The organism is Phocaeicola oris (assembly GCF_021295095.1).
In the GTDB taxonomy this organism is placed as follows: Bacteria; Bacteroidota; Bacteroidia; order Bacteroidales; family Bacteroidaceae; genus Phocaeicola; species Phocaeicola oris.
This window is the reverse complement of the sequence record NZ_JAJLQX010000017.1, coordinates 1-57,671: the sequence shown is the minus strand read 5'-3', so window position 1 is coordinate 57,671 and position 57,671 is coordinate 1. Positions and strand designations below refer to the sequence as shown.

General features: G+C 42.9%; 42 protein-coding genes and 1 pseudogene (1 of these 43 running past the window's edge). 26 read left to right on the top strand and 17 right to left on the bottom strand.

Annotated features, from left to right (window positions below; genetic code table 11):
- A protein-coding gene (locus LO761_RS09385) for a DUF5916 domain-containing protein (protein ID WP_272818026.1) crosses the window boundary here: on the bottom strand, positions 1-333 show its 5' portion. Its footprint begins 2,259 nt before the window's first position; 333 of the gene's 2,592 nt are visible here — the first part of the coding sequence; its start codon is at positions 331-333; its stop codon lies off the left edge, out of view.
- 455 nt (positions 334-788) lie between these two features.
- On the opposite strand from LO761_RS09385, the gene LO761_RS09380 reads away from it, so the two are divergent.
- From LO761_RS09380 to LO761_RS09350, 7 genes are all read left to right on the top strand, one after another.
- Positions 789-2,141 carry a TolC family protein gene (locus LO761_RS09380; protein ID WP_272818025.1) on the top strand — a complete coding sequence of 451 codons (1,353 nt, stop codon included), beginning with the start codon at positions 789-791 and terminating at the stop codon, positions 2,139-2,141.
- Positions 2,142-2,152: 11 nt separating this feature from the next.
- Complete coding sequence (locus LO761_RS09375; RefSeq protein ID WP_272818024.1) at positions 2,153-3,403, top strand: efflux RND transporter periplasmic adaptor subunit; 1,251 nt, start codon at positions 2,153-2,155, stop codon at positions 3,401-3,403.
- A gap of 7 nt (positions 3,404-3,410) precedes the next feature.
- On the top strand, positions 3,411-5,771 hold the full coding sequence (locus LO761_RS09370; RefSeq protein WP_272818023.1) for an ABC transporter permease: 2,361 nt from the start codon (positions 3,411-3,413) through the stop codon (positions 5,769-5,771).
- A gap of 14 nt (positions 5,772-5,785) precedes the next feature.
- Complete coding sequence (locus LO761_RS09365; protein ID WP_272818022.1) at positions 5,786-8,152, top strand: ABC transporter permease; 2,367 nt, start codon at positions 5,786-5,788, stop codon at positions 8,150-8,152.
- Between the two features lie 44 nt (positions 8,153-8,196).
- The gene (locus LO761_RS09360) at positions 8,197-8,874 is read left to right on the top strand and encodes an ABC transporter ATP-binding protein (RefSeq protein WP_272818021.1); all 678 of its coding nucleotides are present in this window, start codon (positions 8,197-8,199) and stop codon (positions 8,872-8,874) included.
- 87 nt (positions 8,875-8,961) lie between these two features.
- Positions 8,962-11,349 carry an ABC transporter permease gene (locus tag LO761_RS09355; protein WP_272818020.1) on the top strand — a complete coding sequence of 796 codons (2,388 nt, stop codon included), beginning with the start codon at positions 8,962-8,964 and terminating at the stop codon, positions 11,347-11,349.
- A gap of 119 nt (positions 11,350-11,468) precedes the next feature.
- Positions 11,469-13,634, top strand: a complete 2,166-nt coding sequence (locus LO761_RS09350) for an alpha-galactosidase (RefSeq protein ID WP_407951558.1) — start codon at positions 11,469-11,471, stop codon at positions 13,632-13,634.
- A 315-nt stretch (positions 13,635-13,949) separates the two neighbouring features.
- Here the strand turns inward: LO761_RS09350 and LO761_RS09345 are convergent, their stop codons facing one another.
- The gene (locus LO761_RS09345) at positions 13,950-15,101 is read right to left on the bottom strand and encodes a hypothetical protein (protein WP_272818018.1); all 1,152 of its coding nucleotides are present in this window, start codon (positions 15,099-15,101) and stop codon (positions 13,950-13,952) included.
- Positions 15,102-15,276: 175 nt separating this feature from the next.
- On the opposite strand from LO761_RS09345, the gene LO761_RS09340 reads away from it, so the two are divergent.
- On the top strand, positions 15,277-16,452 hold the full coding sequence (locus tag LO761_RS09340; RefSeq protein ID WP_272818017.1) for an AAA family ATPase: 1,176 nt from the start codon (positions 15,277-15,279) through the stop codon (positions 16,450-16,452).
- A gap of 35 nt (positions 16,453-16,487) precedes the next feature.
- Entirely contained in the window at positions 16,488-20,072 is a 3,585-nt protein-coding gene (gene nifJ, locus LO761_RS09335; protein WP_272818016.1) for a pyruvate:ferredoxin (flavodoxin) oxidoreductase, read from the top strand.
- Between the two features lie 216 nt (positions 20,073-20,288).
- Here nifJ and LO761_RS09330 read toward each other — a convergent pair whose 3' ends face one another.
- Positions 20,289-21,464, bottom strand: a complete 1,176-nt coding sequence (locus LO761_RS09330; protein ID WP_272818015.1) for a MalY/PatB family protein — start codon at positions 21,462-21,464, stop codon at positions 20,289-20,291.
- A gap of 338 nt (positions 21,465-21,802) precedes the next feature.
- On the opposite strand from LO761_RS09330, the gene LO761_RS09325 reads away from it, so the two are divergent.
- The 7 genes from LO761_RS09325 to LO761_RS09295 all read left to right on the top strand — a co-directional run bounded on the left by LO761_RS09325 (position 21,803) and on the right by LO761_RS09295 (position 27,581).
- The gene (locus LO761_RS09325; RefSeq protein WP_272818014.1) at positions 21,803-22,645 is read left to right on the top strand and encodes a prephenate dehydratase; all 843 of its coding nucleotides are present in this window, start codon (positions 21,803-21,805) and stop codon (positions 22,643-22,645) included.
- A complete protein-coding gene (locus LO761_RS09320; protein ID WP_272818013.1) occupies positions 22,626-23,813 on the top strand; it encodes a pyridoxal phosphate-dependent aminotransferase in 1,188 nt (395 codons plus the stop codon). Before LO761_RS09325 ends, LO761_RS09320 begins: the two co-directional genes overlap by 20 nt.
- A gap of 51 nt (positions 23,814-23,864) precedes the next feature.
- Positions 23,865-24,932, top strand: a complete 1,068-nt coding sequence (locus LO761_RS09315; protein ID WP_272818012.1) for a bifunctional 3-deoxy-7-phosphoheptulonate synthase/chorismate mutase type II — start codon at positions 23,865-23,867, stop codon at positions 24,930-24,932.
- A gap of 12 nt (positions 24,933-24,944) precedes the next feature.
- A complete protein-coding gene (locus LO761_RS09310) occupies positions 24,945-25,718 on the top strand; it encodes a prephenate dehydrogenase (protein ID WP_272818011.1) in 774 nt (257 codons plus the stop codon).
- Positions 25,715-26,365 carry an HAD family hydrolase gene (locus tag LO761_RS09305; RefSeq protein ID WP_272818010.1) on the top strand — a complete coding sequence of 217 codons (651 nt, stop codon included), beginning with the start codon at positions 25,715-25,717 and terminating at the stop codon, positions 26,363-26,365. Before LO761_RS09310 ends, LO761_RS09305 begins: the two co-directional genes overlap by 4 nt.
- Positions 26,366-26,507: 142 nt before the next feature.
- Entirely contained in the window at positions 26,508-27,203 is a 696-nt protein-coding gene (locus LO761_RS09300) for an esterase (RefSeq protein ID WP_272818009.1), read from the top strand.
- 9 nt (positions 27,204-27,212) lie between these two features.
- Positions 27,213-27,581, top strand: a complete 369-nt coding sequence (locus LO761_RS09295) for an MmcQ/YjbR family DNA-binding protein (RefSeq protein WP_272818008.1) — start codon at positions 27,213-27,215, stop codon at positions 27,579-27,581.
- A 139-nt stretch (positions 27,582-27,720) separates the two neighbouring features.
- Here LO761_RS09295 and pfkA read toward each other — a convergent pair whose 3' ends face one another.
- The 3 genes from pfkA to LO761_RS09280 all read right to left on the bottom strand — a co-directional run bounded on the left by pfkA (position 27,721) and on the right by LO761_RS09280 (position 30,681).
- The gene (pfkA, locus tag LO761_RS09290; protein WP_272818007.1) at positions 27,721-28,701 is read right to left on the bottom strand and encodes a 6-phosphofructokinase; all 981 of its coding nucleotides are present in this window, start codon (positions 28,699-28,701) and stop codon (positions 27,721-27,723) included.
- 78 nt (positions 28,702-28,779) lie between these two features.
- The gene (locus LO761_RS09285) at positions 28,780-29,814 is read right to left on the bottom strand and encodes a DUF4435 domain-containing protein (protein ID WP_272818006.1); all 1,035 of its coding nucleotides are present in this window, start codon (positions 29,812-29,814) and stop codon (positions 28,780-28,782) included.
- Positions 29,815-29,823: 9 nt separating this feature from the next.
- A complete protein-coding gene (locus tag LO761_RS09280) occupies positions 29,824-30,681 on the bottom strand; it encodes an AAA family ATPase (protein WP_272818005.1) in 858 nt (285 codons plus the stop codon).
- Between the two features lie 84 nt (positions 30,682-30,765).
- Here LO761_RS09280 and LO761_RS09275 point away from each other — a divergent pair, with 84 nt between their 5' ends.
- Both LO761_RS09275 and LO761_RS09270 read left to right on the top strand, forming a co-directional pair.
- Complete coding sequence (locus tag LO761_RS09275; RefSeq protein WP_407951557.1) at positions 30,766-32,646, top strand: AAA domain-containing protein; 1,881 nt, start codon at positions 30,766-30,768, stop codon at positions 32,644-32,646.
- Positions 32,647-32,708: 62 nt separating this feature from the next.
- Complete coding sequence (locus LO761_RS09270; protein WP_272818004.1) at positions 32,709-34,124, top strand: sensor histidine kinase; 1,416 nt, start codon at positions 32,709-32,711, stop codon at positions 34,122-34,124.
- A gap of 67 nt (positions 34,125-34,191) precedes the next feature.
- Here LO761_RS09270 and LO761_RS09265 read toward each other — a convergent pair.
- The 6 genes and pseudogenes from LO761_RS09265 to LO761_RS09240 all read right to left on the bottom strand — a co-directional run.
- A pseudogene (locus LO761_RS09265) lies at positions 34,192-34,388 on the bottom strand (ATP-binding protein); the annotation flags it as partial.
- A 374-nt stretch (positions 34,389-34,762) separates the two neighbouring features.
- Positions 34,763-35,428 carry a TetR/AcrR family transcriptional regulator gene (locus tag LO761_RS09260; RefSeq protein WP_272818003.1) on the bottom strand — a complete coding sequence of 222 codons (666 nt, stop codon included), beginning with the start codon at positions 35,426-35,428 and terminating at the stop codon, positions 34,763-34,765.
- Position 35,429: 1 nt separating this feature from the next.
- Positions 35,430-36,203, bottom strand: coding sequence for an LbetaH domain-containing protein (locus LO761_RS09255; protein ID WP_272818002.1), 774 nt, complete (start codon positions 36,201-36,203; stop codon positions 35,430-35,432).
- Between the two features lie 13 nt (positions 36,204-36,216).
- Positions 36,217-37,602: an efflux transporter outer membrane subunit gene (locus LO761_RS09250; protein WP_272818001.1), complete on the bottom strand. Its 1,386-nt coding sequence runs from the start codon at positions 37,600-37,602 to the stop codon at positions 36,217-36,219.
- Positions 37,603-37,606: 4 nt separating this feature from the next.
- The gene (locus tag LO761_RS09245; RefSeq protein WP_272818000.1) at positions 37,607-40,822 is read right to left on the bottom strand and encodes an efflux RND transporter permease subunit; all 3,216 of its coding nucleotides are present in this window, start codon (positions 40,820-40,822) and stop codon (positions 37,607-37,609) included.
- A gap of 42 nt (positions 40,823-40,864) precedes the next feature.
- Positions 40,865-42,049, bottom strand: a complete 1,185-nt coding sequence (locus LO761_RS09240; RefSeq protein ID WP_272817999.1) for an efflux RND transporter periplasmic adaptor subunit — start codon at positions 42,047-42,049, stop codon at positions 40,865-40,867.
- A 449-nt stretch (positions 42,050-42,498) separates the two neighbouring features.
- Between LO761_RS09240 and LO761_RS09235 the strand changes: the two genes are divergently transcribed.
- The 3 genes from LO761_RS09235 to LO761_RS09225 all read left to right on the top strand — a co-directional run bounded on the left by LO761_RS09235 (position 42,499) and on the right by LO761_RS09225 (position 46,609).
- Positions 42,499-44,796, top strand: coding sequence for an NADP-dependent malic enzyme (locus LO761_RS09235; RefSeq protein WP_272817998.1), 2,298 nt, complete (start codon positions 42,499-42,501; stop codon positions 44,794-44,796).
- 141 nt (positions 44,797-44,937) lie between these two features.
- A complete protein-coding gene (locus tag LO761_RS09230) occupies positions 44,938-45,120 on the top strand; it encodes a hypothetical protein (RefSeq protein ID WP_407951556.1) in 183 nt (60 codons plus the stop codon).
- Between the two features lie 154 nt (positions 45,121-45,274).
- Positions 45,275-46,609 carry an NADP-specific glutamate dehydrogenase gene (locus LO761_RS09225; protein WP_272817997.1) on the top strand — a complete coding sequence of 445 codons (1,335 nt, stop codon included), beginning with the start codon at positions 45,275-45,277 and terminating at the stop codon, positions 46,607-46,609.
- Between the two features lie 111 nt (positions 46,610-46,720).
- Here the strand turns inward: LO761_RS09225 and LO761_RS09220 are convergent, their stop codons facing one another.
- From LO761_RS09220 to LO761_RS09205, 4 genes are read right to left on the bottom strand one after another with little or no spacing between them, the layout of a single operon-like run.
- Positions 46,721-47,968 (bottom strand): nucleotide sugar dehydrogenase, encoded by a 1,248-nt coding sequence (locus LO761_RS09220; protein WP_272817996.1) that lies wholly within the window; start codon positions 47,966-47,968, stop codon positions 46,721-46,723.
- Between the two features lie 15 nt (positions 47,969-47,983).
- Complete coding sequence (locus tag LO761_RS09215; protein ID WP_272817995.1) at positions 47,984-49,081, bottom strand: NAD-dependent epimerase/dehydratase family protein; 1,098 nt, start codon at positions 49,079-49,081, stop codon at positions 47,984-47,986.
- Between the two features lie 31 nt (positions 49,082-49,112).
- The gene (locus LO761_RS09210; protein ID WP_272817994.1) at positions 49,113-49,850 is read right to left on the bottom strand and encodes a nucleotidyltransferase family protein; all 738 of its coding nucleotides are present in this window, start codon (positions 49,848-49,850) and stop codon (positions 49,113-49,115) included.
- Between the two features lie 20 nt (positions 49,851-49,870).
- Complete coding sequence (locus LO761_RS09205) at positions 49,871-51,043, bottom strand: GHMP family kinase ATP-binding protein (RefSeq protein WP_272817993.1); 1,173 nt, start codon at positions 51,041-51,043, stop codon at positions 49,871-49,873.
- 241 nt (positions 51,044-51,284) lie between these two features.
- On the opposite strand from LO761_RS09205, the gene rfbA reads away from it, so the two are divergent.
- From rfbA to LO761_RS09185, 4 genes are read left to right on the top strand one after another with little or no spacing between them, the layout of a single operon-like run.
- Positions 51,285-52,166: a glucose-1-phosphate thymidylyltransferase RfbA gene (gene rfbA, locus LO761_RS09200; protein WP_272817992.1), complete on the top strand. Its 882-nt coding sequence runs from the start codon at positions 51,285-51,287 to the stop codon at positions 52,164-52,166.
- Between the two features lie 32 nt (positions 52,167-52,198).
- Complete coding sequence (rfbC, locus tag LO761_RS09195) at positions 52,199-52,780, top strand: dTDP-4-dehydrorhamnose 3,5-epimerase (RefSeq protein WP_272817991.1); 582 nt, start codon at positions 52,199-52,201, stop codon at positions 52,778-52,780.
- A gap of 1 nt (position 52,781) precedes the next feature.
- Positions 52,782-53,663 carry a dTDP-4-dehydrorhamnose reductase gene (gene rfbD, locus LO761_RS09190; RefSeq protein WP_272817990.1) on the top strand — a complete coding sequence of 294 codons (882 nt, stop codon included), beginning with the start codon at positions 52,782-52,784 and terminating at the stop codon, positions 53,661-53,663.
- 6 nt (positions 53,664-53,669) lie between these two features.
- The gene (locus LO761_RS09185; RefSeq protein WP_272817989.1) at positions 53,670-54,809 is read left to right on the top strand and encodes a dTDP-glucose 4,6-dehydratase; all 1,140 of its coding nucleotides are present in this window, start codon (positions 53,670-53,672) and stop codon (positions 54,807-54,809) included.
- 104 nt (positions 54,810-54,913) lie between these two features.
- On the opposite strand, the gene LO761_RS09180 is transcribed toward LO761_RS09185, so the two are convergent.
- The gene (locus LO761_RS09180; RefSeq protein WP_272817988.1) at positions 54,914-56,305 is read right to left on the bottom strand and encodes an ATP-binding protein; all 1,392 of its coding nucleotides are present in this window, start codon (positions 56,303-56,305) and stop codon (positions 54,914-54,916) included.
- Positions 56,306-56,574: 269 nt separating this feature from the next.
- On the opposite strand from LO761_RS09180, the gene LO761_RS09175 reads away from it, so the two are divergent.
- On the top strand, positions 56,575-57,531 hold the full coding sequence (locus LO761_RS09175) for a J domain-containing protein (protein WP_272817987.1): 957 nt from the start codon (positions 56,575-56,577) through the stop codon (positions 57,529-57,531).
- Positions 57,532-57,671 lie beyond the last annotated feature (140 nt).

Below are 57,671 nucleotides of genomic sequence, written 5' to 3'. Positions count from 1 at the left end.
ACCAATGAACCGGTTCAAATGATCGGGCTCATTTTCCTTACAATATATTCCTACATAAATGTATTTATTGTCATAGAAAAGCTTCGCGAAAGTAGGTGATTTTGATTTAACCCGCTCGTAAGGAGATACTTGAGTAAAACGTTCTGTCCATTCTCCTTGGGTTTTCCATAATGGTTCATCCAACTTACCATCAATATTCAACTTTACATTTTCCACTTTCGTTATATGATAAATTCTCTTGTATGCTTTCTCAAACGGAACAATAGAATCTTCTTGTCCAAAAACATACAAATAGATAATCAAATTCAAAATGAACAGAAATAAGCGTTTCATACTATTAAATTTTGGCATAAATGTAATAAATATTTTAGTACGACAAATCATCAATTTCATTATTTATCAAAAGATTTCTTCTAACGTAAAGCATACACTATCTCGTCATCAGAATAACAACCATGGTCATCCATATAAACCACGCAAATGATCCGCATGAATCGCTTAACTCATCCGCATGAATCGTCCAACTCATCCGCATGAATCGTCCAACTCATCCGCATGAATCACTCAACTCATACGCATGAGTTGGCAAAGTCATACGCATGAAGCAACCAAGTGATACGTATGACTTAAATAAGGAATCAAAACAGTCTGTCCAAACTTTATACACCAAGTGTCTATTTTTTAGACACTATGCATCATTCAAAAAGTCTCTTTATTCTGATAATCAGACAACTAACTCTTCTGGCACGGTAGTTGCTTTATATTCCATAGAAATTCAATATCCGATTATGAAAAGAAAAAAGATAGAAAAAGGATTATTCCTCCTCATGTTGGCCGCGACGGTCAGTCTCCATGCTCAAGATGTGTGGGATGTTGACCGCTGCATGGATTACGCTGTGAAGAACAATCACACAGTTCGTCAACGAGCGTTTGAAGTGAAAAACAACAAACTTGATAAATTGCAAGCTATCGGAAATTTTCTTCCCGGTCTGCAAGGAGGCATTCAAGCTCAATACAACTATGGTCGTAACATTGACCCTGAAACCAATACGTATAAAAACGTAAAAACATTCAATAACTATTACTCGCTGCAAAGCACGCTTCCCATATTTTATGGCGGTAGTCTGGTTAATCAAGTCAGACAAGCCCGTGTAAACGTACTGAGAGGCAAAGCTGCGCTTCAGGAAGAACGCGATAATGTAGCTCTTGAAACATTCCAAGCATATATTCAGGCACTCTATTGCCAAGGTACAGTTCGTATGGCAAAAAAGAAACTTTCCGAGAGCGACTCCATATTATATAAAACACAAGTCCAGGAGCAAGTCGGCCTGAAAGGTCAGGCTGATGTTGCCCAAATGGAAGCTCAGCAGGCAACAGACGCATATAACCTGACTAAACAACAAAACCTGTTGGCCACGGCATTGCTCAACCTCCGCCAGAAAATGAATTATCCAACCGATGAGCCACTCCTCCTTGACTCTACCCTGCTCGATTCATCTGTATTTAATCATATAGAACTTCAAACAGCCGATAAAGAAGAAGTTGTAAGGTTGGCAATGCAGAATAATCCCACACTCCGCAAGTCGGAAATGAATGCCAAGTCCACTAAAATAGGTCGCTACATTGCTTATGGCGAGGCACTCCCTTCCGTATATATGTTCTCCGGTCTTTCTACTTCATATTTTAAGGAATTGCACAGTTCAAATTATCCAAGTTTCCATGAGCAGTTTAATAATAATTATGGATATTATTTCGGATTCACATTGAGTATTCCTATTTTAAACCATTTCAAAAGCTACGGTAATGTGAAGAAAGCCCGAAATAATTACCTCATTGCAAAAGAGCAATACGAAGAACAGAAACTGGAACTCCGCAAGCTGGTAGAACAAGCTGTACTCGACCGTGAGGGATACCTAAAGGAAAGTATCCGGATGGAAAAGAAAGAAGAGTCAGACGCTATCGCCTATCAGGTAACCAAACGGAAATATGAGGAAGGACTCATGACTTCCCTCGATGTTCAGAATAATGCCGCGACATGGTTAGAAAGTCAGGCAAATCTTTTACAAAGCAAGTTGACATACTTCTTAAAATGTCGCTTGGTTGACTATTATAAAGGAGAAGACATTATTAAACGAAAATAAAAAAACACACTATGGATATACAATTAGAAAAGAAAAAAGGAATTCAAAAGAAACATATCCCATACATCATCGGTGGGGGTGCAATTCTTCTTTTGCTGTTATGGGTTCTCTTCGGAAACCACGCTTCAACCATGCGTATAGAAGCGAAATCTATCAATATTGCCGATGTCACTTATGGCGAGTTCAATGACTATATTCGTGTTAACGGAAAAGTTCAACCTATTCAAATTGTCCAAATCAGTCCGGAAGAAGGCGGAATTGTACGCGAAAAAATAGTTGAAGAAGGCGCGCACATCAATCAAGGTGATGTCATTATCCGTCTCAGTAACTCCGACTTAGACTTACAAATACTGAATGCCGAGTCGGAAGTTGCCGAAAAACAGAATATGCTTCGTAACACACAAGTTACCATGCAACAAGACAAACTGAATAATGAAACAGAGAAAGCGACGCTCGATATTGATACAAAGCAAAAAGAACGCACATTCCAACAGTATTCTCGTCTTTATAAAGAGAAATTAATAAGCAAAGAAGAGTTTCTAAAGGCTCAAGAAGACTGGCAGCTTTCACAAAAGAAGCATAACTTGATTAATGAACGATTGAAACAAGATTCCATTTATCGATATATCCAAATGGACCAGATGGAAGATAACTTACAGAATATGCGACAGAACGTAGCCTTGATACGGGAACGTAAAGAGAAATTAGAAGTCCGCGCTACCATATCCGGCGAACTCGGCTTACTGGATGTTGAGTTAGGGCAGAACATATCCGCCGGTCAAATGGTAGGACAGATAAACGACCTTTCCGATTATAAAATAGAAGCCCAAGTTGACGAACATTATATCGACAGGGTGACCAACGGATTACCTGCCACCTTTGAGCGTCAAGACAAAAAGTTTAAACTGAAAGTAAGAAAAGTTTATCCCGAAGTCAGAGAAGGCCGCTTCCGCACCGACTTTATATTCGAAGGCGCTCGTCCGGAAAATATCCGTACCGGACAGACTTATTACATCGATTTGCAATTAGGAGAATCATCTCAAAGCGTGCTCATTCCAAAAGGAACATTCTTCCAAGTTACCGGAGGAAACTGGATTTTCGTAGTCGACAAAGACGGTCATAAAGCATATAGAAGAAAGATTCGTATCGGTCGTCAAAATCCACAATACTATGAGGTGATGGAGGGCTTAGAGAAAGGCGAACGGGTTATCATCTCCGGTTATGAAAGCTTTAAAGACAATGAAGTGTTGATACTTAATTAGTGTTACAATGAAAACAATTATCCGAAATTTTACTTCTATATTCCGCCGTTTCGTAATGGCCAACCTATTAAACATTTTAGGGTTAAGTCTGGCTTTTGCCGCGTTCTTCGTTATCATGACACAAGTCAGCTACGACAACGGATACAATAAATCTATCAAAGATTATCGAAACCTGTATCAGATAAGCATGAATTTGGAGAGAAGTATGGGTGATTATACCACCCACTTTTCACGTCCTATAGCAGAAGCCTTATCACAATCCTCTCCACATGTAAAAAGCTATGGATTAATCAGTCAAGTATTTAATCGAAAATTCAGGATCAACGAGAAAGAATACAACCTGCAAGTGATGCTTGGAATCAATGACTTTCCGAAAATATTTGAACCGGAAATCATTTCAGGAAATCTTGACCGAATGAAAGAAGAACGACAAATCGTTGTCACGGAATCAGCAGCCAAGCGCATGTTCGGTTCGATAGACGTCGTTAACAAAACCATCACCCTTCCGGCTTTGACAGAAGAAAATCCGGATACAGAAATCACCATCTGTGCCATTGTCAAAGACTATCCGGATAATACATTCTTCTACGACTGTTGTTTCATCGGAAGCAATGAAAACGAAGGAAACGGAAACAATTGGAACTATTATTTCTACGTCCGGTTAGATGACGCGAAGAACGTAAAGGAAGTGAACGATTTGTTCGAAAAGAAATTTATACAATTCTTTAAAGAAAAAGGTACCACAGATAAAGATTTGGAAGGACTCAAAATCAACTTCATGCCCATCGCCGATACACATTTCAGCAAGGGAGGAACCAGTTCCAAATCATCTGTCTATCTGCTGTTCTGCTTCTCTATCCTGATTATTCTCATTGCCGGTGTCAACTTCATGAACTTCACGTTAGCAGAAACTCCTATGCGGATTCGCAGTATCAATACACAGAAGATATTAGGCGCGACAGCAGCGAAACTGAAAGGGAGTTTATTAGCGGAAGCTGTATTCATAAGTTTGATAGCATACGCTCTGTCGCTTATATGGGTAGTCATTGCCAACGACATGGGATTACAGCATCTGGTCGATGCCTCCATCCGGTTAGACGACCAGAAAACTTTGCTTCTCCTTACTTTTCTGATAAGCGTTACTGTGGGATTGTTAGCCGGTGCTTACCCGTCCTATTATGTCACATCCTTTCCTCCGGCTTTAGTACTGAAAGGTTCGTTCGGGCTTTCTCCAAAAGGCAGAATCCTCCGCGCTATATTGATAAGCATACAGTTCATTATCTCGTTCATACTGATTATTGCCGTAGGTATTATGTATCTGCAGAGTCATTATATTTTCACGTCCGATTACGGATACGACAAAGACATGGTAATGGTGGCCTCCACCACACGGGAAACGCGCAGCCAGCCCGAAGCAGTCATCAATCGAATGAAAAACATCAGTGGCGTGGAAGATGCCAGCTTCTCTCAGTTCATCATGAGTTCTTCAAACGGATACATGACTTGGGGACGCGGAACAAATGAAAACGATCAGGTGGGATTTGCCGTCTTCTTTGTCGACTCACATTTTCCAAACACGTTAGGATTGAAAATTGTGGAAGGCAGAGGGTTTAAAGAAGGCGACGGAGACGTTTATATGTTTTCGGAGTCGATGAAAAAGAAGTATCCTTTTGTCAAGGTTGATGAGAAACTCAATGCAAACGATTTCCTCGTAGTCGGTTTTTTCGATGACTTACAGTACGCTTCGTTCAGACAAATAAAAGATGATCTGCCATTAGGTTTATTCATTTCTTCTCCTACCGGCAAATATAAAGATTGGGGTAACTGGCGAAACGTATTAAACATTCGTGTAGGAAAGAATGTAGACAAGGTTGCCGCACGAAAAGAGATACAGAAAGCCTTAGAGGAATTCACTCCGCATAACGATTTCAATGTCCGCAGCATGGATCAGGTCATTGAGAATAATTATCAACATGAATTCTTATATACGAAACAGATTGTCCTGTTCTCTTTACTTGCCATCCTGATTAGCATCATTGGCGTATTCGGACTGACGATGTTCGAAAGCGAATACCGAAGAAAAGAAATAGGAATCCGAAAGATTATGGGTAGTTCGACTAAAGAAATCCTTTACATGTTCAACAAACGGTACATATATATGTTGATAGGATGTTTTGTCTTTGCCGCTCCTGTCGGATATTTGTTCGGACACCACTGGTTAGAAGGATTCGCGCAGCAAACAAATATATCGCTCCTTGTTTTCCTTGTCGCTTTCCTCTTGGTTACCTTTTTCACCATGTTGACCGTCACATTCCAGAGCTGGAAGAACGCGAACGAGAATCCAATAAACAGTATAAAGACGGAATAAAAAAATAATCATTTATGAAAAAATTAAAGACATATTTCCATTTCCTTAATCACAATAAATTATTCACTTTTGTCAACGTGTTGGGTTTAAGCATATCGTTGATGTTCGTATTGTTGATAGCGAATATGATAACCCGACAGCTCAGAGTAGACGCTGAAGTAAAAGACGCTGACCACATCAGCTTGTTTGCTAATGAATATTTTGTTGGAGCTCATTATAATTTGGGCGATAAATTGCAAAGTCGTTATCCCGAAATTGAAGACTGGTGCGTAACCAGTCCTGGCAAAACGGTGATAGCTAAAGTAGGCGATACGAATTACGAACTAAACTCACTGATTGTACGTAAAAACTTCTATTCTTTCTTTGGCTATCGGTTAGTCGAAGGTAAAGCTGAAGATGTACTTCAGGGAACCACCAATGTTGTGCTTACACGTAAAGGAGCCATTAAGTTGTTTGGTACCGAACACGCGGTAGGAAAAACATTCCTATTTACGCATGATTCCCAAAGTACCAATTATGTGGTAAGCGGTATTGCAGAAAACATTGACAATTCTATCTTCCCGGATGAAACAGAAGCCATATTCCCTTTCGAGATAATGGAATATGTAAACTGGAGCTCTTCGGAAAAAGCGGAAATGATGAATAACGCGGCCGGCGCCGAACTTTTCATAAAGACACCCAAGGGAGTGGATTTCAATCGGAAAAAAGAAGAAGTGAAAAATTATCTCAAAACCATCTTCTGGATATACTCTCAAGAGGCTGTCAATGATGTGCAGTTTATTCCGATGAAAGACTTTTATTTCTCAGAGATTAAAGACTTCAATGGACTGAATCAGTACGATTTTACGCAAGTAATCATATATATAATAGTAGGCATCATTATCTTGTTAATGGCAGTATTCAACTATATCTGCATGAGTATTGTTCAAACAAGCTATCGTGCCAAAGAAATGGCAACCCGACGTTTGTTAGGCTCAAATAAAAAAGATATCTTCTGGCGGATGATTGAAGAATCTCTGTTGCTGACTTTCATTGCTTTTCTATTAGGATTCCTGTTGGCCAAAGCAGCAGAGCCTTTCGCCATAGATCTCTTCCGGACCAAGATAGATATTACAGGTGACCTGAATGCGATAACCTTACTAATATATGTTTCTACTATAGCTTTATTAGCGTTTGTATCCGGATTTTTCCCTGCTACCATTTTATCAAACTATCACCCAATGGATATAGTAAAAGGAACATTCCGCCGTAAAACGAAAGCTATCTATCTACGTCTGCTTAGTATCTTTCAGAACGGATTAACCATCGCTCTGTTGACATGTGCTTTATTTATGGCTTCCATGTTTTACTTCTTATTGCACCTGCCACTTGGATATAGCTATGAAAATATACTTACGTTAGATCCGGTACTCAATAGTAAAGACTATCACACATTCAGAAGTGAACTGCAAAAATTACCATTCGTAAATAACATTTCTTTTTCCGATGAACTTCTGATTGAAGGCGGACGTAACAATACACAGAATATAAAGAACGCAAAAGGAGGTCCGAACAAATCAATGAGCTTTGAACAAATAAATGTCGATTCCGCCTTTATTAAGATGTTTGACATTCATATTATAGAAGACCGAAAGTTACAACCGGACAAACATAATTGGTTCTTTAGCGAAAACGCCATAAAAACCGCTAACGAGTTAGGATATACCGATTATATTACCACCGATTATAACGATAAATATATCATTGCAGGAATAATAAACGATATAAAAATACGGTCGGTATTAAATCCCGGTTCTGATTATATTCTAATGAATATTATTCCGAATGACAGTATTAAACATCCCGGAGGCGTATGTGTACAAGTACATAACGGAGATTTCAAAAATTACAAAGAACAGATTGATTCCATATATTCCGGTTTAGCCAATGGAATACCTTTCTCTTCCAGATGGTATAGTGATATGGTAAAACAACAATACGAGCCGGTGTCTCAACTAAGTAAGACCATTGGAATCTTCACCTTTGCCGCATTAGTTATTTCCTTGTTAGGATTGACAGCCATGAGTATCTATTTTATCACACAGCGCAGAAGAGATATGGCTATTCGGAAAGTGTTTGGTTCAACAAATAGAATAGAACTGTTCAGCTTGATGAAATTCACACTTCGTTCATTATTCTTCAGCCTAATCATTGCTCTTCCATTGATGTGGGGTGGAATAAAGAAACTGAACGACTTAATTCCGGTGGAAAGATACGATTGTCCGTGGTGGATACCACTGGTTGCTATTGCTTTTGTAACAGTCGTATCATTGACATCTGTTTACATTATCAGTAATAAAGCAACCAAAGAAAATCCAATTGACAGTATAAAGACAGAATAATAAAATAAATAATAGATAATTAATAATTTTAAAAGAATAAAGACATGATTAAGATTGAAAATTTAACTAAGAAATTCGTTACAACAGAAGTTGAGACCATTGCGTTGAATAATGTAAATTTGGAAGTTGCCGATAAAGAATTTGTCGCTATCATGGGACCTTCGGGCTGCGGTAAGTCAACCTTACTGAATATTATGGGACTGCTTGACAACCCAACTTCGGGTAATTATTATTTGAATCAGGAAGAAGTCGGTCACCTGAAAGAAAAAGATCGCACCAAAGTCCGTAAAGGAAATATCGGATTCGTGTTCCAAAGTTTTAATCTGATTGACGAATTGAATGTTTTCGAGAATGTGGAATTACCGTTGACATACTTAGGCATTCCCGCCAATGAAAGAAAGAAACGTGTGACTGAAATCCTTAAGCGAATGAATATCAGTCATCGGGCAAAACATTATCCACAACAGTTGTCGGGAGGTCAGCAACAAAGAGTTGCCATCGCACGTGCCGTAATAATTAATCCGAAATTGATTCTTGCCGATGAGCCTACCGGTAATCTGGACTCAAAGAATGGACAAGAAGTAATGGAACTTCTGACAGAATTAAATAAAGAAGGTACCACCATCGTCATGGTTACTCATAGTCAGCATGACGCAGGCTTTGCCGGACGTATTATCAATTTGTTCGATGGCCAGATTGTCTCAACAACAGAAGGGCTTTAATAGTTTAGCAACGAATATAGGTGGAAAAGTTTACCTTTCCTCTATAACGAACTAAACTTTTAATCCTCAAACAAAAAATATTTAATCATGCGTCGTGCAATAAAATCATTATTTCGAAAAGGAGAAGCAAACATAACAAAGATTCTCTGTCTTGCCATCGGTTTAGCCTTAGGACTGACCATGATAGCGGAAGTCATCTATGAATACTCCTACGATAACTTTGTACCAGGACTTGAAGATACGTATCTGGTGGGAGAAAACTACAAAATGAAAGGCGAAGACTGGAAAAACTTCACTCAATGTTCCGGAGCACATGCTCCGGGCATCAAGTCGGTTTGTCCGGAAGTGGAAGCCGCAACCAGATACACTTGGTTTTCAGAATCCGCGACTTTTCTCACAGAAGACAAAAAAGAACTGAAAGGTAACGCATTCCTTTGCGACTCTTCTTTCTTCAACGTATTCCCAAGAAAGATATTGTTGGGAGAAGATCCAAAGACCGGCTTAAATGAATCCGGTAAGGCTTATATTTCTGAAAGTTTATATAAAACTATCGGACAGGACATCATAGGCAAAACAGTTTCTATGAAAATAGATAACCGATTGCAACTGAATATTGTTGGCGTGTTCCAAGATATTCCTGAGAACACTTCGCTTCCCGATATGGATATTATAATGGCCATGCCTACTGCTTTAAAAATATGGGGGTGGGACAGCCCAAATAATATGGTAGGCAACGACCGCTATATAGGTTATGTCCGTCTACGCCACGGCACCAATCCCAACAACTTACAAGGTCGTATGGACCAATGGATTAAAGACAAGATAGGGAAACAACTTACTAAAGGTGGAGTTGATATGAAGCTCCGTCTGGATCCTTTGAAAGGAATTGTCCTTTCGAGTTCGAAAAACAAGATAATGAATTTCGCGTTCCTCGGATTCGGTATTATCATGTTGTTGGTTTCGGTGTTCAATTATATCCTTTTGATTATATCCTCTATGGTGAACCGAGCCAAAAGTATAGCTACATACCGTTGCTATGGAGCTGATAGTAAAGACATTTATAAAATGATTCTCGGCGAATCATTCCTACATATCTTTTGCATTGCTTTACCTTTGGCCATACTTATCATCTTTAGTCTGCAAAACTTTGTTCAAGAACAAATCGCGCATAGTCTGAAGAGCCTTTTCCCTATCTCTACTATTATAATATGTATACTCATTACCTTCATTGTAGTTATTGTTTGCGGATTACTTCCGGGCTATATCTACACTAAAATTCCGGTCACGTATGCTTACCGTAAATATACAGAAAGCAAACGTCGTTGGAAATTGGCCTTACTGTTCGTCCAATTCATGCTGACAGGCTTCTTCGTTTGTTTGTTAACTGTAATCGGGTTACAATATCAAAAGTTGACCAATTATGATTTAGGTTTCAACTACAAAAATATGTTAGAAGTCGGATTTAAAGGTGTTAATAGAAATGAACGGGAACGCTGCTATCAGGAGTTGAAAAGAAATCCGAATGTCGCTTCCGTAACATGGGCTTATCAGGACTTTTCTTCCGGAGTAAATGGAGATAACGTTATTAATCCGGAAACAGGTGAGGAATATATGAATGTACGCAACTTATTTGCTGGAGGTGATGATTTCTTTAAGACTCTTGAAATACCTGTTCTTGAAGGCAAGACATTTACTCCGGTAGCTGTTGATTCATTAAGCAAAGAGATAATGGTAAGCGAAACTTTTGTTAAAAAGATGGAAAAATTAGCCGGATGGAAAGGCGATGCCATCGGTAAAGATGTATATATCACCAGCCATGATGGATTATATAGAATTATTGGCATATACAAAGATTTCAGAACCGGTATATTAGAAAAAGAAGCTGAAGAGTATCATACACGTCCCAGTGTAATCTATTATGGAACCATTGATTCTCCTTGGACTATGTATCTCTATATCCGTTTAAATAATATGGGGTCGGAGCAGGTTCAACAAATTCAGGATATTGTCGATAAGACTATTACCAGCAATAAAAAAACGGTGTACCTGCTGCGCATGGAAATAGGGAACAACTACGCCCATTTAAAACATGTCCGCAATTCTATTATGTTAGCAGGAATAAGTATTCTGATTATTGCGCTTATAGGTTTAATAGCTTATATCCGCGATGAAGTGAACCGTCGCCGTTCCGAGATTGCTATCCGGTCTATTCTTGGAGCGACTGCCGGTAATATTCAAAAGTTATTCCAACAATACCTGTTATACATAGCGGTGCCTGCCATTTTTGTCGGAGGTTTATGCGCATGGATTGTCGGACAATATATATTAGAGGTTTTCTCTGTAAAGATTCCATTAACATGGTATTTGTTCGGCGGATGTATGCTAATCGTACTTCTAATAGTAGTAGTCATGGCATATCTGTTAGTTTGGAAAGCTGCACAAGCCAACCCTACAGAAAATCTCCGCACCGAATAAATTTATCAAAAAAAATGATTACTTTTGTCCGGAGTATATATTAGCTCTAAACAGAAGTAACCATTTTATTCATTTACAAAAGTAATGCTATGAGGAAAACTCTTTTATTTTTTTGCTTTATGATGCTGTCAAGTTATTTATTAGCGCAAAGCATTCATATTTCCACTAAAAACATGTCGTTGGTGCTGAACGCGCAGACAGGAAAGGAATTGAAGTTCGTGTACTTCGGTCAGAAACTCTCTGATCAAGATTTAAATTCAATCGAAAAAACAGAAGCTGCTCGATTTGCTGCTTATCCTGCTTACGGATTGAATTGCACTCAGGAAAATGCTTTATCCGTACAACATGCCGACGGAAACATGTCTCTTGAAATGGCTGTACAAAGTGTGGATAAGAAAGATGATAACCATGCTGTCACTACCACCATTACCATGAAGGATAAAGTTTATCCGTTCTATGTAAAGGTAAATTACAAGGCTTATAAAGATGTCGATATGATTGAAACTTGGACAGAGGTCAATCATGGAGAGAAAGGCATCGTTATGATGACGGAGTTCGCTTCCGCTTATCTGCCTATCCGTAAAGGAAATGTTTATATCTCTCACCTCTACGGAGCATGGGGTAATGAAGGTAAGTTGGTTTGTGAGCCGCTTACTCCGGGTGTAAAGGAAATCATCAATAAAGACGGTGTACGCAACTCACATACCGCTCATGCCGAGGTGATGTTCTCGTTAGACGGTGAAGCTAAAGAGAACGAAGGTCGTATGATTGGCGCGGCACTCTGCTACTCAGGCAACTATCGACTGAAAGTCAATACCGATGAGAGTGAATACCATCACTTCTTCGCCGGAATAAATGAGGATAACTCATGGTATAATCTTAAGAAAGATGAAATATTTACTACTCCTGCCCTCGCCCTGACTTATACGAAAGAAGGTTTGAGTGGCGCAAGCCGTAACTTCCACAAATGGGGGCGTGAATACAAATTAGCCAACGGCAATACTCTTCGAAAGGTATTGTTGAACAGTTGGGAAGGCGTGTACTTCAACATCAACGAAGAAGGCATGGACCAAATGATGGCTGACATCGCTTCTATGGGGGGCGAACTCTTTGTGATGGACGACGGATGGTTTGGCGTTAAATACCCACGCAAAAACGACCATTCCTCATTAGGTGACTGGGAAGTGGACAAAACAAAACTTCCTCACGGCATTCAAGGCTTGATTGACGCGGCAAAGAAACATGGCATAAAGTTCGGCATCTGGATAGAACCGGAAATGACAAACACCGTCAGCGAACTTTATGAACAGCATCCCGACTGGGTTATCAAAGCTCCGCAAAGAGATTTGGTATTAGGACGTGGAGGCACACAGGTGGTACTCGACTTGAGCAATCCCGCTGTTCAAGACTTTGTGTTTGGTGTCGTAGATAATTTAATGACTAAATATCCTGATTTGGATTATATCAAATGGGATGCCAACGCGTCTATTATGAATCATGGTTCCAACTATCTGACAAAGGATAACCAAAGCCATTTGTATATTGACTATCATCGTGGCTTTGAGAAAGCTTGCCAGCGCATCCGTGCCAAATACCCAAAGCTGACCATTCAGGCATGTGCCAGTGGTGGCGGTCGTGCCAACTGGGGTGTACTTCCATATTTTGATGAATTCTGGGTAAGCGATGATACCGATGCTTTGCAACGTGTCTATATGCAGTGGGGCACCTCTTATTTCTTCCCCGCCATCGCCATGGCTTCTCACATCAGTGCCGCTCCTAATCATCAGACAGGGCGTGTTATTCCTTTGAAGTTCAGAATCGACGTAGCTATGAGCGGTCGCCTTGGTATGGAAATCCAGCCAAAGAACATGACCGAGAATGAGAAGAATCTATGCAAGAATGCTATCGCAGAATATAAAAATATCCGCCCGATAGTACAAATGGGCGACATCTACCGCTTACAATCTCCATACAATCATATAGGAATTTCTTCACTGATGTATGTTACTCCCGAGAAAGATAAAGCCGTATTCTACTGGTATAAGACAGAGCATTTTGTAAATCAGCATCTTCCGCGCATTCCTATGGCAGGCTTAAAGGCTGATAAGAATTACAAAGTACACGAACTGAACCGTATTGATGCTCATCCTTTAGTCTTCGAAGGTCAGGTATTCAGTGGAGAATATCTAATGTCGAACGGATTGGAAATTCCTTATAACCATCGTGTCAGAGGTGTACAACCGGATTATTCAAGTCGTGTTCTTTACTTGGAAGAAGTCAATTAATATTTTAAGAAATAACAATAAAAGAGGGAGCTGTATGTAGTTCCCTCTTTTTTCTTTTATACCGACTTTGAAGGAAAAAACATTTCTGTTATTATTCCGATGCCTATAAACGCGAAAAGTGATACGTATCAAACGTACAACTCATACGCATGAATCGATCAACTCATGAGGATGAATCGTACAACTCATGCGGATGAATCGGTCAACTCATGCGCATCACTTTTCCTAATGCTCTTGATGAGATATGAAATTGACATTATCACTGCAACTTAATGTACCGACGAAAGAGAATACAGATCTTGTGTGCCGTATAAATTAATGAGTAACTATGATATAAACCGCAAAAGAAGTATCTTTGTTTACCGGCGTTAAAGGGAGATAACCTTTCCTTATCCTACCCGATTCCATTGCCAAAGGATAATCCGACATCATTTGCCTTTGTGCTTTTAAAGCCTCATCGGGATGGGGATAATATTCAATATAAAAATATCCGTGAGAAGTGGGACAAATATATTTGTCAAACAGTACGCGCGATAGGATTCCCATATTCATCCGAAGGTTTATCTCCACACAAGGACGCAACTTCCCTTCGGAAATGAGCATATCGACCCCTAAACAGCCTTGGTAAAAGCCACGAATCTCTTCAAACAACAACTGCTCCAGCCGGTTCCTTATATATAACAAAACATGCAGTGGAACAAATTCGGCCAACCGTTTCTCAATTTCATCATCCGAAGCTAATACATTCCGCTTATAAACGCCGTTATCATCTGTCTCAAAGAGCGAATAACCGGCAAACATCACTCCTTCCATATCGGAATAAAATTCCATGGCAAAGTCAATCGATCGGGGATTATACGGTTCCGCCACAATGATTCCCTGTGTCAAAAGAACTCTCGATACCCAGCTCTTTATCGGGGCATTCCATGTATCAGGAGAAACAAAATGGATTCCCCGACCACTACCCGACCACGGAGCCTTTAATACAACTTTATCGTGCGAAAGGATAAACTTTTCAATATCCGTTTCACAAGTTAAAACAACCGCATCACCAAGTAAATAATCCGCTCCTTGAAGCTGTTTCAGTATTTTAACCGCCGTCAACCTGCTCGACAAATCACGAATTTTCCCCATCTGCTCTTCATTTGGGAAAGAGCCCGTCGGCAAACCATTCATTTGTAAGTCATAACAAAGCGACGGATTCCATCCCCACGGCCTGACAATATCAAAATCCGAAATCAGTTGATCAGTAAAATTAATATCTAAATGAAATGGGCAGTACTTTCGAAACAAATCTATTCTGTCGACAGCATCAACAAGTACCCAACTTCCTTTATCGGCATACCAAGCCGGAAGGAAAGACAAATCTTCCGTCATTTTCTTAATGCTATGACGAACGACGAAACTCGGCTTCCCATAAGCTAAGGCCATGTCGTTATCGGGATTAAACAAATAAATTGGTTTCATAACGCAAAGATAGAAAGAATAAAATACATCTATTAATTAATTCATTTTATAAAGACCAATAAAAAGAATGAATTTATCTTGAAGAAAGATATAAATATTAGCATAATTTTGTAATCTCCACTTTGCAATTCTAATTTGATTTTGTACCTTTGCGTCAAATTCTTTAATAGAAGAAATGGAAACCTTTTACAGGACACATCGTTATCTCGTTGAGCACACTAATGCCCCCGTTCGTCGACTTTTAATGGATGAAATCAATTGGAACGACCGGTTAATAGGTATTAAAGGTACTCGAGGCATTGGAAAAACAACTTTCCTTTTGCAGTATGCTAAAGAGAAATTCGGCACTGACAGGTCTTGTTTATACATTAACATGAACAATTTCTATTTCTCCGACCATACCATTGTAGATTTCGCGGAACAATTTGTGAACGACGGCGGAAAAGTGCTGTTAATCGATCAGGTATTCAAGTATCCGGAATGGAGTCACGACCTGCGCGTTTGTTACGAACGCTTTCCACAGCTAAAAATTGTTTTCACCAACTCCTCAGTCATGCAGTTGGAAGATTTTCCTGAGATAAATGATATTTGCAAGTTATATCATATCCGTGGATTTTCATTCCGTGAATTCCTAAACTTAAAAACCGGACACTCGTTCCATCCGTATACGCTGCAGGAAATTTTAGAGAATCATCAACCCATTGCGGATACGGTTCTTCGGAATACCAAGCCGTTAGACTATTTCAAAGATTATCTGCATCATGGATTCTATCCGTTCTTCTTGGAGAACAGAAACTATTCCGAGAATTTAGTGAAGACCATGAACATGATGATTGAAGTAGATATTCTGCTCATTAAACAAATAGAGTTGAAGTATCTGACAAAGATAAAAAAGTTACTATACTTAGTGGCTGTTGACGGACCGGTCGCTCCGAATATCAGTCAATTAGCCAAAGAAATAGAGACATCCCGTGCAACAGTGATGAACTACATCAAATACTTATCGGAAGCAAGACTAATTAATATGATTTATCCGAATGGCGAAAGTTTTCCAAAGAAACCATCCAAGTTGCTGATGCATAATACCAATCTGATGTATGCCATTTACCCCATCAAGTTTGAAAAGAAGGATGTGCTCAACACCTTTTTATTAAACGCGCTTTCCAAAGGACATAATATATATAAAGGAGATCGTGGAAGTTCTTTCTCCGTCGACGAAGGCATCCGCCTGCGAATTGCGATGGAAGAAGGCGAGACTAAAAATAATCCACGTTATTATTATGCTATTCGTAATATGTCTGTAGGACACGGAAACCAAATTCCATTGTGGTTATTTGGATTCCTTTATTAGTTGAGTTTATTTATTATTTAACTACTTAGTATTATATGACTAAACAAAAAAAATTTATCACTTGTGATGGTAATGAAGCTGCCGCTCACATAAGCTACATGTTTAGTGAGGTTGCCGCTATCTACCCTATTACTCCGTCATCTCCTATGGCAGAGCATGTTGATGAATGGGCTGCCAAAGGTCGTAAGAACCTTTTCGGTCAGACCGTTAGTGTACAAGAAATGCAATCTGAAGGAGGAGCTGCCGGTGCCTTGCATGGTTCTTTACAAGCCGGTGCTTTAACAACAACATTCACTGCTTCACAGGGTTTATTGTTGATGATTCCTAATATGTATAAGATTGCAGGAGAACTGCTTCCTTGTGTATTCGATGTTTCAGCTCGTACTTTAGCTTCTCATTCTCTTTGTATCTTCGGTGATCATCAGGATGTAATGGCTTGTCGTCAGACAGGTTTCGCCATGTTCTGCTCCGGATCTGTTCAAGAGGTTATGGATTTAACGGCTGTTCCTCACTTGGCAACATTGAAGACCAGCGTTCCTTTCATCAATTTCTTTGATGGTTTCCGCACCTCTCATGAGATTGACAAGATTGAAAGACTGGACAACGAGGATATCTGTCCATTGGTTGACATGGATGATATCAAACGCTTCCGCGACCGTGCCTTAAGTCCTGAGCGTCCTGTAACTCGTGGTACCGCGGAAAATCCGGAGACTTTCTTCACTCATCGTGAAGCCAGCAACGGCGCTTACGAGAATGTTCCGGAAGTTGTTGAGGAATTGCTCGGCAAAATCAGTACTATCACAGGCCGTGAATATCACTTGTTCTCATACTATGGCGCAAAAGACGCTGACCGTATGATTATTTTAATGGGTTCCGCTACCGAAGCTGCTCGTGAGGCTATCGATTATTTAAATAAGAATGGCGAGAAGGTGGGAATGATTAGTGTTCACTTGTATCGTCCGTTCTCTGTTAAGCATCTGCTTGCCTCTGTTCCTAAGACTGTTAAGCGCATTGCTGTTCTCGATCGCACAAAGGAGCCGGGAGCCGAAGGTGAACCTCTTTACTTGGATATTAAGAGCGCATACTATGATGTTCAAGATAAGCCACTGATTGTTGGCGGTCGCTATGGTTTAGGATCACGCGATACAACTCCTGCCCAAATCGTTTCCGTATTCAATAACTTGAAGATGAACGAACCGAAGAATCACTTTACCATCGGTATCGTCGATGATGTTACATTCACATCTCTTCCACAGGTTGAGGAAATTCCTATGGGCGCTGAAGGTACATTCGAAGCTAAATTCTACGGCTTGGGCGCTGATGGTACTGTGGGTGCTAACAAGAACTCGGTTAAGATTATCGGTGACAACACAGACAAGCATTGTCAGGCTTATTTCAGCTACGACTCAAAGAAGTCCGGAGGTTTCACCTGCTCTCATCTTCGTTTCGGTGACAATCCTATCCATTCCACTTATTTGGTCAATACTCCAAACTTCGTGGCTTGCCATGTTCAGGCTTACCTTAACATGTACGATGTTACCCGTGGCTTGCAAAAGAACGGTACATTCCTTTTAAATACGATCTTCGATGGTGACGAATTGGTTCACTTCATTCCTAATAAAGTTAAACGCTACTTCGCTCAAAACAATATCACCGTTTATTATATCAACGCTACTAAAATCGCTCAAGAAATTGGGTTGGGTAATCGTACCAACACTATTCTTCAGAGCGCGTTCTTCCGTATCACCGAGGTTATCCCTGTTGACTTGGCTGTAGAACAAATGAAGAAATTTATTGTTAAGTCGTACGGCAACAAGGGACAGGATGTGGTTGATAAAAACTATGCTGCTGTCGATCGCGGTGACGAATATAAGACATTGGCTATCAATCCGGCATGGGCTGACTTAGCTGATGAGGATGCAGTGGAAGACGATGCTCCGGCATTCGTTAAAGAACTGGTTCGTCCTATCAATGCTCAGAGCGGTGACTTGTTAAAAGTTTCTGACTTCGTTAAGCATAATACTGTCGACGGTTCTTGGTCAGTAGGTACTGCCGCTTACGAAAAACGAGGCGTAGAGGCTTTTGTTCCTGTTTGGAATCCGGAAAACTGTATCCAGTGTAACAAATGTTCATTCGTTTGTCCTCACGCAGCTATCCGTCCATTTGTCCTGAATGATGAGGAGTTGAAAGGCTTCGATACTCAAACAATCGATGTCAAAGTTCCAAAACCTTTAGCAGGCATGCACTTCCGTATTGAGGTAAGCGTTATGGATTGCTTAGGTTGCGGTAATTGCGAGGATGTTTGCCCGGGTAATCCTAAAACAGGCAAGGCTTTGAAGATGACTCCGTTTAATCCTGATTCCGAAGAGATGAAGAAAGAAGCTGCCAATTGGATATATCTGACTAAGAATGTGAAGTCTAAACAAAATCTTATCGATATCAAACAGAGCCCGAAGAACTCTCAGTTCGCGCAACCTTTGTTTGAGTTCTCAGGTGCTTGCGCCGGTTGTGGCGAGACTCCTTACGTTAAGCTGATTTCTCAATTGTTTGGCGACCGTGAGATGTTGGCTAACGCAACAGGTTGCTCATCTATCTATTCTGCTTCTATTCCTTCTACTCCGTATTGCAAGAATGAAAAAGGGCAAGGACCGGTATTCAACAACTCATTGTTTGAGGATTTCTGCGAATTCGGCTTAGGTATGGCATTGGGTAACAAAAAGATGAAAGAACGTATCACTATGTTGCTCAACGATGCTATTGCTAAAGAAGATACTCCGGAAGCGTTTAAAGCTGCTGCTCAGAAATGGATAGAAGGCAAAAACGACGCTGACGCGTCTAAGATTGCCGCCGCTGAACTGAAGCCATTGATTGAAGAAGGTGTTAAGGGCGGTTGTCCTATCTGTACGGAATTAAAGACTTTAGATCACTACTTAGTTAAGAGAAGTCAGTGGATTATTGGTGGCGACGGCGCTTCATACGATATCGGTTACGGCGGTCTCGACCACGTCATCGCATCCGGTGAAGATGTTAACATCCTTGTCCTCGATACCGAGGTTTACTCTAATACAGGTGGTCAGTCGTCTAAGGCTACTCCTTTGGGCGCTATCGCTCAGTTCGCTGCTCAAGGTAAACGAATCCGCAAGAAAGATTTGGGATTGATGGCTACTACTTACGGTTATGTTTATGTCGCTCAAGTTGCTATGGGCGCCGATAACTCTCAGTGCTTGAAGGCTATCCGTGAGGCGGAAGCATATCCGGGCCCGTCATTGGTCATTGCATACGCTCCATGTATCAATCATGGTTTAAAGGTTAAAGGTGGCATGGGACGCAGTCAGGCAGAAGAAGGACGTGCCGTTGAATGTGGTTACTGGCATTTGTGGAGATATAACCCACAGTTAGCAGATCAGGGCAAGAACCCATTCTCTTTAGATTCCAAAGAGCCCGATTGGAATAAGTTCCACGACTTCCTGTTGGGTGAGGTTCGTTACCTGTCTGTAAAGAAAGCTTATCCTAACGAAGCGGAAGAACTCTTCACCGAAGCTCAGCACATGGCTAAGCTCCGTTATAAGAGCTACATACGCAAGAGTCAAGAGGACTGGAGTTTGGAAGAGAACAACTAATTTGTTCCTAATATAAATTTAGCGGGTGAGGCAAATGCCTCACCCGCTTTTCTTTGCATTTTACTGCATTTGTCGAATCATTGACGCGTTAGGTTTGCGAATTGATATTGTAAAACCTATCTGAACATACTTACAAGCATAGTCTTATATTAAGCTATGCTTGCAAGTATGTTATTCATTCACTGCTATTGTCACTACTTAACAAACAGACAACTGCTAATACCCTTGTCGTTTATAAGCCTCCGCCAACTGTTTCATCGCCTTCTCAATGATACTTCGCGGACTGCCTATGTTCAATCGCATAAATCCTTTCCCTTCTTCACCAAAAATGTAACCATCATTAAGAGCTAAATGAGCTTTATCAACAAAGAAATCGGTCAGTTGTTCCGGAGTGAGACCTAACTCCCTGCAGTCGAGCCAAATCAGATAAGACGCATGTGGTTCAATTGCCTTGATCCTCGGACAATGTTCCTTCAGGAATGTATTTACATAATCTATATTACCTTGAATGTACCGAATACACTGATCGAGCCACTCCTTACCCTCTGTGTAGCAAGCCTCAACACACAATGTAGCAAAAACGTGTCCCATGTTCAGTTCCCCCCGCTCTAAAAACGCTTCGAACTGTTGATGCCATTCCTTATTATATATAATAACATGCGAAGCAGAGATACCGGCTATATTAAAAGCCTTACTCGGAGCCATAAAAGTGACAGTATTTTGCCGGGCCTCTTCACTAATCATACAGAACGGAGTATGCTTGCAAGGCGGCAACGTAAGGTCGGCATGAATCTCATCGGAAAATACCATGACATGTTCTTTCGCGCAAATCTCGGCTACAGCCTGAAGTTCCTCTTTGGTCCAGACTATTCCTCCCGGATTATGAGGATTACACAAAATCATCAGTTTACATCCCTTCGCCTTGTTACGCAAATCATCCAAATCCATACGATATTGTCCGTTTTCCAACATCAACGGATTCGTCACTACCTCACGGCCGTATGCTGTCGATACATTACGGAACGGATGATACACGGGAGGTTGGATAAGCACCTTATCGCCCGACTTTGAGAAACAGTCTATAGCCAAAGCGATGCCCGGAACAATACCTCCCACAAAAGTAATATTCTCCTTAACCGCGGACATGCCGTAACGATCGTTTATCCAATGGATAATGGCATTATAATAATGATCTCCCTTGCAGGTATACCCTAATATTCCCCTGTCACAACGCCGACGAATAGCATCCAACACGAATGGTCCGGCAGCGAAGTCCATATCGGCTACCCACATCGGAATCAAATCTGTCCGTCCCCAATTCTCCATCATAGCAGTTAATTTTATGGCATCTGTTCCCTCACGGTTTATTATGCTGTCAAAATCGTATTTCATGATCTCTTTAATTTTAATTTTCTGGTTGGCACAAATTTACTTATTCATTATTAAAAAATACATTCTTTTAAATATAAAAGAAAGATTTTACGAAAAAAAACGAATAACATGCTTGTTTCTTCTAAAAATATAGTACATTTGCAGCGAAATGTAAAACAATATTTGTGATGAATACATTGCAACGTGCATACTTCTTTTTTAATTATTACTTTTACTTTAGCGATGAAGTGAAGCGGGAGTTTGCATACGTAATCTAAGCAACCAAAAAGAATTTGAAATAACCATAAAATCCCGCTTCCCATAGAAGACGGGATTTTTTATTTTAACGAATATACGAGATGAAGAAAGTAGCTATACAAGGAATCAAAGGTTCATTCCACGATATTGCCGCCCACAAATATTTCCCCGACGATGAACTGCGACTGATTTGCTGTGACACGTTTGAACAAGTCTTCGAGAGCATGAAACAGGACAGCAAAATAATCGGGCTGGTGGCCATTGAGAACACCATTGCAGGCAGCTTGCTACATAATTACGAACTGTTACGCGAAAGCGGATATACCATTGTAGGAGAGCATAAGCTACGCATAAAACATAGTATAATGTGTCTGCCTGAGGATGATTGGGACTCCATTACCGAGGTTGACTCTCACCCTGTGGCTTTGGCACAGTGCCGAACGTTTCTACATGAGCACCCTGAACTAAAGATTGTCGAAACAGAAGATACTGCCAAGAGTGCTCAGGAAATAAAAGAGTGCCATCTCACCGGTCATGCTGCCATCTGTTCCAAATACGCTGCCGAACTTTACGGGATGAAAGTTTTGCAAGAAGGAATAGAGACCAACAAACATAACTTCACCCGCTTTATGGTTGTTTCCGACCCTTGGGTGGCAGATGATATGCGTAGTTTGGGAAAAGCCAACAAAGCCACCCTTGTCTTTGCCTTGCCTCATAAAGAAGGCAGTCTGTCGCAAATACTTTCAATCTTTTCATTTTATAGCATTAATCTGACCAAAATCCAGTCGCTCCCAATCATCGGTCGTGAATGGGAATATCTGTTTTACGTTGACGTTATGTTCAGCGATTACCTTCGCTGGCGTCAATCGGTTGATGCCGTTACACCGTTAACAAAAAAACTTAAAATATTAGGAGAATACGAAGATGGAAAATCAACCATATAACATAGAGCCGGCTCATCGCTTGTCCGGCATAAGCGAATACTACTTCAGTCGAAAACTGAAAGAAGTTGCCCAAATGAATGCTGATGGCATGGACATCATCAGCCTTGCCATTGGAAGTCCTGATATGCCTCCTTCGGAAGAAACGGTTAAGGTACTCTGCGAAGAAGCCAAGAAGCCGGACGCTCACGGCTATCAGCCAACCGTCGGTATTCCGCAGTTGCGTAAAGCTATGGCCGACTGGTATAAGCGCTGGTATAACGTCGACTTAGACCCGAATACGGAAATCCAACCGCTCATAGGTTCAAAAGAAGGTATTCTACATGTCACTTTAGCATTTGTCAATCCGGGAGATCAGGTGCTCATTCCGAATCCGGGGTATCCTACGTATACCGCTGTGAATAAAATATTGGGCAGCGACATCGTATACTATGACCTGATGGAAAACAATCATTGGCAACCGGATTTCGACGCATTGGAGAAAATGGATTTAAGCAAAGTGAAGCTAATGTGGACCAACTACCCGAACATGCCGACCGGAGGGAACGCAAATATAGAACTTTATCAAAAGATAGTAGACTTCGCCCGCCGACATAATATCGTCGTTGTGAATGATAATCCGTATAGTTTCATCCTTAATAAAAAACCTGTCAGCATTCTTAATGTTCCGGACGCAAAAGAGTGTTGCGTTGAGTTCAACTCTATGAGTAAAAGCCATAACATGCCGGGCTGGCGTGTAGCCATGTTGTCAAGCAATGCACAATTCATCCAATGGATTCTGAAGATTAAGAGCAACATCGACAATGGAACCTTCAAGCCTGTGCAACTTGCTGCCGCTCAAGCCTATCATAACTCTATGGAATGGCATGAAGAAGCCAATTACAACGTATATCATCGTCGCCGTAAATTGGCAGAACAAATCATGACAACGCTCGGGTGCACGTTTGATTCGGAACAGGTAGGCATGTTCCTCTGGGGACGCGTCCCTGATAAGTACGCCGATGTAGAGAATCTTACCGAGAAAGTGCTTCATGAAGCTAAAGTATTTATCACTCCGGGATTCATCTTCGGGAGCAACGGAAAGCGATATATTCGTATCTCTCTCTGTGCCAAAGAAGATAAGATGCAAGAAGCATTGAAGCGAGTAAAAGCATTAATGAATAAAGAATAATAGATTTTGAATGTTTCTATTTATATGATAATAAAATAAAAACAACATACAATGGAATTAGATTTGCAACCATTAGCACTTCCGGGCATTGAGCCCAAACGTCCCATCGTTATTGCAGGACCATGTAGCGCTGAGACAGAAGAACAAGTAATTACAACAGCCAAACAGTTGGTTAAATATGGCATTAAAATATTTCGCGCGGGGATATGGAAACCACGTACCAAACCCGGAAGTTTTGAAGGTGTCGGAGTTGAAGGATTACCTTGGCTGAAGGAAGTTCAGAAGGAAACAGGGTTGTTGGTGGCTACCGAAGTAGCTACTGCCAAACATGTGTACGAGAGCTTGAAAGCCGGTATCGACATTCTTTGGATAGGAGCTCGCACGTCGGCAAACCCATTCGCTGTTCAGGAGATTGCGGATGCTCTGAAGGGGGTGGATATTCCTATCCTGATAAAGAACCCTGTAAACCCCGACTTAGAGCTTTGGATTGGTGGCTTGGAGCGTATCAACAATGCCGGTTTAAAACGATTGGCTGTTATCCATCGAGGTTTCTCTACTTCCGATAAAAAGATTTATCGAAACTCACCACAGTGGCACATACCGATGGAACTCCGTCGTCGTATTCCTAATCTGCCCATTTTCTGTGACCCGAGCCATATCGGAGGGAAACGTGAACTTATTGCTCCGCTCTGTCAACAGGCAATGGACCTTGGCTTCGACGGCCTGATTATAGAGTCGCATTGCAACCCCGATACGGCATGGAGCGATGCTGCTCAACAACTCACTCCTGAGGTGCTCGACTATATGCTGAATTTACTCGTCATACGTGATACCAAACAAACTACCGAGAGTATCCGTGCTCTCCGTGCGCAGATTGATGAGTGTGACGACCAAATTATTGATATTCTGTCGAAACGTATGCGTATCTGCCGCGAGATAGGTACCTATAAGAAAGAGCATGATATGACTGTATTGCAGCCTACCCGTTACAACGAGATTTTAGAGAAACGGGGCGCTCAAGGCTCTCTCTGCGAAATGGATGCCGACTTCATCAAAAAGGTATTTATCGCCATCCACGAAGAGAGTGTCCGCCAACAGTTGGATATTATCAATAAATAAACGTTTACTACGATGAGAATAGTTATTTTAGGAGCCGGAAAGATGGGCTCTTTCTTTACCGACATACTCAGTTTTCAACACGAAGTTGCCGTATTCGAAATTGATCCGAAACGGTTGCGCTTTATGTATAACTGTTATCGCTTCACCAAGCCGGAGGAGATTCAGGAATTCAAACCTGAATTGTTAATTAATGCCGTAACCGTGAAATATACCATCGAAGCGTTCAATCAGATACTTCCTTTTTTGCCGAAAGATTGTATTATCAGCGACATTTCATCGGTAAAGACGGGACTGAAAGATTACTACGAGAAAAACGGATTCCGCTACTGTTCCACACACCCCATGTTCGGCCCGACTTTTGCCAACTTAGACCAGTTGAGTAATGAGAACGCTATTATCATCAGCGAAGGCGACCATTTAGGAAAAATCTTCTTCAAAGACTTGTACCAAAGTCTCGGACTGCATATCTTTGAATATACATTCGACGAGCACGACGACACGGTAGCCTACTCGCTGTCCATTCCATTCGTATCTACTTTTGTGTTTGCCGCGGTGATGAAGCATCAGGACGCGCCGGGTACCACCTTCAAACGTCACATGAAAATAGCGAAAGGAGTGCTTAATGAGGATGATTACCTGTTGCAAGAGATTCTGTTCAACCCCCGTACACCGCATCAGGTAGAAAATATCCGCACCGAGTTAAACGAATTGTTAGACATTATCTCTAAGAAAGACGCTACACGTATGCATGCTTATTTAGAGAAAATAAGATTACATATTAAATGAAGAAATTAATCATATTCGACCTCGACGGTACGCTGTTGAATACTATCGCCGACTTAGCCACAGCTACCAATCAGGCTTTAGCTTCGTACGGCTACCCTACTCACGATATTCCCCAATACAAGTATTTCGTGGGCAACGGCATTAACAAATTGTTCGAGCGTGCCCTTCCGGAGGGAAAGAAAAATCAAGAGCAGGTACTGAAGATTCGTGAGCGGTTCATTCCGTATTACAATGAGCACCTCACCGACTTCACCCAACCCTATCCGGGTATTCCCGATTTGCTTGAAAGCATTCAACAAAGCAACATCCGGATAGCCGTGGCATCGAATAAATATCAGCAAGCCACAAGCAAGCTCATCCCGCACTTCTTCCCGAACATCAATTTTACCGCCATCTTCGGTCAGCGCGAAGGAGTACCCCGCAAACCCGACCCAACTATTGTTTATGACATCATGAAGATAGCCGACGTCAGCAAAGAGGAAGTACTATACTGCGGTGACAGTAATGTAGACATGCAGACTGCCATCCATGCCGGAGTCGACGGTGTAGGCGTGACTTGGGGATTCCGTCCTCGGACAGAATTAGAAAAAGAACATCCCTTCGCCATCGTTGACACAACGGATGAGATATTAAAGTACTTAGCATGAGCATGAATTCCCAAAGTCATACGCGTCATCGGTCAAAGTCATACGTATCATTTTGCCTACTCATACGCATGAATCAGTCAACTCATACGCATCACTTTACCCACTCATGCGGATGAAATCTGATATACATAAGATATTAGCAATGGAACAAGCATACATTAAATTAGGAAACAAAGATTGCCGGGTTTACATGGCAGGACAACCCGAAGCGCTACTCATCCAACCGATGGATGAACACGAACTGAAGAGTGTAGATCAAGAGATAGCAATGATTGCCGAAGAAAGTGGAAGCAGGTTCGCTATGGCAGCTTTTAATATTGAAGATTGGGAAAAGGAGCTTATGCCGTGGCCTGATCGGGCAGTATCAAGCAATGCCGAAGTAGGGCATCATGCCACAGACACCTTGTCGTATATAGAGCAGTGCTTATTGCCATGGTCGCGCCATAGGTGGGGAGAACTCCCCTGCCTCCTCGGAGGTTATTCCCTCAGCGCGCTCTTTGCGCTCTGGGCTTCCACGCAGGTTGATTCATTCGTTGGAATCGCGGCCTCATCGCCTTCTGTGTGGATAAAAGACTGGATTAACTTTGCCCGAGAAAATCCGACTAAGGCACAGCATATATACCTGAGCTTAGGTGACCAAGAAGAACACGTCAAGAACAAAGTCTTCGCGCAAGTTGGCAACAATATCCGCCAATATCATGATATGCTGACCACCCAAATAGGAGATACCCATACCACCCTTGTTTGGAATGTTGGTAACCACTTCCGAAACAGCACAGAGCGCACTGCCAACGGCTTTGTTTGGTGCCTGAAAAGAATGGAAAAAGAAATAAAATAAATAGCTCTTATGAACATAGAAGAATTCCGCGACTACTGCCTTTCGCTGAAAGGTGTTACAGAAAAGATGCCCTTTCAGAAGGCAAATACCGATTATGAACGTAACATATTGGTCTTCAGTATCGGTGACAAATGGTTCTGTTTTGTCAATGTCGACGTATTCGACTTCTGTAATCTGAAGTCGGCTCCCGACATATCAACCGCCTTGCAAGCTAAATATGAAGCCGTGCGTCCGGGGTATCACATGAATCATCGGCATTGGATATCGGTCTGTTTCAACCGCGATATGCCCGACAGCCAAATCTTTGAGCTTGTCCGCGACGCTTACCTCCGTGTACTCTCTTCGCTCCCTAAACGAGAACAAGCAAAGTATTTATAAACAAAAAAGTCACCCAACAGCCTTTTACATTGATTTGTAAATGCACATTGGGTGACAAGCTAACACAAATAAACTTTTACACGCGACATAACCTGATTGAACTTTCCGTACCGGCAGTTCTTTCAGTGATTTACATACTTTAAATAGATAATTCGTCGAGAACACGAATCAATGAGCGATCGATTGGTTTATCCTTTTTTACAGCATTGACAAACGGAACATAAACCACCTTATCGTTTTGAATTCCCACCATTACATTGCGCTGTCCTTCTAACAACGCGTCGATGGCACCAACGCCTAATCTGCTTGCCAAAATACGATCGTAAGCCGTGGGTGAGCCACCCCTCTGCAAGTGTCCCAAGATAGATACCCGCACATCATATTGCGGATATTCGGCTTTCACACGTTCGGCATAATGCATGGCTCCTCCATCTTTAGGGCTCTCCGACACAATTACAATACTGCTATTCTTTGATTTACGAAATCCTCGTCCTATAAACTGTTCCAACTGATCCACATCCGTCCGGTCTTCCGGTATGATAGCCGCTTCCGCTCCCGAAGCAATAGCGCTGTTCTGCGCAAGGAAACCGGCATCACGTCCCATTACTTCAACAAAGAAAATCCTATCATGCGAAGTTGCCGTATCCCGAATTTTATCGACGCAATCGACAATAGTATTCAACGCGGTATCATACCCGATGGTAGAATCAGTGCCATATAAATCATTATCAATCGTTCCGGGCAAACCAATGCATGAGATGTCATATTCATTAGCAAAATCACGAGCTCCGGCTAACGAGCCGTTTCCGCCTATAACGATTAAGGCATCAATCTCCTCACGTTTCATTGTTTCGTATGCTTTCTGACGCCCTTCGGGTGTTCTAAACGCCTCCGAACGAGCAGTCTTCAATATCGTACCACCCCGTTGAATAATACTGCTTACATCTTGAGTTGTAAACTCTTTCACTTCTCCATTGATCAAGCCTTCATATCCTCGATAAATAGCCTTGACACGAAAGTTATTGCATATAGCGCTACGAGTCACGGCACGTATGGCCGCGTTCATTCCGGAAGCGTCACCTCCGGAAGTCAAAACACCTATACATCTAATCGGTTTCATATCTTTATCTTATTGTTTTAATTTGTTTCTTCTCACAAAGTTATATTAAATACCAACCAAAGACAACTATTAAGCAGATTAATTCGTATTTTTCGATGAATCCTTATTTTCTTGTTTTTTAATCAATCCAAGCAGATTCAGAATATCTTCATTCACCTTCTTAAACATGGGACAATTCTTGAAATCCGTATTTTTCTTCAATGCCATATACGCGCTCACTTGCCTGTCTTCATAGCACGAGAGTTCATTTTGATATTGCATGCCATGAGCTGCCAAAGAGGAAATTTCATTTTCCCGTTCCTTACGCAGAATCGTACAAATAGGATCAAGCATGCGCATTGCCACATTCTCAAAAATATGGTGTCCCTGAATAAATAAATAGGTGTTGTCGGGCTCTACCCCAAGTTTCTTCAAGTTATCCTTTAACGTATCCACTTTTTCCACTGCTTCGGGATACTTTTCCCTAAGATTCCTAAGTTTCCTTTCTACTCTCCATTGTATTTCTCCCAAGCAACGCTCCGGATGATATACATTAAAATGCTCTACTTTCAGATTCATACATAATTCCGTGACAGGCAATTTTCCCAACTCATTTATACAGTAAAAATAAATATGCCAAATGAACAACGGATATGCTATCCGCGAGTAAATCTCCATAAAGTTCACAAAATCTATCAACTGATGATCATTCAAAGTAGCGCTCACACACACTTCATGCAATGATTCCGCGTAACATTGGTAGTTCTCTATAGCATACACATACGTTTGTAATACATACGGACTTTCCAACATGAATTTTGACATACGGGTAGCACCCTGTATCAGATAATCATAGTCGCTATCTACACAGGCAATCATATTTTCGCCTAATCGTGGTCCCAAATCATTGTCTAATGCTATCTTCTTTCCTTTTGAAAGCGATGTCTTAGATGGAAGCATGACTTCAAAGTAATGAGTTTTATCCTCATACTCCCCAAGAATATTCCGCCAGAACGCAATGTCATCATAGCTCTCGACATAAGCTACAATCTTGTGTCTGGCCGTTTTAGGACGCATGCTGTTAGCAGCTCCGATATAGAGAGAAGAAAGATTATCTTTTAACCTTTTCGGCATAATAGTTAGTTAATTTTCGGTAGTTATATCACTTACCTCTGTAACGACATCAGTCCAGCCGTTCATAATGACAGCCGGAGAATGAGTGGTTAGAATAATCTGCACGTTCGGATTCAAATCGCGGATAATGGAAATCAGACGTTCCTGCCATTCAACATGCAGAGATATTTCAGGTTCATCCATAAAGAGGGCTCCATTTTGATTATCCTGAACAAGGACGGTAAGCAGAATTACTAACATCTGCTTCTCCCCTGACGATAACTGAAACGGATATAGGGTATCACCATCCTGAGTAAACATTATCTCATTACTGTTCCTGATAATCGTCTTTCGGGTTTCACTGAAAAGATCATCAACCAAATCAAGAAAATGATTCTTGGCTTTAGCTATCTCCATAGCTTTCTGCTGAGCATCAGGAGCGCCCGACGTCAGACAGGCAATCATCCGGTTGCCTATATTCACCTGATAATCCAAATAACGGCGTTGCAACTGATATAATTGAAAATCAAGCTCTGTCTTTACATGCTCGTCGGCCATTTTCTCCAATAAATCGGAATGAATAATAGGTCTGTCAATACTGCGAATCACGTCATAATGAACGCAATCAGCCCCTTCGGGATGAAACTTAAAGAATACTCCGGCTACCTGCCCGTTTCCCAATTCCCCGCCTTGAAGCATCTTCAATTTTATATTTGGCACCTCCAAGTCTTTCAATTTTTCTATGGCTTTATTAATAATGGTACTCTTTCCTATACCATTAATTCCACTAAGAATATTCACATCAGGACGTAAGTCCCAAGTGATATTCTTTCGCCCCCAAAGGCTTACAATCTTTATCTGTGAAATATAATCTGCTTGTTTTCCCATAATTACATAGGTATTATTATATTACAAAGATAGAAAATTATTTGAATTTCGCTATCTTTACAGCCATAAAATATCATATAAAAGGTGAATTCGAACATAGACACCCCATCATCCATTGCTATTTTACAACAGAAACTCCATCTGCTGAAATTAGAATATGCTTTTGAAAAGGAATCGTTTAAACAGCAATCGGAAATGATGGGAATAATAAGGAAAATTAAACGCGGCATGGCTTGGTTCCCCATTAGTATGGGAAGAAGTTATTATAATTCACTCAACCAACTTGTCATTGAAGTTTATCGGACGGAAGACAAGGACATAGAGCATGTATTCGAATTCGGGCGTCCTGTAGTATTCCTTACACAGGAAGTGACAGGGAAACTTCATTACTTCAACTTCACCGGAACAGTGAGCTACGTAGACGATGACCGTATGGTAGTAGTTCTGCCCAATGCCGGTTCACTATTGGAGCTGCAGGCGGAGCCGGCTTCTATCGGAATCCAAATCTATTTCGATGAATTCACCTACAAGTTGATGTTTAATGCCATGAATCGTGTCATAGAAGCTAAGAAAGGTCGGTTAGCAGAACTTCGTGATATCTTTCACGGAACCCTGAAACCTTCCGCGTTTTCTTTCGATCATATCCGATTGCCATGGCTGAACCCTTCGCAGGAGTTGGCTGTCAATAATGTGCTTCGAGCAAAAGACGTAGCGATTGTCCACGGGCCTCCCGGAACAGGAAAAACAACTACACTGGTAGAAGCAATCTATGAAACACTGCGTCGGGAGAATCAGGTGTTGGTTTGCGCGCAAAGCAATATGGCTGTCGACTGGATCAGTGAAAAATTAGTTGATAGAGGCGTGCCGGTACTACGCGTCGGGAATCCGGTACGGGTAAACGATAAAATGCTTTCGTACACATACGAGCGTAAATTTGAAGCGCATCCCGACTATCCGCGACTATGGAGTATTCGCAAGGCTATTCGTGAACTGTATAATGGAAAAAACATTGATGACAAGCACGAGAAAATCAATGCTCTGAAAGATCGTGCCACTGCCATAGAAACGCGAATCAACGAGTCGCTTTTCAACGAAGCACGAGTCATTGCCTCTACCCTTACCGGTTCGGCAAATCGTATTCTTTTAGGTCAGAAGTATGGAACACTGTTCATTGATGAAGCAGCGCAGGCTTTAGAACCCGCTTGTTGGATTGCCATTCAGAAAGCCGACAAAGTTATTTTAGCCGGAGACCATTGTCAGTTGCCGCCAACCATCAAATGTCCGGAAGCGGCATACGGCGGACTGGCTAAAACACTGATGGAAGATATTGTTAATAACCGGCCGGAAGTGGTTTCTTTGCTCACCGTACAATACCGTATGAACGAAGATATCATGCGTTTCTCCTCGGAATGGTTCTATCACGGGCAACTGAAATCAGCCCCTGAAGTAAAGAATCGCGGTATCCTCGATTTGGACACTCCCATAGAATGGGTAAATACCGCGGAACTTGACTTCAAGGAGGAATTCATAGGGGAAACGTTCGGGCGCATTAACAAACAGGAAGGTCAACTCTCGGTGAACGTATTAAAGGAATACATTGAAAAAATCGGGAGACACCGGTTCCTTGAGGAACGGATTGACGTCGGGCTTATTTCACCGTATAAGGCTCAAGTACAATATCTCCGTCGACTCATAAAGCATGATGCCTTTTTTAAACCCTTCCGTCCGTTCATTACCATAAATACCGTTGACGGATTTCAAGGTCAGGAACGAGATGTTATCATGATCAGTCTGGTACGAGCCAACGATAATGGGGATATAGGCTTCCTGCGCGATTTACGACGTATGAATGTAGCCATTACTCGTGCCCGTGTGAAACTTATCATTTTAGGAGACGCGCGCACCCTTGTAAAGCATCCGTTCTATAAAAAACTGTACGAATATATAGCATCTTTACATAAATAAAGCTAAATAGGTACGCGTAACGAAGAAAAATAGTACCTTTGCATAAAGCAAATTTTATAAAGATGAAGAAAACAGCGTTTTTAACCTTGTTATTCAGTTGTCTGTTACTCACAGCACACGCCCAGAGCCCAAACCTTGCCAATGCAGTTCGTCAGGGTATCAAGCAGAGTATTCAATATACGGAAAGCTCTAATTGGAATGAAGCTTTCACAACCTGCAGGAATTTGGATCAGATGTTGCTGAATGACACACAGACTTCGAACAATCCGCATTACGACTTACATTATCTGATTTCCAAGGAACGGTTACGCATGTACAACCGAATCCGTCGTCCTGAAAGCAGTAAGCAGCAACTCGATTTAATGAATAACTATGCTACTCAGTCGAACGCAGACTCGTTAATCATCGATTATTTATATTGCAAGGCTCAGTACTATCAAATTTTCGGTCAGCCGGCACAAAGCTTAGAATGCTACAAACAATGGTTTTCACAGCAAGCAAAAGGACAAGATGAAGCTGCCGTGGACAAACAGTATAAAGATATTCTCGCTCAAGCAAAAGCAGAGGGTAATACTACGCTGTCTTTATCCATGCAGACACTTTATAAACACTGGAAAGATTCCATTCAAACCGCCAAGGACGCATTCGAATATAATTCGTTGAAGCTGAAGTTCGCGGACGCGCAAAAGTCGCTTGATGAGAAACAGAGTACCATTACCCGTAACAAGGTTTTCTTAGGCATCTTAGGCGTCGTCGCCATAGTATTAGCTGCCGGTGTCATCTTCCTTGTTTTCTCACTCCTCCGCTATATCGTCAAAAATAAGAAATTAAAGAGCAGCCTCGACATTGCCAATAACAACAATGAAATGAAATCTCAATTCATCAGTCACATCACCGATCAGGTGGAACCGATGCTGAACGATATTATTTCCAAATCGAAAAACAGCGACATCAACGCAGACGTTAACGCGCTCAGAACCTTGTTCCATGATGTTCAAACTTATAGTGCCTTGGAGAAGAGCCGTGAAGAACAATATCCATCAGAGAAAATGGATGTCTCCGCGTTCTGCGAACAGATAATGGAAGAGGCTAAGCCATTCTTTAAAGACGGTGTAGAGCCGGTGGTCAATGCTCCAAAGGTATTCATCAGTACAAATGGTGACGCGCTGAAACAAATCCTTCAACACTTACTGATGAACGCAGCCTACTTCACCACGGAAGGCAAGATTACGCTTGAATTTAAGAAACGTAGCGCGCATACAGGACAATTTATGGTAACAGATAACGGATGTGGCATTAAGCAGGAACTTCGAGGAGAGCTGTTCAAGCCGTTCAGAGCGGTTGAGGACTTGCGCGAAGGCGATAAGATGGGACTTCCTATCTGCAGCCTCATCGCGTACAAATTAAACGGAGTTATCCACATAGATGACGAATTCAAAAAAGGAACTCGCTTTATTCTGGAACTTCACGAAAGATAACGCTTAAACCACAATCACAAAAAACGGGCTGCCTCAATTTCTTTTTGAGGCAGCCCGTTTTTTAGAATTCCTTATTCATGCGGTCTTCAAGATCAACACGGATGATATGGTCTTCTGCCACACCATTATCCAGAAGATAATGATAGAACAAGACATTTAGAAGGTAGGATTTTTACATCTGCGGATTCCTGTCACCACTTTGATAAAGCCGTTCTGACAACTTTCTATCAGCTGCTGTAAGTATCTATCTCTTTTTATTTCCATTGTCCATAATAAATTCTTACCACTAATGGCAGATTTTTACGCTATGAAGATATTGCTTTTCTATTTATCCAAACAGATTTAGTGGTAAAAAGTTGCCAACATTGGCATTTTTTTACTATAAGCATGGTGTACTCGTATAGCATGGGAATAATACTAAAAATCACGAGCACACTTCTAACGTGGAGAAGAGTGGTGATTGTCCGAGTGTTGGCTGATGGACACCCACAAACATTTGTGGCAAATTGGAAACAATCGTCAAGAGAGCTTTAAAAAGTGATACGTATGAATTGCTCAACTCATGCGGATGAGTTAGTGAACTGACGCGTATGAGTTGGACAACTCATGCGCGTCAGTCTAATAAAAGTTCTGATTAACTAATTAAAATTCTCAGGAGAATTTGAAAAGTAATCATCAATGAGTTTCACGCCCTTAGCGGTACATGCTCCACGGAGAAGTGCCATTAACACGGTTTTATAAATATCAGTAAGCGTATAAGTCTGCAGCAAATCGGAATGTAGTACATTCTCCATCTGTTCATCAAACATCACTGTAATAATACGGAACTTAACATTCGGAATAAACAGCCCCTGATTTACACCTTCCTGATAAAATTGATCCACATATTTGGAATTCTCCTTTTTGATGCTTTTAATATATTTCAATATACGTGGATAACGCTCTAAATCTTCTAAAAACTTCACATTGATAGAATTTAGCTGCTCCATGTTCTGCTGATAAAACTTAAAAACCACTACAAGTACATTCTCAGCGTGTTCTCCTACTTCACTGAGATAAGCTTTTATCTCTTCCGCATTCTTCTTCACTATTTCGAAAAGCAGCTCTTCTTTGTCATGGAACAACTGATAAATGGTACGCTTCGATATAGATAATTCCGCGGCCAAATCATCCATTCTGACAGCCTTTATACCTTTCGTGCGAAAAGCTATATTAGCTGCTTTCAACACCCTACGGCGAATAATTGCCTTATCAGCCTTACGACTTGGACGGACGGTCTGATTATGTATTGTTAATGAATCCATATCAACTACCTACAATGCCTAATTTTGATTCACGAATGAACTTAACCAAATATTTAATTTCCGGACTTGTCGGAATCTGCTCTTCAATTCTACGCAATGCTTCGTGTTGGGTGGTATTTACCTTATAAAGCAAGCGGAAAGCATGGCTCAAATGCTTCAGTATGGTTTCATCAACTTTGAAATGCTCTAAAACAGGATAATTCACATTCTCGAACGTACCTCCTCTCTCGCTATTGATGACACAGTACGGAGGTACATCCTTAATGAAATTAGTACCGCCTAAAACACACGAGTAGGTTCCCACACGGGTATCGCCCTGCATCAGAACATTCGATGTCAGAATAACCCTATCCTCAACAATTCCATTACCTGAAATCTGAGTTCCATTACCTATAATATTCATATTTCCGATATGCACGTCATGGGAGACGCGAACTCCTTGCATGATATGGTTGTCATTTCCTATAACAGTCTCGCCTGTCGGAAAAGTAGCACGGATAATAACAGCATTTTCCCGAATCACATTATTGTTTCCTATACGGGCTATTGTATTTTCACCTTTATAGAAAAAATCCTGAGGCTCGGCGGCAATAACCGCTCCATTGAAGATGCTGTTACCATTCCCTATACGAGCGCCACTCATGATACTTGCATTAGGCATGATAACATTATCATCACCTATTTCCACGTTCTTGTCTATAAAGACGAATGGACCAATTTCTACATTCTTTCCGATCTTCGCGGAAGAATCTATATATGCTAACGGACTAATCATGATACTATATTTTTTATTCACGACCTCCACCTAACGCGCTATAAAGGTCGATGACTGCCTCCAAACGCTGGTATCGGTCGGTTACTTCGTTCAACTGAGCACTGAGCAGTGATTGCTGTGCCGATATTATTTCCAAATAAGTTGCCTTGGCAACCTTAAACAAATCTTTACTCATTTCGAGCGCATTACGCATTTTCTCTACCTGTGCCTGATGCTCGCCCAACTGCTTATCGGCTGTATCGAACAAGAAGAGCGCGTTACTGACTTCCTTACCTGCCTCTAAAATCTTTTGCTGATAATTAGCCTTTGCTATTTCCTCTTCACGCTTAGTCACTTTTAAATTAGCAATGAGCTTGCCACGAGCGAAGATAGGCTGAGTAAGCGACCCCAATGCCTGCCACATAAAGACTGCCGGATTACGAATAACAGTTCCATTGGAACCATTTGTCCATCCTGCCGTGCCTGTAAGCGTAACATGAGGATAGAAGGCCGAGCGTGCCTGATTGGTCTGATAATAAGCTGCGGCAAGGTTCATTTCAGCTATACGTACATCAGGACGATTCTCAAGCAACTGCAACGGGAAGCCTACGCTCATGCCATCGGGAATCTCCTGAGCGGCGAGTGTAGAACGGTCGATATGCTGTGCCGGACGCCCCAACAATGTAGCCAATGAATTCTCCGTCTCACGAACCTGACGTTTCAATCCGGCAAGCGAGGCCTGAATCTGATGGTAAGTACCTTCATACTGAGCGACACCGGCCTCGGTAGTCATACCGGCTTCCTTATAGGCTTTCATGGTATTGACCAAATCGGCCATCAAGTCTACATTCTGAGCTGTAATATCTACCTGACAGTCAAGCATCAGCAAAGAGTAATAAGCGGTAGCAATACCACAGATAATCTGTGAACGGACTGCCTGACGACTATATTCACTCTGCAAATAAGAAGCACGTTGACCACGATCGGCATTCAGCAAGGCGCCAAACAAATCAATCTCCCAACTGGCTGATGCCGGCAATGTATAGTTCTTTACCGCTGTGCTCTTGTTCATGCTCGTAAGCGACCCCTGCGGAGCAACAGCCACTGAAGGAAGAAACGACAAATGAGCGGCTGTAAGCATCGCTTTAGCTTCCTCTACACGAAGAATAGCTGCCTGCATATTCACATTATTGGAGAGTCCTTCTTCAATAAGCGACTGCAACTGCGGGTCGCGGAACACTTCTTTCCAATCTAAATTACCGAAATTAGCAGTATCACCGGACGCAAACGGCGCGTTATCAGCTACCGGATCACGATATATGTTCTCCGCGGTAATTGAATCCGGACGCTCATACGACTTATAAATATGACAACTGCTCATTAGCAGAGCAAGACTGCACCATATAATAATCTTCTTCATTCTATTAATCTTTTACATATTGTTGAATTTCCGGATTAACCGTCTTATCTTCTATTACATCCCACTTGATAGGTTTAACTTTCTCTTGCAAGTACTCAAAGACAGAGAACAGCACAGGAACCACAAATATCTGGAATATCATACCAATAGCCATGCCTCCAACGGCTGCCCAACCTAATGTTCTGTAACCATGAGCGCCGGCGCCGGTAGCTATCATCAACGGGAACAGACCTACCACCATAGCCAATGAAGTCATTAGAATAGGGCGCAAACGGGCTGACGCGCCAAGTACGGAAGCCCAACCGATTCCCATACCCTGTTTGCGACGGTCGAGAGCAAACTCTACTATCAAGATGGCATTCTTAGCTAACAGACCCATCAACATAATCAACGCAATCTGCATATAGATATCGTTAGACATGGAACCCAACAGCATCTGCAACATTGGAATCTTAGCTATCAAACCGTACAAGTTGACAAAGATGAAACTGCCTGCCAAACCAAACGGAATAGAAAGAATAACTGACAACGGCAGAATATAACTCTCGTACAACGCACTCAGCAATAAATAAACGAATACGAAGCAAAGCACAAAAATCACTCCTGTCGAGCTGCCGTTGGTTGCTTCCTCGCGTGCCATACCGCCCAACTCGTAACCATAACCTACAGGCAGGTTCTTCTGCGATACTTCTGAGATAGCTTGCAAAGCCTCACCGGAAGTATAACCCTCGGCAGGGTTAACTAAAATCTGCATGGACGTGTACAAGTTGAATCGGTTAATGTTATCCGGTCCGTAAACTTTCTTCATGGTCATAAACTGAGTAACAGGAGCCATCTCCGCCCCGCTGCGAACCATGATATTCTTCAATGATTCCACGTTTTTCCTGTCGTCTGGACGAGCCTGAACCATGACACGATACATTTTACCGAACCGGTTGAAGTTCGACGCGTACAAGCCGCCATAATAGCCCTGAAGGACACTCAAGATAGACACCGGACTGATGCCTGCCTTTTTACATGCTGCCGCGTCAATGTCGATTTGATACTGAGGGAACTTCGGGTTAAACGTGGTTTGCGCAGTCTGAATTTCCGGACGGGACATCAATTCTTTTATAAAGCTTTGCGAAACTTCATAGAATCGATCCAATGTTCCACCGGTTTTATCCTGCAGGTTCAACTCAACACTGCTTGAAACAGAGTAACCCGGAATAGAAGGCGGCATGAAGAACAACACCTGAGCGTCTTTGATAATCTTCTGAGCACGCATAAACAACTCTACATATATAATATCAGCCGTCTGTGTCTGACTCCGTTCACTCCATGGTTTCAGCTTAATGATGACCGATCCGTATGAAGGACCCTGACCACCCGTGAATCCGTAACCTGACATAATGGTATGCGACTCAACACACGGCTCTGCCGCTACCAAACTGTCTACCTGCATGAAAATCTTCTCAGCACGGTCTTGCGATGTTCCGGGAGGCAATGTAATGGCACCCATAATAGCTCCCTGATCCTCGGAAGGAACCATACCGGTAGGAGTCATCTTCATCAATATAATCAGTACCACAATAGCTGATGGAACCAATATATATACAAGTCGCTTATTCTTTATAAGCTTAACTATCTTACGACGGTATTTGCCAAGGATATTGTCGTACGTCGTATTAAATGCCGTATGGAAACGATCGACAAAAGTCGACTTCTTAGCGGTACCGTCTTCATTCTTCGGTTTCAGGAAAATAGCGCAAAGAGCCGGAGACAAAGTCAAAGCATTCAACGCGGAGATACCAATGGCAACAGCCATGGTCAAACCGAATTGCCGATAGAATGTACCGGCTGTTCCGCCCATGAAAGATACCGGAATAAACACCGCCATCATGACTAATGTAATAGATACAATGGCAGTCCCTAACTCACTCATGGCATCAATAGAAGCCTCCAAAGAGGAATGGTACCCCTGATCTAACTTGGCATGGACACCCTCAACAACTACTATGGCATCGTCAACAACAATGGCTATGGCCAATACCAACGCACTCAACGTGAGCAGGTTCAAACTGAATCCCATCATCTTCAGGATAAAGAAGGTACCAACCAACGACACCGGAATGGCAATGGCGGGAATCAATGTGGAACGGAAATCCTGCAAGAATATATATACTACAATGAACACCAAAATAAAGGCCTCAATCAACGTTTTCACCACCTCGTGAATAGAAGCGAACAAGAAATCATTGGCGCTAATGGCTACGTTTATTTTCAATCCTGTAGGCAAGTTCTTACTTGCTTCGTCCAACTGTTTCTCCAACATATTAATAGTAGAAGTCGCGTTGGAGCCTGCCAACTGGAAAGCAATACAGGTTACGCCGTTGTGTCCGTTCACCTTATTAATAAAGGAGTATGTTAAACGTCCCAATTCTATATCGGCTACATCTTTTAAATGGAGAACCTGACCATCGGGCATCGACTTGATGACAATGTCACCAAACTCTTCCTCGGTCTGCAAACGTCCTCGGTATCGAATAGTATATTGGAATGTCTGATTCGAACGTTCGCCAAACTGCCCGGGAGCAGCTTCCAAGTTCTGCTCTGCCAATACTCCGGTAATATCCGATGGTACCAATTTATATTGTGACATGACATCCGGCTTCAACCAAATACGCATAGAGTATTCGCCGCCGGCCACAAATGCCTGACCGACACCGTTAACACGTTTAACCTCCGGAATGATATTAATTTCCGCGTAATTCTCAATGAAGTCGTACGGATACTTATCGGAGGTGTCGACTAAAGAGAAAACCATCAACATAGACGATTGACGCTTCATGGTCATCACGCCAATTTGGGTTACCTCGGCGGGTAATAATCCTTGTGCCATAGACACACGGTTCTGCACATTCACTGCCGCCATATCCGGATCGGTTCCCTGCTTAAAATAAATGGTAATACTCGCGCTCCCGCTATTGGTAGCGGAAGAAGACATATACAACATGTTCTCAACTCCGTTGATTTGCTCTTCCAACGGAACGATAACACTGTTCAATACCGTCTGAGCGTTGGCTCCCGGATAGGTAGCGCTCACCATAACGGTAGGAGGCGCGATACTCGGATACTGGGTAATGGGCAGTGTTACCAAGCCAATAATACCCAAAATAACGATAAAAATAGAAATTACCGTTGAAAGTACCGGCCGCTTTATAAAATTATCTAATCTCATTCTATTCTAACTTAAATGGTACGATATTTAACGCGGGACAGATTATTTAAACGCTGTTTGAATATTTCCCTCACTCTGATCTTTCAAATGCTGTTCATATTTAGCCCTTGCCTGTTCCTTTGTAATAGGCTTGATTTCTTGTCCGTTAGACAACAGCTGAACGCCTTCAATCACAATCTTGTCACCATCTTTCAAACCATCGGTAACAATATAGTTCTGACCATCATCCAAAGGAGAAACAGTAACCTGAGTGCTGACTACTTTGTTATCGTTGCCTACCACCCAAACAAACTTCAAATCCTGAATTTCCTGAGTGGCGCTCTGGGGAATAATCATCACGCCATCCATTTTATAAGGGAAAACAACATTACCTGTGCCACCGCTGCGGAGCACATTTTTACTGTTAGGAAAGACAGCTCGCATACTAACCGAACCTGTATTCTGGTCAATGACACCACTCACCGCGTCAATCTTTCCTTTCTCGTCATACAGCGTACCATCAATAAGCCGCAACTCAACTTCGGGCAACTTGGCAAGTTCCTCTTTCAATGATGTACCCTGCTTCGTCATCTTCAGCAATTCTTTCTCTGTCATGGAAAAATAAACGTACATATCACCAATCTCACTGACCGTAGTCAAAGGATAAGCGATAGACGGCCCCACCAATGCGCCTACACGATAAGGGAATGTTCCAACCACTCCGTTCGACGGACTGGTTACGGTACAGAATCCCAAATTCTGAGCGGCTGCCGTATAGGAAGCCTCTGCCTGTGCCAACTGAGCCTTTGCCGACTCCAACTGGTTAACAGCCGCTGTGTACTCATAATCACTGATAATATGCTTGTCGTGCAATGTTCTTTTCTGCTGCTCCGTAAGCGTAGCCGTGTTCAAACCCGACTTGGCCATCTCTACGGCGGCTTTTGCCTGATGGACAGCCGCGGCATACTGTGTCGGGTCTATTCCGAACAATGCCTGCCCCTTACGCACTGTAGCGCCTTCATCTACGTACAGTTTTACAATGTTACCTGAAACCTGCGGACGAACTTCAATATCCTGCTTTCCTTTAATGGTTGCCGGATAAGATGTAGTTTGTTCACTTGCCGTACTCGATACCGTCATGGTAGCAAACTCATCGTCTCCCAACTTCATTCCACTGTTTCCACCGCAACTGCTTAATGCTACAATAGCACCGGCTAATAGCGCAAAACGATAATTTAAAACTTTCATACCTAATTTATTGTTTTAGATTTATAATCCATTTTTATCATAATGAAAACTTTTTAAACTTTCTCGGTTTTCGTTGCAAAAGTAGATATTTTTCCATTACCTATATTCAATCGACCAATTGTTTAACTAATAATAACAAATCAGGTCAAATGTAGTTAATTTTATCTCTCGAATCCCGGCTACTACTCTCGGGTAAACCTATCATAACCGGCTACTAATCCGATATATACGAACAAGCAAAGTGATACGCATGAGTTGAACGATTCATACGTATGAGTTGAACAAATTATACGTATGAGTTGAACGGTTCATACGCATGAGTTGAACAAATTATACGTATGATTTACCCCCATAGTATGTATTATTTCATTTAATTTACTCTCTATTCTGTTCTTATATCAATTTTATATCGTAATTTTGTAAATTAAATAATACATAACAACTGAATTATGGTAAAGATAACAAAAGAAGCTGCCCTCCGCTATCACTCCGAGGGCAGACCCGGAAAAATAGAAATCGTTCCAACCAAACCCTATAATACACAGGCCGACTTATCACTTGCATACTCTCCGGAAGTAGCGGAGCCATGTCTGGAGATTCAAAAGAATCCCGAAACCGTGTACGACTATACCGATAAGGGAAACTTGGTAGCTGTCATCTCAAACGGAACTGCCGTTTTAGGATTAGGCAACATAGGCGCCATGAGCGGAAAACCGGTGATGGAAGGAAAAGCCTTACTGTTCAAGATTTACGCCGGCATTGATGTTTTTGATATCGAGATTGACGAGAAAGACCCCGATAAATTCATCGAGGCGGTAAAAGCCATTGCTCCTACCTTCGGAGGCATCAATTTAGAAGACATCAAGGCTCCCGAATGTTTTGAGATAGAAGACCGGTTGAAAGCCGAACTCGATATTCCCGTCATGCACGACGACCAACATGGAACAGCCATTATATCGGCTGCCGGACTGTTGAATGCCTTGGAAGTAGCGGGAAAGAAGATTGAAGATGTACGTATCGTTGTGAATGGCGCAGGCGCTTCCGCAACCTCGTGCACCAAGCTATACGTTGCCTTAGGCGCCCGAAAGGAAAATATCCTCATGCTCGACAGTAAAGGCGTCATCACTTCCGATCTTCCCAATCTGACTCCGAACAAACAAATGTTCGCGACCGAACGTCGGGATGTACATACCCTTGAAGAAGCCATCAAGGGCGCCGATGTATTCTTAGGACTATCGAAAGGGAACGTGCTCACTCAGGATATGGTACGCAGCATGGCCGAGAACCCCATAGTGTTTGCGTTAGCCAATCCTACCCCTGAAATCTCGTACGAGGAAGCTAAGGCCTCGCGTCCGGACGTACTCATCTCCACCGGACGTTCCGATTACCCGAATCAAATAAATAATGTCATCGGGTTTCCGTACATCTTCCGTGGAGCGCTCGACACACGTGCAAAAGCTATCAATGAAGAAATGAAATTAGCTGCCGTCCATGCCATCGCTGACTTGGCCAAACAACCTGTTCCCGAAGTTGTAAACGAAACATACCACGTCGATAACTTCACTTTCGGACCGGATTATTTCATTCCGAAACCTGTTGATCCGCGACTGATTACCCACGTGAGCATGGCCGTAGCTAAGGCTGCCATGAGCTCGGGAGTGGCTCGTAAACAGATTACCGACTGGGAAGGCTATGAAGTACATCTTCGTCAACTGATGGGGCAGGAAAGCAAACTGACACGCCAACTGTACGACACGGCTCGACGTCACCCGCAACGTGTGGTATTCGCCGAGGCCATTCATCCTTCTATGCTGAAAGCAGCTGTCCTTGCCAAGGAAGAAGGCATCTGTCAGCCTGTTCTATTGGGCAATGATGAAGCCATCCGTAAAATGGCAAAGCAGTTGGATTTAAGTCTCGATGGTATTGAGATTATCAATTTACGGCATCCCAACGAAGAAGCCCGACGTGTTCGTTACGCTCACATCCTCGCCGATAAACGAGCCCGCCAAGGAGCCAACTTCCAAGAAGCAAACGATAAGATGTTCGAGCGGAATTACTTCGGAATGATGATGGTGGAAACAGGCGACGCCGACGCGTTCATTACCGGTTTATACACCAAGTACTCCAATACCATTAAAGTGGCCAAAGAAGTCATTGGCATCCAACCGGGATATAATCACTTCGGCACCATGCATATACTCAACTCCAATAAAGGAACGTATTTCATTGCCGATACGCTGATTAACCGCCATCCCGACCCCGACACACTTATTGATGTAGCCCGCCTGACAGCTAAGTCGGTGGAGTTCTTCAATCATAAACCGGTAATGGCCATGCTCTCTTACTCCAACTTCGGCTCCGACGAGAAAGGCAGTCCGGAGAAAGTGCACGAAGCAGTAACGTACATGCAGAAAGAGTATCCCCATTTGGATATCGACGGTGAGATGCAAATGAAATTCGCGCTCAACCGGAAATTACGCGATGAGCTTTATCCGTTCACCCGATTAAAAGGAAAGAAAGTGAACACGCTTGTATTCCCCAACCTGAGTTCCGCTAATGCCGCGTATCAACTCATGCAGGGCATGAATAACGATATGGAGATTATCGGTCCCATCCAAATGGGATTGAACAAACCTATCCACTTCACCGATCATGAAGCGTCGGTTCGAGACATCGTCAATATCACGGCCGTTGCTGTCATTGACGCTTATGTAGACAAGAAAAAGAAACAGATTAATAAATTATAACTTTTAACCGTAGATATAGGCAACGGGGCGTTTACTCCCGTTTCCGGCTCCCCTCCTGTCGCGAAAAACGGAGGGGGGGAGCTATCTGTTAACTGCTCATCCATTTTTATTATTCATTATTTATTATATAGTACACAGCTTATGATGCGAAGAAAGTTGTCTCTTACACAGATAGTCCTGATTGCCTTAGTCTGGATTGCTTTCTGTTTTATAGTCCTTACCTCAACTCCCAAGATTGACGGACCGCTTATCGTGACCATTCTTTTATCCGGAGCCATGGTTTTTGTTCCGCTCTACCAATACTTCAAAAATAAAAACGAATAAAACTAACATAATTTTTAAACTATATACCTTTAAACGTCTTTTTTATACTTTTATTCTAAATTTCTTATCTTTTTGTTTCGTATATTCAAAAAATACTATACTTTTGTCCGTCGATAAAAACAAAATACATATCAATAACAAAGGAGATTAAATTATGAACGCAACAAAAGTATTGGAAGATCTGAATAGAAGATTCCCTAACGAGCCTGAATACATTCAGGCTGTTTCTGTTGTTTTGAACAGTATTGAAGAGGAGTATAACAAACATCCTGAATTTGATAAATCGAACTTAGTGGAACGGCTCTGTATCCCCGACCGAATTTACACATTCCGTGTGACATGGGTCGACGATAAAGGAAATGTTCAAACCAATATGGGTTACCGTGTTCAGCATAATAACGCCATCGGTCCGTACAAAGGCGGTGTCCGTTTTCACGCCTCGGTCAATCTGAGTATCTTGAAATTCCTCGCTTTCGAGCAAACATTCAAGAATTCGTTGACAACACTCCCTATGGGAGGCGCTAAGGGCGGTTCCGATTTCTCTCCGAGAGGCAAGTCGAACAACGAGATTATGCGGTTCTGTCAGGCATTTATGACAGAGCTTTGGAATCATGTGGGTCCGGATGAGGATGTTCCTGCCGGTGACATCGGTGTGGGTGGTCGTGAAGTGGGTTACATGTTCGGCATGTATAAAAAGCTCTCCCACCAGTTTTCCGGAACATTCACCGGAAAAGGCCGTGAATTCGGAGGCTCGCTTGTCCGTCCCGAAGCAACCGGATATGGAAACATCTATTTCCTGACAGAGATGCTGAAGACAAAAGGGCTCGACCTGAACGGCAAAACTTGTTTGGTATCCGGTGCCGGAAACGTAGCTCAGTACACGGTCGAGAAAGTTATTCAGTTGGGAGGTAAGGTGCTCACCATGAGCGATTCTGACGGTTACATCTACGACCCTGACGGCATTGACCGTGAGAAGTTGGATTACATCATGGAACTGAAGAATCTTTATCGAGGACGTATCAGCGAGTATGCCGAGAAATACGGAGTTAAATACGTTGCAGGAGCCAAACCTTGGAGCGAAAAGGCCGATATTATTTTACCATCGGCTACTCAAAACGAAATCAATGAAGAAGCAGCCAAGGCCATTGTCGCCAATGGTGCCATTGCTGTCAGCGAGGGCGCTAACATGCCATGTACTCCACAAGCTATCAAAGTCTTTCAGGACGCGAAGATTCTATACAGTCCGGGTAAAGCATCCAATGCAGGTGGCGTGTCTGTATCCGGCTTGGAAATGACTCAGAATGCCGAGCATCTCAGCTGGACTGCCGGGGAGGTGGACAACCGTCTGCACAGCATTATGAAGAGCATTCACGAGGCTTGTGTAAAATACGGCACAGAGCCCGACGGTTATGTTAACTATGTGAAAGGCGCTAACATTGCCGGATTTATGAAGGTTGCCAAAGCTATGATGGCACAGGGCATCATCTGATATTCCGACGCGGATGAAAGCGAAAAGAGACGCGGATGAATGAAAGAATTCATCAGAAGTTTTTATAAAGTGATACGTATGAGTCGGTGGACTCATACGTATCGTTTTATGTCAGTCTCTTCTAAAAATATCTCGAGTATAAACTTTAGCTTTTACATCGTCCAGCGAAGTGTCATACCTGTTGGCTATGATAGCGTAACTCTTTTCTTTAAACTCATCTAAATTATTCACCACCTTGCTGCCGAAAAATGTGGTGCCATCCTCGAGTGTAGGCTCGTATATGATAACCGTAGCGCCTTTTGCCTTGATACGTTTCATGACCCCTTGAATAGAGCTCTGGCGGAAATTATCACTGTTACTCTTCATCGTTAAACGATAAACTCCGATGGTTACCTCGTGCTCTTTCTTCGAATCCCACGTACTGTTGGCATCGTAATATCCGGCTAAATTCAATACTCTGTCGGCAATGAAATCCTTACGGGTTCGGTTGCTCATCACAATTGCCTGAATTAAGTTTTCAGGAACATCCGAATAGTTGGCTAACAACTGTTTCGTATCTTTCGGCAAGCAATATCCGCCATATCCGAACGAAGGGTTATTATACTGATCACCGATACGTGGGTCCAAGCAAACACCTTTAATAATATGGTTGGTGTTCAGCCCTTTCATCTCCGCGTAAGTATCCAGCTCGTTGAAATAGCTCACACGCAACGCCAAATAGGTGTTAGCGAATAATTTCACAGCCTCTGCTTCGGTGAATCCCATAAACAGGGTAGGAATATCTTTCTTTACAGCTCCTTCCCGCAACAGTTCGGCAAAAGTATGCGCGGCCTCTACCAGACGGGCGTCGTCAGGGTCGGTACCAACAATAATTCTGCTGGGATAAAGATTATCATAAAGAGCTTTACTCTCGCGCAGAAACTCCGGAGAGAAGATGATATTTTTCAATCCCATCACCTCACGAATATGTTTCGTGTACCCCACCGGAATGGTCGATTTAATAACCATAACAGCGTTCGGGTTATATTTCATTACCAACTTGATAACAGCTTCTACCGCCGATGTGTCGAAGAAATTCTGCTTGGTATCGTAATTGGTGGGAGTGGCGATAATAACAAAGTCGGCATCCTTATAAGCTTCTTCCGCGTCTGTTGTTGCCCTCAAGTTTAAATTCTTCGTGGCAAGATACTCTTCTATCTCCTTATCAACAATAGGCGACTTTTTATTATTAATCAACTCCACCTTTTCGGGTAGAATATCCACGGCTGTCACCTGATGGTGTTGACTCAGCAATGTTGCTATGCTCATTCCGACGTAGCCTGTTCCGGCTACTGCAATCTTTAAATTCGTTCTATCCATAATGTTATTCTGTTTTTATGTTAGCGGGTTCTTTTCCGATTTATACCAATTTATAAACTTCACAATGCCTTCACGCAACTGAACCTGAGGGTGATAACCTACTTCGTTTTCCAACTTGGCAGTGTCGGCATTCGTCTGATAAACATCGCCTTGCTGCATCGGCAGATAGTTTTTCTCGGCCTTTATTCCCAACGCCTGCTCTATCTCGCTGATAAAGTCCATGAGCTTCACCGGATTACTGCATCCTATATTATATACCTTCGTGGGAACATTATTCGGGCATTCCCCGGCAACCGGAATCTTATCAATCACTTGAATGGTTCCGTTCACTATATCATCAATGAAGGTAAAGTCTCGAATCAGGTCTCCATTATTAAACACGTTGATTGCTTTACCTTTGCTGATGGCATCGGCAAACAGCATCGGAGCCATATCCGGACGTCCCCACGGGCCATACACCGTAAAGAATCGCAAGCCGGTGGAATGAAGGTCGTAGAGCTTTGCGTAGGCATGGGCCATCAATTCGTTACTCTTCTTGGTGGCAGCATAGATACTTACCGGAGAGATAACCGTATCATCCTCGCTAAACGGAACTTTCGTATTCATGCCATACACCGAGCTGGAGCTGGCATAAACCAAATGCTTGATATGGTTATACCGGCAGCACTCTAATATATTCATAAAGCCTATGATATTGCTCTCGATATAGGCAAAAGGATTCTTGATGGAGTAACGTACACCTGCCTGCGCCGCTAAATTCATCACCTTATCGAACCGCTCTTCCTCAAACAGCTTCGGAAGTGCCTCTCTGTCGGCTATATCCATCCGAATGAATTGCAGATTCGGTAACTTCACGCTCTGCGCCTTCACACCGAAGGGCATCTCCGGAAAAGTTACGGCAGAGCCGTCATTACCTGTCTCCGGAACAGCCGATCCGGTAGAGCACCCCTCCGGCAGACGGATACCCATCTCCGCTAATCGGGCATACTTCAAATTCGGATCATAATACGTATTAATGTTATCTATTCCTATAACATCGTCTCCCCGCCGCGCCAACAGCCACGCGAGTTTGCTGCCTATAAAACCTGCAGCGCCGGTTACTAATATCTTCATATTCTAAAACTATGATTAGAAGCGCAAGTTATCATTTTTCTATGCCTTTATATGTCCCCCGCACTTCCTCGTAACTCTTCAAATTACCAATGTCATATCGATTGCCCTGCATTTCCATGGCATACGTATCGGTTTGCTTTGAAAGCCAAGCAAAGAAACTTCCCGGAGCATCCGTTCCGCATCCGTTATCAATACCTTTCTGAATAAGTTTCGCGTCATTTCGAGTATAATAATAGAAGGGCGGACAGCACCAATGGGTAGCCGGATTAACCGACTTCTCTGTCATATTCAGCACTTTATCGTTCGCGTCAATGGTAACTATACCGCATTTCAACAGCTTTTGGTCGTTCGGTTCATAGTAGCGCATAACGCACGAAGCTTTCTTTTTCTGCGCGTAAGTAATGAACTTAGTCAAAGAGAAGTCGAGCACATTATCTCCGGCAATCACTAAAACGTCCTCATCAATGCCCAACTTTTCCATGGCGTACCGGATATCGTTTACCGCTCCCAAACGAGTTTCATTGGTAGAAGTACCATCGTCCACTACCGAAATCTTCTGTTGTTTCGCGGCAGCCCATGCCTCAAACTGACGGGCAAACTTATGATTCGAAATCACTACGAACTCGTCCGCCAAGCGGGCGGTATCTATATCATCAACCAGCCAATCGAGAATGGTCTTATCGCCCACCTTCAGCAATGGCTTCGGGAAATTCTCCGTCAGGGGATACAATCGTGTAGCGTAGCCCGCCGCAAGTATCAAACACTTCATGTATGTATATAAATAATTAGTTATAATCTTACTCCGTTAGCACTCTCGCAGATGTGAACAGAATACTTACCTTTCAAATTCGGGAAAGCTTTTAGGTATTCCCGCTCCACCTGTTCTTCAATACGCTCCTCGAAACCCGGATCGATGAGTGCCATACAGCAGCCTTTAAATCCTGCTCCCGAGAAGCGGCCGCCATAAATGCCATCGGTACGCGTCATAATCTCATATAGCTTCTTCAACTCCGGAGAGCCCGTCTCCCAATTACATATAGACGACATGCCACTCTCGAACGAGAGCTTTCCATACGTCTCCAAATCTCCGTTACGCCATGCCTCCGCTCCTTTTTCCACTCGGTCGAACTCCGTCATCCAGTGCTCTGCTCTCCGCTTCCATGTCTCCGGCAGGCGGTCTTTGTACTGCTCGTACACATCCCGAGGAATTTCACGCATATTCGTCTCTTCAAACTTTCCGTAATCCATTCCGGCAAATGCTTTCAGTGCATAAGCAGCCGATCGAAGCTCATCCACCCGCATATTGAATCTGCTTCCCGACAAATTACGCTCTATGCCCGAAAAAAAGATAGCGACCTTATACGGCTTCATCATCGGACTGGTAGGAATCAACTCATAGCTGTCATCCTTCGTATCCAAGTAAAGCAAATGATCCTTCTTCGAGAATACCTCGCACGACTGGTCGAGTTTGCCGCAGCTCACGCCTACATACTTGTTCTCGGCAGCTTTTGCCGTGAGAATCATCTCCATCGGATTAAGGTGAATGTCGTTCAGCTGACACAACGCCAACAGGTATGAAATAATTACCGCTGCTGATGAAGACAATCCTCCTATGGGAAGACTCCCTTCGATGACACCGCACAAACCTATACGCAACGGATACGATTTGGCAAGCGCAATAGTAGCCCCGCGCAAATAATCAGCCCAATCGTTCTGCTTGACGGTTGGAATATCGGCCACATGCCACTGCGCCCGCTTTTCAAACTGCAGAGAAGTGAGTTCTATAACGCCATTTTGTTTCGGTTTATAAACTATGTGAATTCCTTTGTCAATAGCCAAACCGGTAATTTTCCCCAAATTATGGTCGGAGTGAGCTCCGATAGGACAGATACGATAAGGACAAAACGATATTCCCGTAGGCTCCTGCCTATATATTTCAAAAAACTTTTCTTCGCACAGCATAAGCAATTCTTACTAATAATATCTTTTGCAAAGATACGAAATAATAGGCTCATTTACTAATAATAAACACATTATTCTATCCATTATTTCCCTTAGCCGGTTCGGTACATAACAGACGCCAAACGAATATGCAAATAATTATTATTTATTTTATTTGATATTCATCGGAGAATATCCTATTTTTGCCAAAATTAATGACTCTGTTTGAGTCTTTGGAATGGAATATAACAATTACTAAAATATGAAAGGAATAGTTTTAGCCGGTGGCAGTGGAACCCGTCTCTACCCTATCACCAAGGGAGTGAGTAAACAGTTGCTTCCTATTTTCGATAAGCCAATGATTTATTATCCTATTTCCGTGCTGATGCTGGCAGGAATCCGAGATATTCTTATTATCTCGACTCCTCACGACCTGCCCGGATTCAAGCGACTGTTAGGTGACGGCTCCGATTTCGGCGTTCACTTTGACTACGCCGAACAACCGTCTCCCGACGGATTGGCTCAAGCCTTTATCATCGGTGAGCAATTCATAGGAAACGATACCGTTTGTCTCGTATTGGGCGATAATATCTTCCATGGGAATGGCTTTACTCCTTTATTGGCCAACGCGGTAAAAGCCGCCGAACAGGAGCATAAAGCTACCATCTTCGGTTATTGGGTAAACGATCCGGAACGCTATGGCGTGGCTGAATTCGATAAGAATGGGAACTGCCTGAGTATTGAGGAGAAACCAACGCGTCCGAAATCGAATTACGCGGTGGTAGGACTCTACTTTTATCCGAATAAGGTAGTTGATATTGCCAAACACATCAAGCCCTCTGCCCGTGGAGAGTTGGAAATCACCACGGTTAATCAGGAGTTTCTGAATGCCGGCGAGTTGAAAGTAGAGACTTTAGGACGCGGATTCGCTTGGCTCGATACCGGAACACACGATTCGCTTTCCGAGGCTTCCACCTATATAGAGGTATTAGAAAAGCGTCAGGGACTGAAGATAGCATGTCTGGAAGGCATTGGTTACGACAAGGGTTGGATCACCGCCGAGAAACTGGAGGAAGACGCCAAGCCTATGCTGAAAAACGAATACGGCCGGTACTTGATGAGGAAGATAAAAGAAAAACTATGAGCACCGACTCTATTAACAATCATAAATAAATAATGGAAATAATCAAAACAAACATAGATGACGTAGTGCTGATTCAGCCGCGCCTGTTTAACGATAGTCGGGGATATTTCTTCGAGTCCTACTCCCAACGAGCGTTCTTTGAGAAAGTCCGGCCGATTAATTTCGTGCAGGACAACGAGAGCAAATCATCGTACGGTGTGTTACGGGGACTGCATTTCCAAAAGATGCCCTACGCCCAGAGCAAGTTAGTACGGGTCATCAAGGGAGCGGTACTCGATGTAGCAGTGGATATTCGTAAGGGAAGCCCTACTTTCGGACAGCACGTGGCAGTGGAACTGACAGAAGAGAATCACCTTCAGATGTTCATTCCCAAAGGATTCGCTCATGGATTCAGCGTGTTGAGCGATGAAGCGGTCATGCAGTATAAATGCGATAATTTCTATCATCCCGAGAGCGAAGGCGCGGTGGCATGGAACGACCCCGATCTGCGCGTTGATTGGCGTATCCCTGCTGAAAACATCATCTTATCGGAAAAAGACAGACACCATAACCGACTGAAAGACGCGCCATACCTTTTTAATTATAACGAGAACCTTTATCCGGAATTGAAGTAACATGAATATATTGGTCACGGGTGCCAACGGACAACTTGGCAATGAAACGCAAGCGGTGGCGAAGAACAGTAAAGATCATTACATCTTCACCGATGTATGTGAAGGATACCGTCCTTTGGATATTACGAATATCGACGATGTTCGGGCTGTGGTTAAAGACGAACACATAGAATGCATTATCAACTGCGCCGCGTGGACCAATGTGGATAAGGCGGAGACTGCCGGCGACATCGTCGAGACACTAAACGCCAAAGCTCCCGAGAACTTAGCCGTTGTCATGAAAGAGGCGGGCGGACTGTTGGTGCATATCTCTACCGATTACGTGTTTGGCGGAGAGCTTTATAACACGCCTTGCAAGGAAGACCGAAAGGGAACTCCTACCGGTGTGTACGGACTGACCAAGCTACATGGCGAGCAGCGTATTCAAGCGGTGGGAGCAGATTATATCATCCTACGCACCGCATGGCTCTATTCCGAGTTCGGGCAAAACTTTCTCAAAACCATGCTGAACCTTACCGCTGCCAAGCCGCGACTCAAGGTGGTGTTCGACCAGTGCGGCACTCCTACCTATGCCGGCGATTTGGCAGCCGCCATCTTCCACATTGTGGAGAATCGCCTGTACAGAGGACATAACGGTATTTATCACTATTCTAACGAAGGGGTCTGCTCTTGGTACGACTTTGCCAAACAGATTGCCACACTCGCCGGAAATACCGACTGCCGCGTTGAGCCATGTCACAGCGACGAGTTCCCTTCTCCGGTGAAACGTCCGGCTTATTCCGTGCTCGACAAGACGAAGATAAAGGAAACTTTCGGAATCGACATCCCGTACTGGACGGATTCCTTACTGAAATGTATGAAGAATATGAACGCTGTTAAATAATATAATATGGACTACAAACGTACTATCATCATCACAGGCGGAGCCGGATTCATAGGCAGTCATGTTGTTCGTCTTTTTGTGAACAAGTACCCCGACTATCGCGTCATCAATCTGGACAAGCTGACTTACGCAGGCAACTTAGCAAATTTAAAAGACATAGAGCATAAGCCGAACTATGCTTTCGTTAAGGCCGATATATGCGACTTCCCGAAGATACAGGAGTTGATGCAGGCTTATCATGTCGACGGTATTATCCATTTGGCCGCCGAGAGCCATGTCGACCGTTCCATCAAAGATCCGTTCACTTTCGCCCGAACAAATGTAATGGGCACGTTGTCCATGTTACAAGCCGCCAAAGTATATTGGGAATCACTTCCCGAAGGCTACGAAAACAAACGCTTCTATCACATCTCCACCGACGAGGTATACGGAGCGCTCGAAATGACGAATCCGGAAGGATTAGACAGCCCGTTCGCCACAAAAGCCTCATCCGAGCATCATCACGCCTACGGAACCGATTTCTTTACCGAAGACATGAAATATCAGCCGCACAGTCCGTATTCGGCTTCAAAGGCAAGCAGCGACCACTTTGTCCGTGCATTCCACGACACTTACGGCATGCCTACCATTGTCACCAATTGTTCGAACAACTACGGTCCGTACCAATTCCCCGAAAAACTGATTCCGCTGTTCATCAATAACATACGCCACCGCAAACCGCTCCCCGTATACGGTAAGGGCGAGAATGTGCGCGACTGGCTTTATGTGGAAGATCATGCCCGTGCCATCGACGTTATCTTTCATCGGGGAAAAACAGCCGACACGTATAATATAGGTGGGTTCAACGAATGGAAGAATATCGACATCATCAAGGTACTTATCAGCACGGTCGACCGTCTGTTGGGTCGCCCCGAAAATGCCGACATCGACCTCATCACCTACGTCACCGACCGTAAAGGGCACGATATGCGTTACGCCATCGACAGTAGAAAACTGCAACGTGAATTAGGATGGGAACCGTCTCTCCAGTTTGAGGAAGGCATTGAAAAAACCGTCCGGTGGTACCTCGACCATCAAGACTGGATGGATAATGTCACCTCGGGCGATTACCAAAAATACTACGACAGTATGTATAAAGACCGATAAAGGAAATACCTGCCGAAGGTGGTGTAGTTACCTCATCTAAGCCAAATATGGAATATAGCTATGCCTAATTGCGAATACATAAATACCTTTAGGATACCAAAATGCTAAAAACAAGTACGAATACCATCAGATATTACCCATACGCCGTCATTATCTTTGCCTTCATGTTTCAAGATGCCAATTTTCTGCATAGCAGAAAGGTCACGCTCGATGGTACGTTGGCTCACCGACAGCATCTCCGACATCTGATGCCCTGTTATTGTCGGAGATTCCTTGATGATATTTATGATTTTCTGTTGACGCTCAGTGAGTTTCGTCTCCGACATGTCTCCGTCATTGTCTCCGACATTTGATGTGTCGGTCGCGGCAAAAATAACCGTCTGGAACTGGTTCGGGGTAGACTTGAATATAGGCTTCAGCTCGTCCTTATATCCTTCCAGTGCTTTGGTCTCATTGCAGATGCGTGTGAGTCCGCTGCCTCGCTTCTCCATGTAGTCAAGTTGAGCCATCACGTTTGCAAGAATGGGATTACGCCTTTCGGAAGACACATCTTTGATGTCCAAGTCCTGTATCAGCATACCATTGTACATTCCACCAGGAGAAGTGACTGTGAGACGGTCATCATAAATGTCGAGATGCACCTCACTCCCCATCACAGTATAGTCACGATGGATGAAATGGTTTACCATAGCTTCAAGGGCTGCTCGTTCTGCATATTCCGGTTTGTTCTTTCGTCCATCGGGCAGTTTCTTCCAGCCTCTCTTTGTGTTAGACTTTACAAAGTTCATAGCTTCGCGAAGCAACATGAGAACATTGCCTGTAAACTCTGCATCATTTATGGCATCGCACTTTTCCTTTCCATCCCATCGGGTACAGTACAAACGAGACTGCCACAATGGACAATCATCAGCAAATAATGCACCGGTATTCGTAAGGCTTCCCGCGCCAGTTACCAATCCAAACGACAAGAGGTATTTCTTGTCCCATTCTTGTTTGGTACGGTCTTTGAAAGTGTTCGCCAATATTGTAAAGGAATAGTCCTCTAATTTATAATCTGTATGAAGGGAATCAAAAGTTCTGTTTGAGCCTTTCAGTACCAATCGTACCATCTGCTCTGCTGTAGCAGGAAGGCTTTCATCGCCAACACGAATGAAGGCAATAAGTTGACCATCGCCAACGTAGTAATATGGGGTATAATGTCCGGCATTAACTTTGAGTTGCAAGATGTGTAAGCCATCTATATCAAGAGGAATCATTTCCACCTCTGGCAGAGGATCCATATAATCGCGAATCCTACTACTGATGGTTTCGCAAACATGTTGCGCATCATCAAGTCCTCTAATGATTCCGTCATTGTCAATACCGAAGAAAAGCGAGCCACCTAACCCATGGGCAAAAGCACTTACGCTTTTTAGCCAACTCTTAGGTTTCTTCTCTTCAACCATCAGCTTGAAATCGTATGCGGTGCATTCACTTATCAGTGCCTTTAATTCCATATTAAAACAGATACTATAGTTTTGTATATAACACCTTGTAAAGGTACTGCTTTTTATCGAGAAATTCAAATCAGGAAAGGTTGAAGCAAAGGGACATCGCAATAAGGGCGTGGCAGAAGGAGAGTACACAGAATACTACGACAGTATGTATAAAAACAGATAAACAGAACAACTGCTAACAGATACAAAAACAGCTTCTGTGGTATGTTTTTTGCTGCCGATATAATAGTCCTCATTTTTAAAAGAGGACAGAACAGGAGGACGACACAATGGCATATATGGATTATTACAAAATGTTAGGGGTGGACAAAAAAGCAACACAAGACGAAATAAAAAAAGCTTACCGCGCCTTGGCAAGGAAGTATCATCCGGATTTGAACCCGAACGACCCTGCGGCTAAGGAGAAGTTTCAGGCGGTAAACGAAGCGAACGAAGTTTTGAGCGACCCCGAGAAAAGAGCGAAATACGACCGATACGGCGAGGAATGGAAACATGCCGACGATTTTGAGAAACAACAGGCGGCGTATGGCAGTAACGGATTCGGAAATAACGGAGCTTTCGGAACCGATGGTAACGGCACTTACTGGTACGAATCGAGCAAGGGAGAAGACCCGTTTGAGGGCATTCATTTTGGCAGTGACGGATTCTCCGATTTCTTCGACCGGTTCTTCGGTGGGCAGACAAGCAGCAGAACACGTTCGGCACGAAGCAAAGGACGAAAAGGACGGGATTTGCGGGCAGAGCTCAACATGAGCCTGCGAGAGGCCGCGGTAACACATAAACAAATTCTAAACGTAAACGGGGAACAAATTCGTATCACCATTCCGGCAGGTATGGCTAACGGGCAGGTTATCAGGTTACGGGGGCACGGCGGTAAAGGCTCGAACGGCGGTGCCGACGGTGATCTATACATTACGTTTATTATTTCGAACGACCCGTTGTTCCGTCGGCAGGGGGATGATTTGTACACTAACGTAAACATTCCGCTGACAATGGCTGTATTAGGGGGGACAGTCAAGGTGCCCACACTGAACGGAGCGGTTGAGCTGAAGGTGCAACCGGGAACACAACCGGGACAGATGGTTCGACTGAGAGGTGAAGGCTTCCCTGTATATAAAGGAGCAGGAAAGGGCAACCTGATAGTAACCTATCGGGTAGAGCTTCCGAAGACGCTGACAAACATTCAAAAGCAACTGTTCGAAAACTTAAAAAATACGGGAGCGTAAAAAGGGAACCTCTCCACCCTTAGTCACTGCGCGACACCGGCCAATTGACTTTACTTTATAAATATAAATTACCGTTACGCCTGATAGGGAAAGAGCCTGCTTTTTCCGGTTTTCAGGGCGGGCTCCCTGTTCGGGAACGA

What these genes read in the sequence shown, in the direction of transcription:
- LO761_RS09250 (WP_272818001.1), bottom strand. Translation starts at nt 37,602, where the DNA reads ATGAAGAAGATTATTATATGGTGCAGTCTTGCTCTGCTAATGAGCAGT.
- LO761_RS09215 (WP_272817995.1), bottom strand. Translation starts at nt 49,081, where the DNA reads ATGAAGATATTAGTAACCGGCGCTGCAGGTTTTATAGGCAGCAAACTC.
- LO761_RS09255 (WP_272818002.1), bottom strand. Translation starts at nt 36,203, where the DNA reads ATGATTAGTCCGTTAGCATATATAGATTCTTCCGCGAAGATCGGAAAG.
- rfbD (WP_272817990.1), top strand. Translation starts at nt 52,782, where the DNA reads ATGAATATATTGGTCACGGGTGCCAACGGACAACTTGGCAATGAAACG.
- LO761_RS09210 (WP_272817994.1), bottom strand. Translation starts at nt 49,850, where the DNA reads ATGAAGTGTTTGATACTTGCGGCGGGCTACGCTACACGATTGTATCCC.
- LO761_RS09175 (WP_272817987.1), top strand. Translation starts at nt 56,575, where the DNA reads ATGGCATATATGGATTATTACAAAATGTTAGGGGTGGACAAAAAAGCA.
- rfbA (WP_272817992.1), top strand. Translation starts at nt 51,285, where the DNA reads ATGAAAGGAATAGTTTTAGCCGGTGGCAGTGGAACCCGTCTCTACCCT.
- LO761_RS09310 (WP_272818011.1), top strand. Translation starts at nt 24,945, where the DNA reads ATGAGAATAGTTATTTTAGGAGCCGGAAAGATGGGCTCTTTCTTTACC.
- LO761_RS09315 (WP_272818012.1), top strand. Translation starts at nt 23,865, where the DNA reads ATGGAATTAGATTTGCAACCATTAGCACTTCCGGGCATTGAGCCCAAA.
- LO761_RS09245 (WP_272818000.1), bottom strand. Translation starts at nt 40,822, where the DNA reads ATGAGATTAGATAATTTTATAAAGCGGCCGGTACTTTCAACGGTAATT.
- LO761_RS09340 (WP_272818017.1), top strand. Translation starts at nt 15,277, where the DNA reads ATGGAAACCTTTTACAGGACACATCGTTATCTCGTTGAGCACACTAAT.
- LO761_RS09300 (WP_272818009.1), top strand. Translation starts at nt 26,508, where the DNA reads ATGGAACAAGCATACATTAAATTAGGAAACAAAGATTGCCGGGTTTAC.
- LO761_RS09305 (WP_272818010.1), top strand. Translation starts at nt 25,715, where the DNA reads ATGAAGAAATTAATCATATTCGACCTCGACGGTACGCTGTTGAATACT.
- LO761_RS09225 (WP_272817997.1), top strand. Translation starts at nt 45,275, where the DNA reads ATGAACGCAACAAAAGTATTGGAAGATCTGAATAGAAGATTCCCTAAC.
- LO761_RS09330 (WP_272818015.1), bottom strand. Translation starts at nt 21,464, where the DNA reads ATGAAATACGATTTTGACAGCATAATAAACCGTGAGGGAACAGATGCC.
- LO761_RS09220 (WP_272817996.1), bottom strand. Translation starts at nt 47,968, where the DNA reads ATGGATAGAACGAATTTAAAGATTGCAGTAGCCGGAACAGGCTACGTC.
- LO761_RS09380 (WP_272818025.1), top strand. Translation starts at nt 789, where the DNA reads ATGAAAAGAAAAAAGATAGAAAAAGGATTATTCCTCCTCATGTTGGCC.
- LO761_RS09325 (WP_272818014.1), top strand. Translation starts at nt 21,803, where the DNA reads ATGAAGAAAGTAGCTATACAAGGAATCAAAGGTTCATTCCACGATATT.
- LO761_RS09230 (WP_407951556.1), top strand. Translation starts at nt 44,938, where the DNA reads ATGATGCGAAGAAAGTTGTCTCTTACACAGATAGTCCTGATTGCCTTA.
- nifJ (WP_272818016.1), top strand. Translation starts at nt 16,488, where the DNA reads ATGACTAAACAAAAAAAATTTATCACTTGTGATGGTAATGAAGCTGCC.
- LO761_RS09355 (WP_272818020.1), top strand. Translation starts at nt 8,962, where the DNA reads ATGCGTCGTGCAATAAAATCATTATTTCGAAAAGGAGAAGCAAACATA.
- LO761_RS09180 (WP_272817988.1), bottom strand. Translation starts at nt 56,305, where the DNA reads ATGGAATTAAAGGCACTGATAAGTGAATGCACCGCATACGATTTCAAG.
- LO761_RS09240 (WP_272817999.1), bottom strand. Translation starts at nt 42,049, where the DNA reads ATGAAAGTTTTAAATTATCGTTTTGCGCTATTAGCCGGTGCTATTGTA.
- LO761_RS09270 (WP_272818004.1), top strand. Translation starts at nt 32,709, where the DNA reads ATGAAGAAAACAGCGTTTTTAACCTTGTTATTCAGTTGTCTGTTACTC.
- LO761_RS09345 (WP_272818018.1), bottom strand. Translation starts at nt 15,101, where the DNA reads ATGAAACCAATTTATTTGTTTAATCCCGATAACGACATGGCCTTAGCT.
- LO761_RS09370 (WP_272818023.1), top strand. Translation starts at nt 3,411, where the DNA reads ATGAAAACAATTATCCGAAATTTTACTTCTATATTCCGCCGTTTCGTA.
- LO761_RS09350 (WP_407951558.1), top strand. Translation starts at nt 11,469, where the DNA reads ATGATGCTGTCAAGTTATTTATTAGCGCAAAGCATTCATATTTCCACT.
- LO761_RS09375 (WP_272818024.1), top strand. Translation starts at nt 2,153, where the DNA reads ATGGATATACAATTAGAAAAGAAAAAAGGAATTCAAAAGAAACATATC.
- rfbC (WP_272817991.1), top strand. Translation starts at nt 52,199, where the DNA reads ATGGAAATAATCAAAACAAACATAGATGACGTAGTGCTGATTCAGCCG.
- LO761_RS09365 (WP_272818022.1), top strand. Translation starts at nt 5,786, where the DNA reads ATGAAAAAATTAAAGACATATTTCCATTTCCTTAATCACAATAAATTA.
- LO761_RS09235 (WP_272817998.1), top strand. Translation starts at nt 42,499, where the DNA reads ATGGTAAAGATAACAAAAGAAGCTGCCCTCCGCTATCACTCCGAGGGC.
- LO761_RS09295 (WP_272818008.1), top strand. Translation starts at nt 27,213, where the DNA reads ATGAACATAGAAGAATTCCGCGACTACTGCCTTTCGCTGAAAGGTGTT.
- LO761_RS09320 (WP_272818013.1), top strand. Translation starts at nt 22,626, where the DNA reads ATGGAAAATCAACCATATAACATAGAGCCGGCTCATCGCTTGTCCGGC.
- LO761_RS09260 (WP_272818003.1), bottom strand. Translation starts at nt 35,428, where the DNA reads ATGGATTCATTAACAATACATAATCAGACCGTCCGTCCAAGTCGTAAG.
- LO761_RS09280 (WP_272818005.1), bottom strand. Translation starts at nt 30,681, where the DNA reads ATGGGAAAACAAGCAGATTATATTTCACAGATAAAGATTGTAAGCCTT.
- LO761_RS09285 (WP_272818006.1), bottom strand. Translation starts at nt 29,814, where the DNA reads ATGCCGAAAAGGTTAAAAGATAATCTTTCTTCTCTCTATATCGGAGCT.
- pfkA (WP_272818007.1), bottom strand. Translation starts at nt 28,701, where the DNA reads ATGAAACCGATTAGATGTATAGGTGTTTTGACTTCCGGAGGTGACGCT.
- LO761_RS09360 (WP_272818021.1), top strand. Translation starts at nt 8,197, where the DNA reads ATGATTAAGATTGAAAATTTAACTAAGAAATTCGTTACAACAGAAGTT.
- LO761_RS09205 (WP_272817993.1), bottom strand. Translation starts at nt 51,043, where the DNA reads ATGCTGTGCGAAGAAAAGTTTTTTGAAATATATAGGCAGGAGCCTACG.
- LO761_RS09185 (WP_272817989.1), top strand. Translation starts at nt 53,670, where the DNA reads ATGGACTACAAACGTACTATCATCATCACAGGCGGAGCCGGATTCATA.